The sequence below is a fragment of the Chitinophaga horti genome, assembly GCF_022867795.2.
GTDB classification, from domain to species: Bacteria; Bacteroidota; Bacteroidia; order Chitinophagales; family Chitinophagaceae; genus Chitinophaga; species Chitinophaga horti.
The window spans coordinates 3,459,490-3,517,160 of the sequence record NZ_CP107006.1; the positions used below are offsets into that span (position 1 = coordinate 3,459,490).

Below are 57,671 nucleotides of genomic sequence, written 5' to 3' on the forward strand. Positions count from 1 at the left end.
AGTTGTCGCCATCTTATTTTGCAGAAAAGTTTAAAAAAGCAACTGGCATGTCTGTCATAGATTACTTCATTCAATTGAAGATCCAGAAGGCATGCCAGTTGTTATATGATCCGTCGATGAAAATCAAAGACGTGTCGAATGCGGTAGGTTATGAAGATCCGTACTACTTCTCCAGGCTGTTTAAGAAACTGATGGAGATATCGCCGGAACAATACCGCACATTGCGGGGCAAACAGCGATAATCGCTATTTACGCCAGAACGTTAATTCACTCAGGTTGCTGTAAGCATTGTCGTTACTCGCTACTTTCACTACACGGATGCGGATGTAACGCACTGCTGGTAATCCTTCGTCAAATTCCACCTTGTAAGGTGCAATGCCATTATCCGGACGGGTTACTTCCTTGAGCAGCTTCCAGCCTTTGGCGATGGCTTCCGCCTTCCAGCCAGGGTTGTTGCCCGGCAGCGTCGTCACTGCGTTCGTGAGATTGTCGGTACCCCACACTTCAAACTGTACAGGGTTGTGATAACCATCTCGACCAGTGATTTCAAAAAGGGCCAGGCCTGGATAGACCCTGCCCATATCAAACGTGAAGTGGTGTGGAAGAGGTCTGTCGCCATTGCTGTGCCAGATGTTAGGATAACCCTGGGGGCCCACAGAGCCATCCCAAAGGTTATCCAGATCTGTATCGCCACCATACGGATTGGCGTCGTTCGGCAACCTCACAATGGAGAACAAGCTCTTATCCAGCGGCGCCAGAATGTTTGTTATCGAATCTTCTCCCTTCGCTACGCTGAAGGTATCGATGGCATTGGCCACCGGGATGTAAGAAGAGCGATAATACACCGGCGTACCGGACTTATAATCTTCAAGTACGATCGTATTTTCTTCTGCCTTAAGAACACTGTAATGTGTGGCATCATCATTACCCGTGTAACGGATACGGGTACCCGTGTTGATGGTGTCCGCGTCTTCAAAGAACAGGCGGATACCTTCCGGCACCAGCTCGTAAGGTTTGGCGGCAACGATGAAACGGTTCGTGAGGCTCGCGCGGTAGCTGTTACCAAACACCTTAATGTTGGCAGCACTCAGCGGAACAGAACGGTGTCCCTTGTCATCATAAGCATAAATCGTAAAAGAGTAAGTGTATTCGGTTAAGTTCGGTACCAGTACTTCAATTGTATCCGAAGTAGTATGTGCTCCACGGGACACCTCCACGGAGTCTTTACCATTATTCCAGAATACCCGGTACTTCATCACAGACGGGTCGGGACCGGGCTTCCATGACAGCTGTATCCGGTAGTTGCCGGGAGCCGCTGTGAGGCTGTTGGGCAAGCCCGGGTAAACGATTTCCTGGCCATCCAGGTAATCACGGTATTTGTCGGCGTCTTTATCGCAGGCACAAACGGCCAGCAGTAAAAGGAGCGCGCTTACTATTTTTAGTTTCATCTGTTAGCGTTTTTAGGATATCTATTTAGTATCACCCCAGAAAGACAATTCCATTACGTGCGCGAAGTCGGTATTACCCCACGAAGTTTTCACCGCCAGGCGAATGAAACGTACTTTCGGCGCCGTTAAAGGAATATTGAACTCGAAGCCTGCTTTTACCTGCTCCAGGTCGGCGCTCGTCGTTTGACCAGGCGCGTTACCGGAAATAGGCGGCGGGCAATCGAAGTTGCCAAGGTTTACCCAATCGCCTGCCACATCACCCGGATTGGAGGTCAGCGGCAGCGGTGCATCCTGCGGCGCAGCTACGTTAGAGCCCCAGAGCGTCCAGGTTTTAGGGTTACCGTGGCCGTACGAGTAGTCATTACCGTAAGCTTCTCCCCGCTCCCACAACTTGTAGCGGCTCAGCTTCACGGAAACACCCATATCGAACGTACAGATCTGCAACAACCTGCCTGCGCCGGATTGTGTATGCCATCCCGGATCGGTGGTGATGCCGTCCCAAAGACGAGCAGTGTTCCAGCCAAGGCTGGTAGCGCCCAGTGGTGCATCGGTAGGCAAGCGGTACTCGCTGAACCTGTTTTTAGGTACCAGGGTTTCGTAAATTGGCTTTAACGTGACAAACTGTGTGTCGGAGATGTTGCCCCAGCGATCGGTGATGTATACGCCGAACTTATGTTCTGCAGTATCGAATCCTCTTACACTGAAATTCACAAACTCTGCATCGGTGCGGTTTTGCTCGATCGGCTCCATACGGCCCGAGGTGCTGTCTTCCGCAATCACGATCACACCGATCATTTGTTTGGTGTGATTCGTAACCGTGATGTTAGCGCCACCAAAGTCTCGCTGGATCTGCACGGTAGCAAAAGCCTCGAGGTACGGCGGCTTCTCCGGCGATACTTTGATCGTTACCGGGTCAGACTTTACTTCTGCCCTGGTCACGGCCCAAAGGGTTACGTCGTAGTCGCCTTCTTTCTCAAATCCATCCACAGTAATGGTATCGGAATAGTAAGAAGATTTGGCGCGGCGCACTACTTTATCATTGATCTTATACTCCGCCATTACATACAACAGGTTGGATGCTTTAGGCAGTGTGTAAGTAATCACAGACCCGCCGGCGAAGTTAGCTGTGCGCACATTCGTCACCGGGCCGGGCTGGGTGCGGTTCGTATCCGCTATGTCGTTATAACTCTCCTTCTCCCCGCACGCGGCCAGCAGCAGCGGCAGAAAAGCCAGGATCGCCAGTAATCTGTATTTGAAGATCTGCATAGTCTAATCTTAAAAATTACCAATAAGGGTTTTGGATCAGGTTAGGGTTTACTACCAGCTCGTCGTACTTAATCGGCCAGAGGTAATCTTTCAACCCAAATACCGGCACCACTAATGTTCTTGGACGATAATACGCCTGTGGGTCGGCCTGGTAAATATCCCATCCCTGGATAGGATTGGCCAGAACCTGTTGCATCACTTTCCAGCGACGCAAGTCCCAACCTACGCGACCTTCAAAGGCCAGTTCTATCCTGCGCTCCTGCTGGATGATCTGGCGCAAGCCATCTTTCGTATTGGCTTTGCCAGGGTTGCTGGAGTGCGTTGTCCATGATTGCACGACGCCTTGCAGTCCGGCACGTTCGCGTACCAGGTCGATATATTTATAAGCCTCGGCAGACGGTCCGTTTACTTCGTTCAATGCTTCTGCATACAGCAGGTAAAGGCCTGCAAGGCGAATCATCGGAATACGTACAGGCACAGTAATAACCTGTTCACCGAAAACGCTCTGGTAGTTCACCAGCTTCTGCGGCCAGTAGCCTGTAACATTCACACGGATCTTATCCTTCGGACCAGCTGTAGAACTGGGACCGCGGGCATTTACGTAAGCCATTGCTTCCACATTCTCCGTGTAAGCATTACCGAAGTAATTGCTGCCATCGAAGGAGAGGGATGAATAGAAACGCGGTTCGCGGCCGAAGTGTAATTTGGCGGTCTGATAGCCTTCGTGCATATAATATTTATCGGCAGCGGTAACCGTTTCTACACTGTAGCGGTTACGGAAGTCGAAGCTGCGGTCCTCATTCAGCGGAACACCATTCTTGGAATAAAACAGTTCGGCCATGAACAGCGGCACGGCAAAGTTGCCAGGCGCGCCACCCAAGTTGGCCACCATTTTATCGTCCACACGCGGCATACACATGCCCTGCAGGTTAAATACCGGGTTCAGCGCCCAGATCATTTCCGGGTTCTGCTCCCACTTCTCACCGATCGCGTGGCGCAGGTCCATTACGGCTTTCAGTGGAGCAGGCAGCGCAGGCAGGTTACCTGGTGCGATGAACTTATACAGTTTTAAACCCGCCATTTCGCTGGCCTCCACGGCTGCACGACAGGCGTTTAAAGCGGTATCCCATTTAGCGGCAACATATGTTTGCGGGAACAACGGGGCTTCGCCAGGATAAGCAAATCCTGCATAATCCACGTTACCGTTAAAAAACGGGCTTGCCTGCGTCATCAACACTTCTGCTTTTACTGATAAGGCGATCAGTTGGGTGATACGTCCCAGGCTTTGCGCGGGGTCCTGTATTACGAACGGCAGGTCCGGCGCAGCTTCGTCGAGCAGTTGCTTCACGTAGCTGAACACAGTGTCAACCGGTTCGCGCTTCAACCTTACTTCACCTGCGCCTGCCGTGATAGGCAGGTTTACACGCACTACGGGAATTGGTCCGTACATGCGCAGCAAATGAAAATGGTAATACGCTTTCAGGAATTTCACCTCGGCTATCCAGCGACGTTTTTCCGAGCTGTTCAGGTCCTTCGGTTTGTCGATGTTCTCCAGGAACAGGTTACAGCGCCTGATGGCCCTGTACAATGGCTGTCCCAGCGACTCTCCGTTCCAGTAGTTCATTACCGGCTGGTCAGATGTTTGCCTGCCTTGTATGAGGTGGAAACCTGCTTCTGCGGCATCGCTGCCGAGTGTTGGCTCCTGCAGGTCAGAAGGGAAAAATATTTCTCCCGAAGTAGTAAATGCAGGATCGGCGATTTTGTTACTCATGCTTTGCAGCGTGGAGTAGCAGGTGAATAAGTAGTTCTCCGCCTCGTTGCGGTTGCGGAAGGCGTAGTCGATGGTCGCAACGTTATCCGGCGTTACGTCCAGGTAATCCTTGCAGGAACTGCCGGCTACCACCATCAGCACATATATCAATAGTTGTCTCGAAAATTTCATACCACTTGGTTTTACAGGTTAACATTAAGACCCACGTTAAACACTTTCTGTAAAGGATAGCTGAACGCGTTGGACGACAGTTCAGGATCCCAGTCCTTAAAGCGACTAAAGGTGAGCAGGTTAAGCCCGTTAAAGTAAATCCGACAATTGGTGAGATAAGCCTTCTTCGCCAGCCTGTCAGGCAGTGTATAACCTACCTCCAGCGACTTCAGGCGCAGGAAAGCACCGTTACGCATCCACCAGGAGCTGGTTTGCAGGTTGTTGGCGATGTACTTGGTTTGAGTACCCAGGCGTGGATATTTCGCGTACAGGTCCTGGTTTTCTTCTGACCAGTGGCTGTCGGCAAACACCTGTAATACCTGCCTGTTGTTGATGAAAGGACTTACCGCAGTTGGGTCGATAAAGAACGAGGTACGTGCGGCACCTTGCAGGAAGCCGCTTACGTCGAAACCTTTGTAACCCATGGAAATACCGGCACCATAAACAATTTCAGGCACGCTCGGCAAACCGAGGAACACCTGGTCGGCTTCAGATATTTTGCCATCACCGTTCATGTCGCGATATTTGATATCGCCGCCGCGTGGCGCGCTGTTACCGGCACCGAATTGCTGGGTGGGCGAAGCAGCAGCTTCCTTATCGTCAACGAATAAACGTTCGGCGATATAACCCCAGCGTACGTTGATTTTCTGACCGTTCAGCAGGCGCCATGGCTCTTCGTAAGCAGGCTGCTCGTAGTAACCGTACTTATTCTGTGAAAAGGTGAAGTTAGCACGACCGCTCATCCAGAAACCGTTCGTGAAGTTTTTGCTATAGTCGGCAGAAAGATCGATACCACGACTGTCAGTCGTACCCAGGTTCGCACTCACGGGCGCCTCCAGGCCGGTAGAGCCGGGAATGGACGCGCGGCCCATCAGGATGTTATACCGATGCTGCTTGTACACCTCAGCGATCACGTTCAGACTATTGAATACCGTAAACTCCAAACCTAAGTTGGTCTGGCGCGATGTTTCCCAGGTTACGTCTTCGTTCGGATAGTTGTTGATGCTCACACCTGGCCTTACCATAGCGTTATCCTGGCCAAAGTAAGCGGAGTTACCACCATTCAGGTTTACATCGGAAAGGTAGAAGAAACGTTGCGCACCGATAGCGTCGTTACCAACGAGACCATGGCTCGCACGGACTTTCAATTTGTTCACCACTTTGGCTAAGTTATCCTGCCAGAAAGGTTCTCTCGAAATGATCCAGGAACCACCGATGGTCGGGAAGAAACCGTAGCGGTTTTTTTCTGCGAACCTTTCTGAACCGTTGTAACCAAAGTTGAACTCTACAAAGTAGCGGCTGGCGTAGTTATACGAAGCGCGGCCCGACAAGCCCAGGTTACGGTAAGGCAGCGATAATTGCAGGCTGGCGTTACCATTCGCATCTACCGCGTTGGCGTACAAACGTTCCTGGCGACTGCCAATGAGCGCTGCGGCTATGTTATGGTTCTTACCGAACTGGCGGCTGTAATCAATAATACCCTGGAAGTAAGCAAACGTGTTGATGTCTTTAAACTGCTCGTTCGCATTAAAACTCAGGTACTCCGTCGCCTGTCCCGGCAAGCTGTTGATCCAGTACAGCGAGTACTTATCTGCCAGGCGGTCGTACGACGAAACCTGGTAGTAAAACGGATTGTACTTGCGGCTCAGGTCAAAGTAAGAATAGCGGTTCGTGTTGAAGATGCCTTTAAAGTTCAGGCCTTCTGTGATGAAGTTTAGTTTCTGGTTCAGCTCCAGCTGTGCGCTCATGCGGGAACGGGAGAACGACTTAAAGCCGCGCATCATTTCTGCATAAGGATTTATGAAACCAGGTGTGTTAGAGTTGGAACCTTCGGCCGTGGCGTTTCCGAACAGGATGTGGGTATTAATCCCCATCGACGGATCGGCCGGATAAAAGGCAGGGAACCTTACCGGGCTGGTATGCAGCGCCCAATAGTACAGGTCTGAGGAGAACGAGCCATCTTGTGTAATGGGACCATTGTACTCGTCGAATGTACCGGACAAACGCAGGATTGCTTCGGTAGTGGGTGTGATATTGATGTTCACGTTAGAGCGCAGCTGGTAGTTTTGCAACTTAACGTTGTTATTGAAGTCGTTCATCGGGCTTACTTTGAGGATACCGTTGTCCACGTTGTAAGAACCACCGATGTAGTAGCGCGCTACTTTACCCCCACCGCTAACACTCGCATTGGCGCGCTGGTTATTGGTCTGGTCTTTAAACATCACATCCAGCCAATCCACTGCGGGGTACACATATGGATTGCTGCCGGGCGCATTGTTCATCGTTTGCTGCGTGAAGAAAATCTTGTTGGCACTGAAAAGTGTAGCACCGGTTACCTCACGGGTAGCGATCGCCTCGTTGTACAGTTCCATGTAACGAACGGGGTTGGCGATCTTAATATTCTGTGTTGGTTTAGAGATAGAGTTTTCTAACCTGATGTTGATGCGTGCTTTACCTTCGGCGCCTTCTTTCGTCGTAACGAGGATAACACCGTTCGCACCGCGGGCACCGTACAATGCCGTGGCACTCGCATCTTTCAGGATAGAGAAAGTAGCGATATCGTCCACCTGTAAACGGGCGAGGTCGTTGGAGGTAAGCTCCACGTTATCTACCAGGATGAGCGGGTCCTGCTTGTAACCGAACGTGGTAACGCCCCTTACGAAGAAGGTGGAGTTATCGAGCCCGGGCTGGCCGCTACGTTGATAGGCTACCACACCGGCGATTTGTCCGGCGAGGGCATTGGTCAGGTTACTGGAAGGGATCTTTAATTTGCCGGGGCTGATCGTGGCCACAGAGCCAACCACAGCCTCGCGGCGTTCTTTTTTACCAAATGCAGTTACCACCACTTCAGAAATCTGTCCTTCATTAGGACGTAGTACAACAGATACCTGCCTGTTAGAAGGGTCGGCCACAAAACGCCCTTCTGCAAAACCAATTGAAGATAACGCGATCACATCGCCTGCGGTTACTTCGAGCACGAATTTACCATCAGAATCGGTAGCTGTGCCTACACTGCGATCTTTGGCAATGTACACACTCACCCCCGGGATACCGGTTCCTGTGGTGTCTTTTACAACGCCTGCCACGCGAAACTTCGATGGCGACTGCGCTTGTAAGGAATGACTGAAAAAAAGCATAAGAGCCATAACAGCACGGGGCCCAGGGATAGCGGGCCGGCATGGTGGAATAGGCGTCTGGCCCAGTTGGTAGTGGGACGATCCATAGCTGAAACTTTGGTTGAAACTGATTTACAATATTTCCCTGTAACCCGGGATTTCTCTATATAGCCTGACAACATAAAAGTACGCCGGGGGGTAAACGGCCGCAATGCCTAATCCATCGATTTTGATGGATTATTCACGGTTAGGGAGCAAATAAAAAAGGGCTGTGCACGCATTGTGCACAGCCCTTAGGCCCAATAATGGTAACAAAGAATTACTTAAAGCGAATATTGTATGTGGTTCCGATACCTACCGCCTGGATATTGCTGCCATGTTCCGCGCTTCTGTAAACGCCGTTATAGAAGGCAAAGAAGTTCCAGTTGTAGTTGTGATAACCCAATTGGGGTTTAACAAAGAAACCGCCTGTATTTTCAACGGGGCCGGTAACAAGGCTATAGCCAATATCCGTACCTACGAAGAAGCCGCTTGCCTTAGGGTACCAGCGGGCAAAACCACCCAATGGAACGGTGCCGAAGTGATCATGATCATCTTTCGGGAAGAAGTGGTTATATCCTGCGGTGAGACCTATGCCCCAGTGTGGTGTTGTCATCAGCTGGCCCTTCAGCTCTCCTCCCAGGGTAAATGCGCTTACCGGCGCCACCTCTCCAATGGGAACGCCTGCGCTGATCCCTGCTTTAAGCCATGAGTTTTTTGCGGTAATTTCTGTTGCTTCCTGGGCTGATAAACGGCCCGCTGCCAATACTAATGTTAATGCAATGATGATCTTTTTCATAAAGATTGCTTTGGTTACAACATCACATTTACAAACAGCGTACCAACCGTGCCGGCTCTGCCATAAAAAAGCGCACCGCAGCTTTCGCCACGGTGCGCTGGTGCTGCTTTTAGTGCGCTCGTCTAGTTTTGCGTCAGTACACCCTGACTACGGTCGATCTGCTGTTGCGGGATCGGGTAAATGGCATCGCTGGCATCAAAAGTGAGGCCTGCAAAGGACGAAAGTATACCGCCTTCGAAGGCTGAATAGCTTTCCAACACTGTTTTAGCGGTACCCCACCGTACGAGGTCATAGAAACGATGGCCCTCCAATGCCAGCTCCAGCCGCCGCTCGAACATCAGGGCGTTCCTGGCATAGGCTACGTTGGCGAAGGCAGGATATTGATTTACGCGGTACACAGCGGCTGCTCCCCGTCTATCTGTTTAGCCGGCAGCAACGCCGCGCGTGCGCGGATAAGATTGATCAGCCTTAGGGCTTCGGCCAGGTTCACCGCCGGACCGTCTATATGACACTCTGCGGCCATCAGGTATACGTCGGCCAGGCGAATGATGTTTACGTTCAGCCCGGTGATTTGCAGTGCGCCTTTCACGGCTTGCCCTCCGAACTGCTCTTTTTCGATCATGTGTTTCATGCCTACAAACGGACCAGCGTATGCCGGGTCACGAATCCAGGCGTCGCCTTCCATCAGTCCCCAATCACGATAAGGTACGCCCCTGCGGCCTACGGTGTAATCGAGGCGGGGGTCTACCACTACGGTTTGATCAGGTTTGAAGTTTGTTTTAGCTGCACCGGTCAAACCGTAATCGGATTTGATCGGGTTAGCGCGGTAGGTGTTGTCGAGATAAGGCAAACCTGCAGCAGTTGTTTTAAAGGCATTTACCAGGTCGAACGTGGGCTGAAAGAAGCCGCAGCAGTTCACCGGTGCATTACCGTAAAAGCCTCCTAACATGTCGCCTATGTTGGCGTTATCGCCGCTACCATCGGGGTTTACTGCGTGCTGTGCAGCAAAAATGGATTCCGGGCCGTTCTCTTTGGTTACATCGAAGTTATCGGTGAAAGGCACTTGCGTGATCACCGGTTTGGCTGCTATCACAGTATTAAACAGTGGCAGGGCTTCCGCATATTTCTTTTGATAGAGATATACTTTGCCGAGATATGCCTGTGCTGCGAGTTTATCAACACGCCCTACTTCATTTTTAGGCTTGGCGTTGGTAAGATTGGCGATCGCAAACTGCAGGTCAGCTTCGATCTTTGGATATACTTCTGCATCGTTTTTTACCTGGGCTGCCTGTTCGGTAGTCATGGTTTCGTCGATGTAAGGCAGTTTTACGAACACCCTGCGCAGGAAAAAGTAGTAGTGCGCGCGGAGTAAACGTGCTTCTGCCTGTACTTCGAGTGCACGCGCGTCGCTGAATTTCGGACCGCTGCCCTGCTGCACCACGGCGATCGTACGCAGTACGTTATTACAACGGGCGATGCCTTCGAAATAACGGTTCCACATTACCTCGAGGTTGTCGTTGGTACTGGTTACCTGGTATAGTTCGATCTGGTTCATATTAGGCTGGTCACCATTGTTACTGCCTTTATGGGCATTATCGGCCGCTACCTCGCCTATCAGCCACTGGCTGGGTGCGGATGCGTAGTTGCCCCAGGTGCCGCTTACGTTGCCGTTTAACAGGCCATATGCACCAATCAGTAAACCTTCTACTCCCTCCGGAGTAGCCAGTTGTGAGCCCACCAGTTCTCCCTGCGGCGTAAGCTTCAGGAAGTCGCCGCTACAACCAGACATGACGGCCACCAGTAAAACGTAGATTGAATATTTTATCTTTTTCATGATTTGAAGCTTTTGAGTTAGAAACCTGCTGTTACGCCTAAAATGTACTGCCTGCCCACCGGATAAATACCGAAGTCAACGCCCAGTGCCGAGAAGGTACTGTTGGTTTGGCTTACTTCCGGGTCCAGACCGGTGTATTTGGTCAGCGTAAAGAGGTTGGTACCACCCGCATATACACGCAGGTTTTTCACTTTACCCCCCAGGGCTTTTTCCATTGGGATGGTATAACCGATCTGCAGGTTCTTCATCCTGAAATAGCTGCCATCCTGCACATAGTAGCTGGAAGAAGCATATTCGAAGTCAGAGGCGCCCCTGTAAGGAGAAGGAATTTTGCTGCTCGTATTGGTCGGGCTCCACGCACCGAGCATCCGGGTGCTGGCAGAGCCGTCGAAGGTGGTAAAGTCTGTGAAATAACGTGTAGCCTCATACAGGTCGTTACCCTGCGAGCCGTTGAAGAACGCCGCCAGGTCGAAATTGCGGTATTTCAGGTTTAAGCTGAAAGAATACAGGAAGTCCGGATGCGGGTTACCAATGATGGTACGGTCGTTCGGATCGATCTTACCATCGGGTTTACCCTCAGGACCAGAAATATCCTGGTATTTCAAACCGCCTACCCTTGCACGGTCGTAAGACGGACCAGCCGTTACTTCCTGTGCGTTCTGGTAAATGCCGGCAACTTTGTAACCGTAGAAAGAACCGAATGGCGCGCCGGCTTTCAGTACGCTGGTGCTAAGGCTCCTGAACGCACCGTATAATTGCTGGCTGACAGAAGGCGCCAGCGCTACTATTTCGTTCACGTTGCGGGAGAAGTTCACACCGAAGTCGAGACTGAAGTCGCGCTTGGCAGTGTAATGATAATTGAGGCTGATCTCGATACCATCGTTTTGCATATCGCCGATGTTTACGAACGGCGTTGATCCTTCACCACTAGCCATAGATGGCAGCGGCAGGTTGTACAACATGTCTTTCGTTTTACGGGTATACCAATCAAACGATCCATCCAGTACGCCAGACATGAGTGAGAAGTCTAAGCCCACGTTGAGAGACCGCAGCTCTTCCCATTTAATGCCTGGATTAGCATAGGCATTTTGCCAAACACCGGTTTGTACACCGCTGCCTGTAATTGGATAAGCAGCGTTGCCCAATGCGCTTTCAAAACGTGCCAGGTATTGGAAGCCCGGAATACGCTGGTTACCGGTAACACCATAACCTGCACGTACCTTCAGGTCTTCAAGCCAACTTACGTCCTGCATGAAAGCCTCTTCCGATAAACGCCAGGCCACACTACCTGCGGGGAAGGTACCGTATTTGTTATCCGGGCCAAAGTTAGAAGAACCGTCGCGGCGTACAGTGGCACTCAACAGGTATTTGTCGGCAAAGGCATAGTCGGCCCGTCCGAAAATAGAGAAGAGCGAGTTGATACCGCCGGTGCTGTTGTTATTGATATTCGCAGAGCCCCGTGACAGGTAGTAATAATCGAGGTTACCCAGGAGGAAAAACTCGTTCCTGCCGCCCGTGAGCGAGCGGCCACGGTATTTATAGGCTTCTATGCCACCTAATACGGTGAGTACATGTTTACCCGCAGTCAATTTGTAGGTAAGCGTGTTGGTCCACGTCCAGTCCTTATTATAGCCGGAGTTTTCGCTCAGACTGTTCGCGTTGCTACCTTCAGAGAACTCCAGGTTAGGATAACCGATGGTCATACCGGAGTAGTTCTCGTAACGAACACCAAAGCTGGTTTTAGCCGTCAGACCTTTAATGATGTCTACTTCGCCGAATACGTTACCGAAGAAGAAGTTACGTTTCTGCACGTTGTCCTTTGCGCGATACAACATCGCTAACGGGTTTTGCGCGTTCCCCAGCTTGTCGCCGCGGCTGCCTGCAAAGTTACCATTGATGTCGTAAACAGGAATGATCGTAGGAATACGGTAAGCAAAACCCAACGCACTACCTTCTCCCTGGTAATCGCCGGAAACGTTCGGGTTCACACCAACACCGAAGAACTCTTCGTAGCTGTATTGCATGTTTTCGCCGAAGCGTACCCTATCGTCGAAGATTTTGAACGTAGTGTTGGAACGAACGTTATAACGCTCGTAACCGGTGTGGCGTACAATACCTTCCTGGCCCATATAACCGCCGGAGATTGCGTAGGTAGCATTTTCACCACCACCATTTACGTTCAGCTGATAATTCTGAATCGGCGCATCGCGCGTGATTTCGCGGAACCAGTCAGTACCTTGTTTGTTGGCGCGGGTTATCTGATAGAAAGTACCTCCATCGCGGCTATAGTTATATTTGGTAGGATCTGCATCCGCAGCAGTTACGTTCTGACCGGTAGCTTTACCCGCTACCAGGTAGTCGGGCAGTACGGGCGTGGTGCCGGTGCCGTAGTTGCTGCCTGTAGTTTCAGCAGTGCCGGGCGTAATACCTGCATTCTTAAAAGACTGGAAGAGGTAGTCAGCATACTGCGTAGGATTCATCATTTCAGGGAATGAGTTGCGCTGTGGTACCTGTACGCCGTAGTAAGCGTCGAGGGTAACGCGGGGCGGGCCCTGGATACCTTTTTTAGTGGTGATGATCACTACGCCGTTGTTAGCGCGGGCACCGTAAATAGAGGCGGCAGAAGCATCTTTCAACACCTGCAGGCTCTCGATATCGCCGGAGCTTAACCAGCTCAATTTACCCTCGTACGGAACACCGTCTACCACATACAGCGGATCGTTGTTGTTAATGGTACTAAAACCCCTGATCCTGATCTGTGGTGTAGCACCGGGAGCGCCATCGCTGATGATCTGTACACCCGTAGCTTTACCTTGCAAGGCCTCTACAGGGCTGGCAGCCGGTTGTTGTTTCATCTGTTTAACATTCACCACCGCAACGGAACCGGTAAGGTCTTTCACCCTTTGGGAAGAGTAACCCGTTACCACTACTTCGTTCAGCTGACTGTTAGAAGAGGCAAGTGTTTGGTCGTACGTAGATACGCCCGCTTCTACCGTAAATGTTTTTTGTGTAAAACCAACGGAGCTTAATACGATAACGTCGCCCGGTTTGGCATTGAGTTTAAAGTTGCCATCACCATCGGTCATAGCGCCTTTAGTTGTGCCTTTGATCTGAACCGCAACACCAGGGATAGGCGTTTTATCTTCCTCATTAATGATGCGGCCTTTAATGCTTACTTCCTGGTAAATGCCCGCCTGTGCCGATAGCACGAGGAAGAATGCCAGGGTAAAGACAAGGGATACCCGTATTGCTTCGGGTAAAGCAAATTTTGTTCGTTTTTTCATCTTTGCAGAATTAAATTTTCAACAATGCTTTATATGCGCGCGCGAGAGCGCCACACATACATTTTCTGCGGGTTTAAGTGTTAAGAATTAAAATCTACATGACGCATTTAACATGACGTGTAATTAATAAACAAGCAGCCAACGATGATAGATAAAAGCTGCAGGATGGATGCGCATGTAATTCTGTTAGTGTTGTTTGCGGTGCTACCGCCTTCGATTTAGCGTCGATTTTTTTCTGATCATAAACAAGTTTAAACGTGGTAAAAAATCACCCCTGCCCGGACAGTAAACCGGTCATGAGGCATGAAAAGCCTTTGAAATAAGATAGAGGCAGTATGGCGCGAAAAATGGTCTGTTTGGGCGTTCAACGGATACCCCGCAAGAAAAAATGCTCTTTACGATTAGATTCTGGTCCTGAAAAAAACATCTTCTAATGGGGGATCTAAGTAGTTGTTTTTAGTTTTAAATAATCATAACGTGTTGTCAAATTCTCATAAACGTACTTTAAAATGGCTGGTAATAAAACTACGCTTTCTTTATAGAAAATCCAAATGCTAATTTTCCCCAAATGAAGATTTGCCGGGCTTTGCGCAAAAGCTGCCCAAAGTGGTGCCGCACATATCGTATAACGATGTACAGCCCTCTTTCGTCATCGGTCATGAAATGAGGCTTACACTCGGCCCATATTTTTTTCCCACCTCCCATAGGAAGTATGAAATAAATAATGCAACTTTGCTTCAATTATGAGAAAGACGATCAATAACCGAAAACTATACAGCATGGTGGGAGCCTTGCTGTTGTTGGCGTTATTGTTCTCCTCCAACATCATACAGGTACTGCATACACATCACCCGGAAACAACAACAGTGGCCGATGCTGACGAAGATTGCGAAGTGTGTGCGTATTGTAACAATCATGCAGGTAAAGAACTGCTGTTAACCCATCCACCAATATTAGATACGCCACTACCCGCGGCTATCGTATTGAACGGAAAAACCTATGCAAGGATTTACAAGTTTACCCTACAGGGCTTCAGTAATAAAGGTCCGCCCTCCTGCCCCACACTGGCTTAGTACAGCCGACTTTCAATGATATTTTGTAAACACGAGGAGCAACGTATGCTTCCTGCAATGCACTGATGTGCCTTAACCCGTAATGAGGAAACTATTTTTCCTGTGCCTCGGCATCTGGCCGTGCACGCTCGTTTTCGCACAAACGAAAGACACTCTTTTACTAAATGGCGTGGAGGTAAAAGACAACCGCCCCGAACAACGTAAGCGGGAAACTGCCTTCTCTACGGAAACGGTGGGTAGCGAGTATATATCGCGCCACCTGGGCGGCAGTCTTATGCAAACACTCGATCGACTGCCTGGCGTAAAAACGATCGGCATCGGCTCGGGACAGTCGAAGCCGCTGGTACGTGGCCTGGGCTTTAACCGGGTAGTGGTGACGGATAAAGGCATGAAACATGAAGGGCAGCAATGGGGTGCGGACCACGGGCTTGAGCTGGACCAGTTTGCAGCAGGCGAAGTTACACTCGTAAAGGGCGCCGCATCTTTCGTATATGGGTCGGATGCGATTGCAGGCGCCATCGATGTAAAGCCCGGCACGCCGCCCGCACCAGGCAGCTCCGGCGGATCGGTAACGCTGGTCGGCAAAACGAACAACCAGTTGTACGGCGGCTCGGCCAACCTGTATCATCGGCGTAACAAATGGTTTGCCGACGGCAGATTTACCTGGCAAAGTTATGCGGACTATAAAGTACCAGCGGACACGATTTACATCTATGACTTCGCGGCCAGTCTGCACGACAACCGCCTGCGCAACACCGCGGGTAAAGAGCTGGCAGCACACTTCCAGACGGGTTACCTGGGCAACAAATTCAGATCGGTGTTGTATGTGAGCAACGTGTTCAGTCGCAGCGGCTTCTTCGCTAATGCGCACGGGCTGGAGCCCCGTAAGGTAAACAACGAACTGCACGATGCATCTGTAAGAGATATACAACTGCCACGCCAACAGGTAAACCACTTCAAGCTGGTGCATCGTAACAGTTACCGCAATGGCGGGCATCTCTGGGAACTCGATCTCGCCTATCAACATAACCTGCGTAAGGAACACAGCCAGTATGTAAACCATGGCTATATGCCGGCCAACTATCCGGAGGATATGCGCATCCCCTCTGACCTGGAACGGCAGTTTGATAAGCAAGTATTTTCTATCAATGCAAAAGACAACTTTCAGCTTGGTAAACATATGCTGGTGGCAGGTTTCAATCTGGAAAGACAACAGAATGACATTAACGGGTGGAGTTTTCTTACACCCGGATTTACTCAACATACGGCCGGGGCGTTCGTATATGATAAGCTGCAACTGAGCGACGCCTGGCTGTTACACGGCGCGTTACGGTACGATTATGGCCACATACAATCCCGTCAATACACAGATTGGTTTTACTCGGGCCCCGAAAAGTTAGTAAGGGCGGATGCGATGACCCGTACTTTTAACAGCTTCGTATGGTCGCTCGGGTTGAATTATAACAAGGAACACTTCTTCCTCAAATCCAATATCGGCAAAAGCTTCCGTATGCCTGTTGCGAAGGAGCTGGCGGCCAATGGCGTAAACTACCACTACTTCAGTTATGAACGAGGCAATGCTTCCTTATCCCCCGAAACCTCTTACCAGTTTGACGTGGCCATTGGTTATGAAGATGATAGATGGAACGTGCAGTTGAGCCCTTTTTACAACTACTTCCCCAATTATATTTACCTGAACCCGACCGCGGAGCACGACTATTATTATGGTGCAGGCAACCAGGTATTCCAATACGCACAAAGCCGCGTGATGCGGTATGGTGCCGAGCTGCAGGCGAAGTACCAGTTTACGTCAACGATCAGCACCGAAGTAGCCGGCGAATACCTGTATGCAGAACAGTTATCGGGTGATAAAGAAGGATATACCCTGCCCTTCTCGCCGCCACCTTCGGCTTACATCAACCTCACCTATACCCCTAAGATCTTGAAGAACACCTACCTCTCCGCCGACTACCAGTTTACCGGCGCGCAGAACAACATTGTGCCACCGGAACGAAAAACACCGGGGTACAGGCTGCTGAACATCCAGGCCGGCACATCAGTGATGACAGCAAAACAGGCTATCGCTTTTAGTTTACAGGTACAAAACGTGTTCAATACCCGTTACCTCGACCATACCAGTTTTTACCGGCTTATCGGCTTACCGGAAGCTGGTCGTAACATCATTCTCACCGTTAAAATTCCTTTTTCATGCAATACAGCTATATGAGACTACTGACCGGATTATTATGCATCGCCGCATTATGGACGGGTTGTAAAAAAGATGATGCAGCGCCTGCACAACCGGTGGCTACGAACGTAGAAATAGGGACAGGAAACGAAGCGAAAGGTTATATCGGCCAGGACTTTCATTTTAATGCAGATGTAAAAGCGGCTACTAAGATTGATACGGTGGCCGTGGAGATCAGGCAGCGGAATGGCAACTGGCATATGCGTATAGCCTGGGGCGAGTTTAAGGGATTGAAGAATACTAACGTACATAAACACTTTTATATTCCGACCGATGCGCCGGCAGGGAGTGCAGACTTCCTGTTTACGGTAACTGATCAGGATGGATCAAAACTCAGCACACAAACAGCGTTTACGATACTGGAAAAATAACATCACAACATATGAAAAAACACATTCTGCTCCCGCTGCTGGCGGCGGGCCTGCTAGCCTCATGCTCAAAAGATAAGGACGACACGGACACTACGTATCCTGAGATTGGCCTTAACATCGCCAATGCTTTCCCTACACAATGCGGTACGGTAAAGCGCGGGGAAGCCTTCACCTTTCGGGCGTTACTGACAGATAACCGCGAACTAGGTTCTGTGAGTGTAGACGTACACCACAATTTCGATCAGCATTCGCATAGTACAGAAGTGGTGAATTGTGAGAATGATCCGAAGAAGGCAGCGGTGAACCCCTTCGTGTTCATCAACAGTTATACGATACCAGCGGGCTTAAAGGAGTACCAGCCGGAAGTTTCCATTAATGTTCCGGCGGATGTGGACCCGGGTGATTATCACTTTCTCGTGCGGGTAACCGACAAGGCCGGCTGGCAAACCATTCGTGGCATCAGCATCAAAATTATCTAACCATAAAAACCCATCAATATGTTCAGTAAAGGAAACTTAAAACTATTCGGCGCCGCTGTATTAGCTGCCACTACCCTGTTCGCCTGTAAAAAAGACGACGACCATCACCACGACGACCACGATGACGATGGTAAAGAATACCAGTTCGTGCGTGTACTTGTGAGCGACCAAACCGCCAGCACCCTTACGCAGCTGGAGCCGCACACGGGCGCTACGACTACCTTTAACACCAAACATCCATTGGCCAGTTTATACCCGACTGCTTCGGGCCGTTATGCGGCGGTGCTGTATGGCGCACAAAATCTCGCAGAGGTATTTGATGCAGGCCTTACGCTGCACGACGACCATGTAGATGTTGCAAACCCTGCCCGCTGGACGGCCATTACGGCTGCGGGTTTAAAGCCGACGCACTTCAAAAGCAAAGGCACCGAGTCTTTGATCTTTAATGATGGCGATGGCACACTCAGCCTGGGCGAAGAGGCCAATTTCAATACTGTGGGCGCTAAGTTCACCATTATCAATGCAGGCCTGCCTGCTCATCATGGTGCTATGGCGCAGTTTAACAATGGTACTATTGCCGTTACTACAGCTCCTGAAGCAGGCAAATCACCCAATCGCGTATTGGTGATTAAAAAAGACGGCAGTACTGCTTTTGCGTCTACCCTGGAAACAGGTGCTATTCACGGTAACGCCAGCGACGGACAGAACGCCGTATTTGGTGCGTTTAAAGATGCAGCGGGCACAAGTGGTGGCGTGTTAGTGGTATCACAAAGCGGTGAACAAACTTTTATCGACAACCCTGCAGGCTTTGGTGCCGCCCGATTAGGCAGCATTTATTATGCGGCTGCCGCAAAGAAGTTCATCGGTTACGCTGCTGCCAAAGGTGCTTACCTGGTAGATGTAGCGGGCAAAAGCATCAGCGCGATCTATAATGGGGCAGATGCGTTTCAGTGTAAGGTGGATTATGCCGGCAAGAACTTACTGCTGTTAAGCCTGGATGGCAAGCTGCGTATCTACGACCTGGCGACGGGCAGCCTGAAGAAAGAAGGAAATGTAATCAGTGCCGTACAAAGCACCGACACCTACAAACCAGTGCTGGAAGCGACAGCGAGGTTCGCCTATATCGCGATGCCATCGGCGGGTGAGGTACACCAGGTAGACCTGGCCGACTTTACCAAAATAACAAAGCATAAAGTATCTGCCAGTCCGGTGCGGATGGCGCTGCTGGGTTTTGAAACCAGCGAAGGGCATCACGATTAATAACCAACCATAGCAAAAGGGGCTGTGTCATTCAATTGATACAGCCCCTTCCCTTTTGGCTACTCGCCCTTTTCGAGTTGGGCAAGCGTAGCTTCATTAATTTCTTTTCGTAATTCCGACAGGCGAATGGCGTATTGCTGGAGTTTCTTTTCTTCGTCGGTTTGCGGCTCCCATGCGGGTACGGGCACCGTTTTACCGTTATCGTCCACCGCCGCGAATACGATGACGCAGTGCGTGGTTTTGGTTTCTACTTTCGTTTTTGGGTTGATGGCCTGTATATCTACCGCGATGTGCATACTGCTGCGGCCTGTATAGATAATGCGCGCCTGCACTTCCACCATTTCGCCGATATGGATCGGGTTAATGAACCGAATGCCGCCTACATATACCGTTACGCAGTACTGGCTGCTCCAATTCACCGCACAGGTATAACCCGCCTGGTCGATCCACTTCATCACCGCGCCACCATGCACTTTACCGCCGAAATTAACGTCGGAAGGTTCGCTGAGGAAGCGGAATTTCACCATATTATTTAGCATAAGGATAACGTTTGATACCGACCGAAAGATAGGCAGATAAAATAAATTACCCTATCTTTGCCCCGTTATTCTATATCCCTTCTCCCCGTAATACGGGACAAGCTCCAAAAAATGATGTGTGGATATACAATCTAGCAACCTTCTCTTTTCACTAAGCTTTGGATTGTTAGCATCATTTTTAAACATTAAACTTTAAAGATTTGTCTTTTGAACAATTAGGTCTTATAGACCCCATCTTACGTGCGCTCGAAACGCAGGGCTACACTACACCTACACCTATTCAGGCACAAGCCATACCAGTAGTACTCGCAAAGAAAGACCTGCTGGCCTGTTCGCAAACCGGTACCGGTAAAACAGCCGCTTTCGCCATCCCGATCCTGCAATTGTTGTATAACGATCAGAAGCCGGGACCGCGCCGCATTAAAACGCTCATTCTTACGCCCACCCGCGAACTCGCGATACAGATATCCGAGAACTTCCGCGACTATGGCGCACATACCGGCATCAAACACGCGGTGATATTCGGCGGCGTATCTGCCCATTCGCAGATTAACCAGCTGAAACAGGGTATCGATATCCTGATCGCCACGCCGGGCCGACTGCTGGATCTCTGGCAGCAAGGCCACATTAACCTGACGGGCATCCAGCAATTCGTTCTCGATGAGGCCGACCGTATGCTGGACATGGGCTTTATTCATGACGTGAAACGTGTGATCGTTAAGCTGCCCGTAGTACGTCAGACGCTGTTCTTCTCGGCTACTATGCCAGATGAAATATCGCATCTCGCCAACTCTATTCTCACCAACCCTACGAAGGTAGCGGTAACACCGGTATCCTCTACGGCGCAGAAGGTGGAGCAGCGGTTGTATTATGTAGATAAGAAATCGAAACGTAACCTGTTGGTGCACGTATTGAAAGACACGTCCATCACCAGCGCACTTGTATTCACCCGCACCAAACACGGGGCCGATCGCGTAGCGAAAGACCTGGCCAAGGCGCAGATCACCGCCAGCGCTATTCATGGCGATAAGTCGCAAAATGCACGCCAGCGCGCCCTGTCTGATTTCAAATCGGGGAATATTCGTGTACTGGTCGCTACGGATATTGCTGCCCGTGGTATTGACGTTGACAACCTTGCGTACGTCATCAACTACGAAATCCCGAACGTTCCTGAGACTTATGTACACCGTATCGGTCGTACCGGTCGTGCAGGCGCGAGCGGTATAGCGCTTTCTTTCTGTGATGATGAAGAAAGGGCATATGTAAAAGACATTACCAAGGTAATTGCCCAGCAGATACCCGTGGTACACGAACACCCGTTTTTACCAGAATTTAACACCAATGCAGCGGCGGCGATACCTGCTGTACAGTTGCGCCAGTCTTCCTCACAACAGGCGAACGCCAGGAAGAAGAACAGCCGCGACAACCGCAAATGGCATAGCAACAGGCCCAAAAGCGGGAACAGGCAACAATAGTATTTAAGTAATTCAGATAGAAAGGCTGCTCACTGAGGTGGGCAGCCTTTTTCGTTTGTATGAAAGGGCTAACCGTGACGCCTGGCAGCTACCAGGTCCACCACTTTCGCTAATGAAATCAGGTTACTTATTTCACAGGAAACCGTCCCCTTTCATTTTTCCCGTGTTACCCCCGGGAGGTAAACAAGCTGTGCCTTTTTTATCTATCTTTATTTCCATTTGAAATCAACATTTTAGTTATGACGACGATATCGAGAAGAAGTTTTTTGGCCACAGCAGGTGTTGCAGCTTCCGCGCTGCTGCTCCCCTCTTTTGCATCCGCCGGCAGCGGTAAACGTGCAAAGAAAGTGGGTATTCAGCTGTGGTCACTGCGTGATGTGCTGCCTGGTAATGTGAAAGGTACCATCGCCGACGTAGCCAAAGCCGGTTTTAGCCAGGTGGAAACGTTCGGCTACTCCATCCAGGACAAATATTGGGGCTTGTCGCCCAAAGAGCTGAAAGCCACGCTGAGCGCGAATGGACTTACCGCCCCGAGTGGCCACTATGGCCTGGGCTCGTTCCTGTTCGACGGTAAAACCGAAGAAGTAAAATCTGCCATCGAGGCCGCCAATATCCTCGGCAGCGAATACATCACGGTGCCTTACCTGGTCGATTCCCTCCGTTCCAATGCAGACGACTATAAAAAGATCGCCGAAAAGATCAACATCGCGGCGGAACTGGCGGCCAAATCGGGCCTGCGCGTAGCCTACCACAACCACGACTTCGAGTTCCAGAAGCATGGCGACGTAACCGGCTACGACATCCTCTTAAAAGATACGGACCGCAAACTGGTTGACTTCGAGCTGGACCTGTACTGGGTTGTTCGTGCCGGCCACGACCCTATACAGATGTTCAAAGACCATCCGGGCCGCTTTACCATGTGGCATGTGAAAGACATGGACAAAGCCAATCCCGACTTCAACGCCGTGATCGGCCAGGGGAAGATCGACTTTAAGACCATCTTTAAGTCGGCCAAACTTTCCGGCATGAAACACTTCTTCGTAGAGCACGAAAGCAATTACATTCCCAACCCGCTGGAATCTGTACGGCAGAGCTGCGCATACATTAAAAAGAACCTGATATAATAACAAAAAGGGGGTGTAGTGATACACCCCCTTTCTATAAGCTGAAGTTTTATGTCTGACTACACCCCCATCGACTGCAATTACTACGATATTTTAGAGCACCTCGCCACCCTCCGCCAACCGGCGGCCGTCCACTACCAGCAGCCTGGCCACGAAGCAGCTACGGTGACAGGCATCATTACCGACCTGCAAGCCCGCCAGGGGGTCGAATACCTTTACCTGGATACAACGCTTGAGATAAGGCTGGATTGGCTGATTACGGTTAATGGCGAACCCGTGCCCGGGAAATGCGGGTAAAAACCCGGAATGGATGGTTGGGTGATGGTTGGGTGATGGTCGGGTGATGGCCCGGTAGCATTATTTTAACATGTAATTCAGGTAACCGCCATCCGCCACTATTTCTGTACCCGTGATGTAACTGGCCGCGTCAGACGAGAGGAATAACACGGTTTGCGCGATTTCTTCCGGCTTACCGATCCGTTGCAATGCGCTCAGGGTCGCAAAATAATCCTTCGTTTCCGCAGATACGACGCTGTCCAGACCTGGTGTCGCAACCGCCCCAGGGCTTACAATATTTACACGTATCTTCCTGCCTGCCAATTCATTGGCAGCAATCTGGGCAATTTTATTCAGCGCGCCTTTCGTCGCAGAATATACGGTCGATCCTGCATTAGCCGCCGTTGCTACGGTCGAAGACGTAAACACCACTGAGGCCCCATCCGCTAAATAAGGAATTAACTTCTGGAGCGTAAACAAATGCCCCTTAACGTTTGTACTAAACTGCGCATCAAAACTTTCCTCCGTTATCTCACCAAGCGGCTCGAATTTACCGATCCCGGCATTCAGGAATAGCACATCAACTTTGTGCCCGCTTTTCGCAACCGCCTCTTCCAAAACGGATAACTCTTCGATCTTAGATGTATCTGACACTAACGTCGTCAACTTCGGATCACCTATTTCCTGGGCGGCCTTCTGAAGGTTAGACTCGCTTCTTCCAGTGATCAGCACGTTCGCCCCTGCATCGGTAAATGCTTTAGCTGTTGCCAATCCAATCCCTGTAGTTCCTCCCGTGATAACAACACGCTTATTACTGAAATTCATGATAATGTTTTTAATGATTGAGCTACAAAGCTACGGCAGGTAGATTTATTTCCGTAACTTTGTAACGAAAAGTAACAGTAACTTTCGGGTAACAAAGTAACTTATGACGGAACAAGATTGCAGCCCAGCAAACAAGAAAAAGATTATGGCGGTACATGACGCCATGGACATTCTAAACGGCAAGTGGAAAATATCCATCATATCCTCTATTTGCTATTACAATAAGAGAAGATTTTCAGACATCTTAAATGACGTTGACGGCATTTCTAACAAGATGCTTAGTAAAGAACTGAAGGAGTTGGAAATTAATAAGCTTATCACCCGGACGGTGTTGGATACGCAGCCCATCACGGTGCAGTATGAGCTTTCCGAGTATGGCCTGTCCCTGAAAACGATCATTAACAATCTCACGGAATGGGGATTGGCGCACCGTAAAGTAATTATGGGTGATCACCACTAACAGCATGGACGCATCGCAACGAACACTGAGAGCACATATCGGGAAGGTGGTATCCCTGACGGATGATGAGTTTGCGGACGTCCTGGCGCACTTCTCCTTACAAACTTTCAAGAAGCGCCAACAGATCATCCAGGAAGGCAAAGAAGTGAAATATCTGTACTTTATTTTATCGGGGCTCGTGAAATTGGTTTATACGGATCGCGATATTAACCAACATATTTTATCGTTTGCCATGGAGGATTGGTGGGAGACCGATTTTCAGGCCTTTTATCAACAACAGAAAGCTTTACTTTCGTTAGAATGCATAGAAGACACGGCCGTCTACAGACTGTCTTTAGCTAGCTTTTTCGACATATGCCAACAGTCGCCCAAGATGCAGTCTTTCTTTCTCCAAAAATCGATTGGCGGCCATATTAGCTCCCAAAAACGGATACTCTCCTTTCTAACTTCCAATGCTAAAGAGCGGTTTGATCAACTAATTGAAACCAGTCCCTCGTTGATACAACGGGTGCCCAAAAGTACACTGGCCGCTTACCTTGGCGTTTCACGGGAAACCCTCAGCAGATTTTCGCGATAACCGGCATTTGTGACTATTGTCACATAACCACCTGGTTGATTACGCCGAGCTTTGCACAAAACGATAAATTATGCAAAAGCAAGTGATCAACCCATGGAAGTGGCAGGACGCAAGAAGTTATGTGCAGGCAGTCGCTACCAGCGAAGTGAAAGGCACCCTGTATGTGTCCGGCCAAACGGCTATCGATGACAATGGAATCTCCAGCAATGCCGATATGAGGACTCAATTGTTAATGGCCTTAGCGAATGTTGAAAAAGTGGTACTCCAGGCCGATTATGAGTTGAAGAACATTGTTCGCCTTAACATCTATACGACTGATGCGGCTGCACTCTTCGAAAACTTCGGCTTATTTCAGCAATGGATAGCACAGCATGAAGTGCGGCAGGCAAGCACGGTACTTGAAGTGACCAGTCTTTTCGAAACCTTGAAAGTCGAGATCGAGGTGACAGTGATCAAATAAGATATTACCAATATTACAAATAAATTAGCCCGTAACGACGCTAAGTCGTTACGGGCTTTTATAATTTCGGGCGTACGCGTCGTGGGGAACTGGCTATTAACAGTAGAATTACTGGCTAGTACCTGGCTACTAACTGGCTACTTTCTGTAGAATACAGTAGAATAACAGTAGAATTACTGACTACTTTCACCGTGTGCTAAAAATGGCCATATAACCTCTACGCTATCCACGACACCACTTCCTCCAGATATTTCCTGTCCACCTCACCAAACGTATCCAGCTCCACGCTATCCACATCCAGCACCCCAATCACCTCGCCATTCCGGATAATTGGCACCACGATCTCGGATTTTGAAAGGCTGCTGCAGGCGATATGGCCCGGGAAGGCCTCCACGTCCGGAACAATGAGAGTTTTAGCCTCCGCCCAACTCGTACCGCACACGCCACGGCCCTTACGGATGCGCGTACAGGCCACCGGACCCTGGAAGGGGGCCAGTACCAGTTCGTCGCCTTTAACGAGGTAAAAGCCTATCCAAAGCCAACCGAATTGCTCTTTTAAAGCGGCGGCAATGTTAGCCAGGTTAGCGGTTTGATCAGGTTCGCCGGTAATAAGGGCTTTGATCTGTGGTAAAAGGGATTGGTATTGGCTCTCCCTGGAGCCTACTGCGATGTTTAAATCCTCTGCCATGTATGCAAAGGTACCGGTTATCCCGCAAAAGAAAAGGCCGGCAGATGCCGGCCCTGACAAAAAAACAACTCATATACACGACTAATGAAAACGGACCTTAGCGGCCGGTTTTCACTGGTTATGGCTGAAGCCAGATTTTCGTAGTGTTCACATCATTCGAGCCGGTTTCAGTTTTCCAGTTCGCATTGTTGAAGCTGAACTCCTCCTGCGGGTACACGAAACGGGCGTAGGTGCCGAAGTTGGCGTTGTAATAGCCCACGTTGTCGGCAGACATCGGGGTTTTATTACCGGTACGGCGTTTCAGCGTCCAGGCGTCCCAGGGTTGGCGGAAGGCGTCTATCCAGTACTGGGCGTAAATCTGGTTAAGCGCGGTAGCCGGCGCAACCAGATTGTAAGCGGTTTTAATGTTGGTAGTAACGGCTGCGATCTCGCCCGCAGTAGCAGCGGCGGCGGCAGGTTTACCAACGGTCCAGTCGGGAGAAGCGAAGGCGATGCCTTTCCACATGTTAAGTGAAGCGGCAATACCGGCATCGTAAGCGATTTTGGCGTTGGCCGGACTGGCAGCCACTCCTAATCCCCGGTTGTAGGCCTCCGCCTTCAGGAAATACACCTGGGCGGCGGTAAGCATCAGTTCGGGGATAGTCGTGATATCTTTCTCAAAGTAAAAGTTAACCGGAGAATAGATATTGGCGGCGCCCTTGTTGGTCCAGTCGGCGTTGCGTTTATCGAAATCGTACGGCGCACCACCTTCGGACGGTGTGGTGGTCATTGGGTTCTGCGGATAAGCCGCCCATTGACCGGCATTATTCGGCTCATAGAACACGCGTGCGCGGATGTCGAAAATACCACTGCCATCTGCATTGTTGTTGTTCGACATCAGGTTCCACATCACAGAACCCATGCGCAGGTAACAGTTGGCGGAAAACGACCATTGGCGCCAGTCGAACTTCAACCCGGGGATCTTCGTAGGCCACATACCGATGTTTTCGCCGGCTTCCAGCAAAGGTTTGCCCATGGCTTCGGTGATGTGGGTGGCCGCCAGCGTACTGTTTTTGTCATACATGGTAATGGCCACCTGCAAACGTAAACTGTTGGCAAACTTCGTCCACTGGGCAATGTCGCTCTTCAGCAACATGTCATAAGCACCTACCGAGTATTGATCGGCACCGGTGCCGAAGTTGTCCACCGCCCACTTTAGGTCAGTAAGCACGGCAGCGTAGATGTCGGGCTGTTTATCGTAAGGCACTTTGTATGCTACGGCCTTTTTGATAGCGGCATAACCGGCATCTTTGTAAGGCATGCTGCCGAAGTAGTTCGTCATCTTGATGGTTTTATAGGCCATCACGGTCTTCAGCATCGCATACAAGTTATTCATGGTAGCAGGATTTGCTTCCTTCGAGATGCGATCTTCGATAATGCGGTAATTGGCCAGCGCGGCATAGTAGTTCGACCATAACGCATTGATCGCATTATCGTAAGGATACGAACCGGAGGTGATGATCGCCTGCTGTGTGATCGGGTAGATCCACGCGTTCAACACCGACTGCTCCCCTCCTTCCAAAGGCAGGGAACTGATGATGGCGTTAAATATTTCCGGCGTGGTCGCGTCTGTCGCATCCAGCGGTGGTGTGTTGATCTCCTCGAAATTCCTTTTGCAGGATGCCGTGGCCAGCAAGCCAGCCACTATGCATATATTCGTTATGTATTTTAAGTACTTCATCGTCGATAGTTTTTGGGTTAAAGCCTTGCTTTAATTGAGAAGCCGAAATCACGCATCGCCGGGAACTGTGCCCACTGTATGCCCTGTGCATTACCAATACCATTGATCGCTTCCGGGTTCAGATTGTCCGGCAGTGAAGTATAAATGTAAAACAGGTTACGGCCGATCAGCGATACATCCAGTCCCTGGAACACGCGGGTGCGTTTCACGAAAGCGGAAGGCAGGCTGTAAGTGAGGTTCAGCTCGCGCAGTTTAGCCCATGAGTTTTCGAAGATACCCTCGCTGCGCGGCATCTTCACGTTCGACCAGCCCTGCGATACGCCAGCGTATTTGTACATGTAATGCACTACGTCAGTATTCTCTTTACCATCTTCGAACACACCGTCCAGCACTACACCGTGGTTAGCAGTGGTACCATCCGGATAAGTGTAAGGCAAACCGCCGCCGTTACGCTCTTTGAGCGTTCTTGGCGAAAGACCCATACCGATAGCAGCTGCATAATCCGCAGAGTAAATATCACCACCCAGTTTGAAGTCGGTGAGTACATACAGGCTGAATCCTTTATAATTGAACGTGTTGCCCAAACCGCCGGTCAGTTTCGGAGTGGCGTTACCGATAGGCACCGGATCATCCGTAGTTACATATTGCGTACCCACAACTTTGGTAGGATCGCTCTTATCCAATACTGGCTTCACCACACGGCGGCCGTTCAGCATTTTATAATCGTAACCATAGATGGTGCCGTAGTTCTGGCCAACATTCACGTACATCTGCACGCCGTTGTTGCCCCAAAGGTCCTGCAGCGGGTATTTATCAATACCATCATCCAGCGCAACGATCTTGTTCTGGTTATGCGCACCGTTCAATGTGATGTTCCAGCGGAAGTCTTTCGTAGCTACTGGTGTTGCGCGTACAATAAACTCGATGCCCTTGTTGGTTACTTCACCGCTGTTGAAGGTGATACCATTGTTACCCGACGACCAGGCCATAGAACCGACCATGATCTGGCTGGTACCTTTGGTGCTGTAGTAAGTAGCTTCTACGTTCAAACGGTTGTTGAAGAAACCTAACTCCAATCCTGTTTCGATAGATGTGTTGCGCTGTGGCACCAGCAGGTCGGCCGGTGGCAGGCTTGGCTGTAACCTCCTGATGGTAAGTCCGCCAAAAGTACTTGGCGCCGTACCATTGATGTAATTGGTAATCACCGTAGAGTTGTAAGTGTAGCTGGTTTGATAAGGCAACGCGCCGTTCGCGCTCTTCGCCAGCGACAACTTCACTTTACCGAAGTTTAGCCAGCTTACGTCCTTCATACCTTTGATGGCTTCTGTAAATACAAAACTCAGGCTTCCTGATGGGAAGAAGTAAGAAGAAGTGGACAGCGGCAGGGTTGACGACCAGTCGTTACGGCCAGTCAGCTGCAGGAACAGGTAGTCGTTGTAAGACAGGTCGAGCACGCCGAAGATGGTGTTCAGGTTGTAGTTGGACCATGCTTCTTTAGGCAGATCGAGTGTACCGGTGGTGTTAGACAGGAAGTACTTGTGCGGCACCGCGAAGGCAGACTTTTCGCCGTTGTTCCAGGCGCTGTAGTTGTACCAGCGGCTGCGCAGGGCGGAGTTGCCGATCAGCAGGTTTGCGTTCAGGCCTTTTACGATATTGTCTTTATGCAGGTTCGTAAACAGTTCGAAGTTCACATCCTGGTTGCGGATATTCTCCACGCCGTATTGACCTCTTACACCAATTGCATCGATCGGGCTGTACCTGCTTTCTATTTCCGAATTGGAATAGTTGAGAGAGGTACGACCGGCTACGTTCAGCCATGGCGTGATGTCTGCCGACAGCTTAATAGAGCCTAACAGCTGGTTCCTGGTCATGTCCTGGTTGTGCTCAAAGGTGTTCCAGAACAGATCTTTGAAGGAGTTATTGTTGTAAGGATAATAACGGAAAGGAGAGGTCTGATCAAAGATGTTTTTGCTGCCATCTGCGTTTTTGTAAGTATCCAGCTCGATCGGCTGCCAGTCGCGCGACATACCATGGATCATAAACTTGGCCACACTGTTTTCCGAACCTACGTCCGGCGCGTTGTGGCGGTTATAGTTGGTGTAGCTCGCGTTGATCTCCGCTTTCAATTTACGGGAGATATTGAGTACAGAACCGAGATTCACATTGTTCTGATCATAGCCACTATTAAGCGCTACCGAGCGGTTATCGAGGCGCGTAAGACCTACGCGGATCGTACCGAACTCGCCGCCACCGCTGAAGGATAGGTTATGCGTTTGTGTATTGCCTTTCTGGAAAAGGTTCTTGCGGTTATCTGGCTGTGGCGACCATTTACGTTTTGATCCATCCCACCAAACCAGTTCGGTGCCGTCGAGTTTATGCCCCCACGAAGCCGCAGGTCCATACCAGCTGAACAAGTCCCAGGTAGAGTAACCACCCGGCACAGCGCCCGCTGCCTGGTATTTATCACCCGCCGGCTGCCCGTCCCATGGATAGTTGCCCGGATACCGTTTTTCACCGGTGCTGGTAAGCGGAAACTCCGGAACAGCAGACCACATGGCATTAGAACCACCATATCCATATTCGTTCTGCACGTCCTGGAAGCGGTAAGCATCTGTAAACAAGGCGGAGTAACTATAATCCACACCCAAACCCGGACGTTTAGCGCCCTTCTTCGTCGTAATCAGGATTACCCCGTTAGCACCTCTTGCACCGTACAGCGCGGCCGCTGTAGCACCTTTCAGTACCGTGATATCGTCTACCTCATCGGGGTTCAGGAAGTTCATGAAAGAGCCCCAGTCTTTCGGGTTCTCGAGGCTCGTACCCGAAGTTTGCTGCGTACCACCTACCGGATCGTTCTGCACCTGGATGCCATCCATCACGATGAGCGGCTGGTTGCTACCCAGGATGCTGTTATTGCCGCGGATCACGATGCGGCTGGAACTACCCTGCACGCCGTTGTTAGGCGTGATGTTTAAGCCGGCAGATTTACCCATCAGGCCCGAAGAAATATCCGGCGCAGCAGCTTTAGAGATTTCAACGCCGGTTACCTTTTGGGCAGAGTAACCGATCGACTTCGCCTCGCGCTTCACGCCCATTGCCGTTACCACAATTTCATTCATGGCCTGTGGCGGATTGAGCACCAGGTTGAGCGTGTTATCGTCCCCTACCGTCGTCTGGCTGGCGGAATAGCCCACATAAGTGACTACCAGTACCGTATTCGGGCGATCGATAACAATCGTGTATTTACCCGATTCGTCCGCTACAGTGCCGCTGCTCGTGCCTTTGATTTGCACGGTGGCATACGGGACCGGGTTGCCATTTGTATCCCTGATAATGCCCGAGATGGTGCGTTTCACCTGGGCAAAGGAGGCGTTGCCTATGAGCAATAGGGATACTGCACATAAGAACAGCTTTTGTCTGATCATGTGTAAAGATTTTAGCTAGATAAAATGTTTCACAGGACCGCGGGGGCCTGCTAATAAGGAGTTTACCTCACTGTTAAGGAATATTTGCCATGTGCGTAAATGGCGGTGTACAATTGTTCATCTGTTGCGTTTTAAGTAATCGTAACGGGATTAGTTGATCATTGTATTGCTAGATGTTGGTTCAATGGTTATCACTCGATTTCTCTTGCTCAATTGATGTTCACTGTGTTCGTATATATACTCGTGGAATTATTGTTTTACATCTATTTGGTGGTCAAAAAATTCTCCATCACCAGTGCTGCTGCTCCTACCAGTTCTGCGTCGTAGCCCAGCTTCGATACTTCAATGCTCGTATAATTAGCCAGGCGGGGAATACAATGTTCGTTCAAAGCCTGTTGTACGGGCGCCGTCCATAATTTACCGGCCAGTGAGCCACGCCCGCTCAGCATCACCGTCCGCGGATTGAGGATGTGTATCAGGATGGCGATACCTCTTCCGATATTATATCCTATCTCCGATAATAATTCTACACAAAACTTGTCGCCGTTACCGGCAGCCTCTAAAATGCGTTCTACATCCGTTTCACTGTGCCCCGAGGGAAAATCGGCAGGCAGCGTAGTAATGCGACCTGTTTTTAATCCGGCAAGCGTCTTCTCTAATAACACCAATAAAGACGCTTCTGTTTCAAGACAACCGCTTTTTCCGCAACTGCACAATTTATTGTTATTAAAAATGGGGATGTGACTAAACTCTCCCGCAAATCCGTTGTGCCCGCGGAACAGGCGGCCTTCCAGCACCATGCCCAAACCTACGCCCCAACCCACGTTCACGACCATCACATTTCGCTGCCCGCGTGCTACACCAAAATGACATTCGGCAAGTGCTACCACGCTGGAATCATTATCAATATACACCGGCAGACCAAGCGCTTTAGACAGGTATTCTACGATCGTCACATTACCCGCCTGCAGTAAGGGAAAAGAGTGATTTAATCCTTTCGTTACATCTATAAAGCCAGGCATGCCAATCCCTACGCCAATGATTTTCTTTTTGCTGATGCCTGCGTTTTCAATCAATAGTCCAAGCTGTGAGGCCAGTACCGCCGGAACATCCGGGTTATTCTTGAGCGGCAGTTCGATGTTGGTGATCCCTTTAATGTGCCGGTTATCCATACTCATTAAGGATATGCGGGTAACCAGCTGATCCATCGAAACGGATAATATAAATAACGCTTCTTTGTTAATCGTATAAGTGGCAGGTCTGCGTCCTCCGCTGGAAGGTGCGTAGCCCGATTCCTGCAGGATGTCTTCCTCCACTAATGTGCTTAACGTTCGTATCACCAGGGGCAGGCTTTTACCTATTCTTTCACTTAACTCCGGGGCTGACAGCACATTTGAATAATAAAACTCCCTAAGGACCAGACGTTTATAGTATTCGTCTTTCTTCATAACGCGGAGAATGCTATAACATATCCTTAACAAGATAATATATTTTTAAGATCGCGCAGCAACTTCCTAATATTTTAATGAAGTTTAATTAGACAAGAGAAAATAGTATTGCCTTCGGGCTAAAAACTATCAAGGCATATACAGGGGCGAGCGTGATTTATGAGCCTGCGCGGGCAAGACGCACATAAAACCGGGAAACAAAACGGCCGGGCGTAATGCCCGGCCGCTAATGTGATTAGTCTTTTATACCGAAATGTTTTTTAACTGCGTTGTAGTCGCTCCAGTCCAGCATATTAGCCTGCCTGGCGCCAGTGTTACCTGGCACGATCATGTAGCGGAATTGTTGACGTTTCCTGCCTGCATTATCTGTATACGTCGTTAAATCGCCATTGGAATATATGTCGATCTCTTTCTCGTAGGTTGTTACCTGGATACTATAGCCCGAGTAGGGGTCATAATAGGGCAACGCAATAACGGTGGGAGCCGCAGGAGTACCCGTGTTTATAAACACCTTTACGTCAGATGAGTTGAGCAATTCCAGCGTCAGCTTAGGTGCTGGCATCGTCAGAAAATAGCCAACCGTGTCGATGCCACCGCCTGCTAAATGAATAGTATCTGGTTTGAAAGCTACATCCATCCATGGGGAGTAGATAATTTCAGCACCGGCACCGTCTTCACCGGCAGGGCCAGGAGCGCCATCTTTACCGCAGGCGGTAATAAAAACAGAACCGCCTACCATGAGCGCGGGAATAAAGCGAAGGAGTTTGTGCATAGCTATTGTGTTGGGTTATGATATGAAGGCATTTGGGTTTCATACCGGTTTCTGCTACACGAAAGTAGAGAAAAGGAACCAGAACCGCAACCTTCACATTAAATTAAAGCTACATACCGCTCCCACCTGTTGCAAACTCAAACAAAATCTCCTAAATTTCCACCACTACCGACCGGCAAATGAATTAATAAATTGATAATGGGCTTCACCAGACAGGCTATATGCTCCATCCTGTACATTTGTTCCATGTTTTGGCTTACAACCGGGCGCCTTTATGAATAACGTTGACATCAGTGACTATTGGAAACTACTCAGAAGTGATCGCAACGAGGGAATCATCGGCTTGTACGATGCCTTGTGGGAAGAGTTGTACCTGTACGCGGCAAAAACCGTAAAGGATACGGAAACAGCGATGGACATCGTGCAGGAACTGTTTATCAGTCTCTGGGAAAAACGACATACCCTGCCGGAAGTACAGCAGGTAAAGGCTTACCTGTATGCCGCACTCAAAAACAGGATACTGAACGCCCTGGCAGCCAGTCAAACACGTGAACACCATCTTAAAGCCTGGCAAGACATTCACCGCCCTGGTGGTGTTGCCGCCCTGGAAGGCTTACTCGAAAAAGAATTGTATAACGCTGCTCTCGCGGAAGTAAACCAACTGCCGCAACGCATGAAAGAAGTATACACGCTCGCCGTACTGGAAGATGTACCTGTGCGCGAAATAGCCCGCTACATGGGCATTTCCGAACAAACGGTACGTAACCAGGCCAACCTTGCCGCCCGCCGGGTACGCCAATCAATAAAGCAAGGACTCCTGCTCATTATTTTTTTTCACTAGCTATGGTTATTCAGCTGTTGGGCGCTGTCTTATAGGAAAGACAACATCCACTGATGAAAGAATCCAATCCCGAACTGGCCCGTTTACTGGAAAAATACCGGCAAGGCCAGTGTACCGATGAAGAACAGGCACGACTGTTTCTCTGGCTCGATGAGCTGGAACGTTCGTCTGCCCCTATGCCGCTGCCAGGCGAGGCGACCCGCACGCACCTGCGCGACGCTTTCGTGTCGCGGGTATCGGAGCCACGTAAAGTACGCATCTCTTACAAACGTTATATCGCTGCCGCAGCCATTCTTTGTGGCTGTATAGCGGCCGGCACGTGGCTGCTCACCCGCCAGGCCAACACGTCATCACAAGTGGCCATAACCGCCTGGGACACCATCTCTACCCGTCCGCAGGAAATGCGCACCATCCGTTTAAGCGACAATTCACAGGTAGCATTGAACGCGGGTACGCAGCTGCGTATCAGCAAAGCCTTCGGCAACAGTGAGCGCCGCGTAGAAATATTAGAGGGAGAAGCCTGGTTCGATGTGCAGAAAGACGCCGCGCATCCTTTCGTTGTACAGTGCGGCACAACAGAAACGCGCGTATTGGGCACACGTTTCGTCATCAGCGCTTATAAAGGCTTACCGCAAATGAAGGTGCAGGTAACGGAGGGCAAGGTGGCCGTTTCACTGCCCGGCGCAAACTACCCGGCCGTTATGCCGGGACAGGCGATCCTCCTGCAACAGGGCACCGGCGAAAGTGCCCAGGTAAACTTCGACAGGGCGAGCTTCGATCCGTTGCAGCAAAGCAACTTTATTCAGAACGGGTCATTCGAGGAGCTGGCATTACGTATCAGGAACACTTTCGGTTATATGATCATAGCCGCCAACGATGCCGTGGCGCAGCGTCGCTTCACGGGGGAATTCAGGCATAACGAACAAATCAGGGACATACTTCAGAAATTCAGCGATATACACAACGGCACCTTCCGGATGGACGGCGATAAAATTTATATGCAGTAAGCCGGCATCCACGTCATACTTATTCGATCATTTTATTTAACAGAACTTATGCACACAATTTTACGTCTCGCAAAAAGACGATGGGCGCTCCATTTCGTTGCGGCCCTTCTGTTGCAGATTGGCCTCTTCGGTTACGCGTTGGGGCAGGTGGCTCAAAAACGGGTTTCGATCACCGTGGGCGCTGTGAGTTTAACGGAGGCCCTCGAGGAAATCCGCAAGACCAGCCGGCTCAATTTCATGTACGATCCTGTACTGATGGCCACTTACAAGGTACAGCCACAAACGTTCAAAGACCAACTGGTAGCCGATGTATTAAAGGAATTGCTTAAAACCACGGACCTGCAATACACCAGCGACAACGATGGCAGTATCCTCATCAAAAAGAATAAAACAGTTGCTGGACCTGCAGGCAACAGCAATGGTATACAAATGCAGGGCACGGTGACCGACTCCACCGGTCAGGCCTTACCCGGCGTAACCGTGATGGCGAACGGCCGCAGCAACATCGGTGCAGTAACGGATGCTAACGGTAAGTTCTCGCTCCTCGTCCCGAATGATGTGAAGTTCGTAAACATGACGATGATGGGCTACTACGAATTGCAGGTGGCCGTAAGAAGCAACGCCGCCAACCAACCCTTCGTTCTCCGCGCCAACAACAGTGCGCTGGACGAGGTAGTGGTAGTAGGTTACGGTACCACGCAAAGAAAAGCGAGCATCGTTGGTGCGGTACAAACTATTAAGCCGGAAGATTTAAGGGCTACTTCTGCCAACCTCACCACCTCCTTCGCCGGTAAGATCGCCGGTATGATATCGGTGCAACGTAATGGTGCACCGGGTGCCGACGGCGCTAACTTCTGGATCAGGGGTGTATCTACGTTTGGCACGAATACCAGTCCGCTCATCGTGCTGGATGGTGTGGAGATCGTTTCGAACATGCTGAACGCGATCGCTCCGGAATCGATCGAATCCTTCTCTATCCTGAAAGATGCTACTGCTACGGCCCTTTACGGTAGCCGCGGTGCAAACGGGGTACTGATCATCACAACTAAAAATGGTGGTAACAGAGAATCCATGAACGTGAACGTGCGTGTACAGGGTGGCTTATCTGCCCCCACACGTATTCAACCTATCGCCGATGGGGTGAAGTATATGGAAACGTATAACGAAGCGCGTAGCAATAACGGTCAGCCTGCCTACTACAGCCAGGAGCAGATCGACGGCACACGCGATAAGCTGAATCCCTATGCCTTTCCTTATAATGATTGGTATAATATCCTGTTTAAGGACCACACCTTTAACCAGAACGCGAACGTAAGCGTAACAGGCGGTGGTAAAAAAGTGAACTACTTTCTGAATGCTGCCTTCTTTAATGAGACAGGCATCCTGAAGGACCAGGCTACCGGCCCATACAACTCTAACGTAGGACTGAAGCGCTACATGTTCCAGAGTAACGTATCAGCAGCCATTACGCCTACTACCCGTATTGGTGTGAAAATGAATACGCAGCTTAACTATCGCCAGCTGCCTTCTGTGGATGTAGACGACCTGTTCCAATACACCATGAAGATCAACCAGGTGGATTTTCCTGCTTTGTTCCCACATGCATTATTGCAGGGTGCAGATCCCGGAATTACCTATTATGGCAACGCCCCCGGCTGGGATGGTGGTGTAACGCAAATCAACCCACTGGCGCTGGTAGACCGTGGTTATGCGCAAACTTATCAGTCTTACCTGACCACTGTATTTAACGTTGACCAGGACCTGAAGTTTATTACCCAGGGCCTTAAAGCCCGCGTACTGGCGTCTTTCTTCAACATGGCCTACTCTAACCAGACGCGCTCCAAAACACCGTTCTACAAAACACTTAACGGTTACACGGTAGATGCGAACGGCGCCTACCAGCTGGATGTGGGTGATATTGGTCCTGCAGGCACTACTTATCTTACGTACGGTGCCGGCAGAGATGGCGAGCGTGAATATGCATTGCAAGGCTCTATCGAATACGGCCGCCAGTTTGGCCCTAAAGGCGTGCACGATGTAAACGCATTGCTCCTCTATCATCACAGGCAAAATGACGAAAATGGTATTACTGCCACAGAAACAGAGATACTGCCCCGCCGCGAGCAAGGTTTGGCAGGTCGTTTAACTTATGGTTACGGCGGTCGCTACCTGGCGGAAGTGAACTTTGGTTACAATGGTTCCGAAAACTTCATCAGCGGTAAACGTTTTGGCTTCTTCCCCTCTTTTGCATTGGGCTGGAATGTAACGAACGAACCGTTCTTCGACCCGATAAAGGATAAGATTACTTACCTGAAGTTCCGTGCTTCGTGGGGTAAAGCGGGTAATGACGCCTTGAACATCCGTTTCCCTTACCTGAGCACCGCTACTACCAATGCTGCTATCGGTAACCTTTACCTCGGCCCGAACCGCACCTTGCCAAGGGGCATCAGTCTGAACGCTATCGGTAACCCGGATGCAACGTGGGAAGAAAGTAAGAAAACCAATGTGGGTATCGAAGTAGGGTTGTTTAATAAGCTGATGCTGATCGCAGACATCTTTAGCGAGAAGCGTACCGGCATCTTCATGCAACGCCGTTCTATCCCTAACTCAGCCGGTTATGAAGGCACTACACCGTATGCGAACATTGGCGCCGTAACCAACAGGGGTGTTGACGCATCGCTGGAATATAATACGAAGATCAGCAGCAAGCTGTCGATCTCCCTGCGTGGTGCATTTACTTACGCACATAACGAAGTAACTGCGCGCGATGAACCAGCACTTACCTATCCGTACATGTCGGTGCTCGGTCACCCGATCAACACCGTATTCGGACTAGTGGCAGAAGGTTTATTCGCTGATCAGGCAGACATTGATAAATCGCCTCGTCACACTTTTACCGCCGCTGTAAAACCAGGCGACATCAAGTACCGCGATATGAATGGCGACAATGTGATCGATGCGAATGATGCGACGGCTATCGGTAATCCAACCACACCCGAAATCGTGTATGGATTTGGCCCATCTATCCAGTATGACAAGTTCGATTTCTCCTTCTTCTTCCAGGGAACAGGCAGAGTATCCATCAACATGAATGCGCATCATCCTTTTACAGATGGCACCAACTCCGGTTTCAACATTGCCAAGTGGATTGCAGATGATCACTGGAGCGAAAGCAATCCAAATCCCAACGCTGCTTATCCGCGCCTGTCGCATGTCATTAACCAGAACAATGTGAAGTCATCCAGCTTCTGGGTGTACAATGGTTCCTTCCTGCGACTGAAAACGCTGGAGGCGGGTTATACCTACAAAGGCTTCCGCGCTTATGTATCGGGTACCAACCTGCTTACCTTCAGCAAATTCAAATACTGGGATCCTGAACAAGGTAGCGGGAACGGCCTTTCTTATCCATTGCAACGTACTTACAACCTGGGTTTACAATATAACTTCTAAAGAGACTGATCATGAAACGGAACAGATATATCCTCGCGCTCCTGCTCACCACCATAGGCTTTACCGCCTGTAACAAATACCTCGACGTAGTTCCGGAAGGCACCGCCAGCCTGGACGACGTGTGGAAATCGGAGCAACAGTGCCAACAGTTTGTAAATACACTCTATTCACAAATACCGCCTACCTTCTATCACACCTTTACACCCGATTGGCTGGCTGGCGACGATATGATTACCAGTCCGAAAGGCACTACCCGCTGGTACCCGTATAAAAGCCTGTTGTACGGAGAGGAAACACCGAACAACTCCTACTTCCAGCTGATGGGCTCCAAAGCCGGCACCACTGGTTCTACCAGCCACGCCATCTACCGCACGATTCGTTACTGCCACTTGCTTTTAGAGAACGTAAGCAAGGTACCGAGCCTCAGCCAGCAAAACAGCAATTACTGGAAAGGCGAAGCGTTATTCCTCATCGCTTATTATCACCACCTGCTGCTGCAATATTATGGTCCGATCGTACTGGAGAAAAGTAACATCTCGCTGAACGCGCCGGAAGAGCAGATGTATGTGCCGCGTTCTACTTACGACGAGTGTGTGGATTACATTGCTACTAAATATGACGAAGCCGCTGTTCTTCTCCCACCTACCCGTCCGACGAACGAGCTGGGTTATGCTACCGGCGTAATGGCTAAAGCTTACAAATCGCGCCTGCTGCTGATGGCTGCCAGTCCGCAATACAACGGCAACGCCGCTGACTACGCTGAGTTCAAGAACAAAAACGGCAAGGCCCTCATGAACCTCACCTACGACCCTGACAAATGGGTGCGTGCGCGCGATGCTGCACAGGATGCGATCGAAATGGCGGAGGCGAATGGCTACAGGCTGTACACCAATCCTTCGGGAACAGCAATTTCTATGTTCGACCAGGGTGAGCGTAACTACCACGATGCTTTTTGTGAACCTGCTTTTAATACAGATGAATTTATTCACGCATTGGGTAACCCTACCGTGATACAAACGATCCAGCATACGGGTGGTCCGCGTGTAGTATTACCTTACAACACCGCCAGCTTCCGCGGCAACTATGTGCCTACGATGGAAGCCGTGGAAATGTACTACTCGAAGAATGGTTTGCCCATGGATGTAGATCCGGAAACAAGGACCCTCGATCTGTACGCAGTTGCGCCGGGCGACAGCACCGTACGGCTGCACCGTAACCGTGAGCCACGCTTCTATGCATCCGTAGGCTTCGACCGTGGCAAGATGGCATTTAACAACGATACACTCATCCTCCGCTGCCGTGCGGGCGAGTTACAGGGTGATCTGAATAACGATAACGCCGAATATCAATCGGCCAGCGGTTATGTGCTGAAGAAGTTCATGCATAAAAGTGTGTACTGGAATAATACCACCAAGGCGATTACTTTCAAGACGATGGTATTGCCTTACCTGCGCCTGGCGGAACTGTACCTGAACTACGCGGAAGCCGACTTCGAGGCTAGTGGAACGTTGAGCCAGACCTCCCTGAATCATTTGAATAAGATCAGGACACGCAGCGGCCTGCCTAACTTTGAAGCTTCCTGGGCGCTGGCGGGCGGCATTCCTACCGGGGATGCACTGCGCAAAGTAATGCACCAGGAGCGTTCGGTAGAACTGCTGATGGAAGGCCGCCGCTACCACGACCTGCGTCGCTGGAAAGAGGCGAATGTGGTAATGAATAAAAAGCCACAGTCCTGGAACCTGAAAGGCCGCACCATGGCCGACTTTTACAAGCGCGTACCCATGCAGGAATCAGGCACCCGTATTTTCGAACATCCGAAAACCGTATGGCTGGCCATCCCTATCGATGAGTTGAATGTGAACTACAACCTGGTGAAGAATCCGGGGTACTAGTTTCAGACAGATACGATTCCCGCGGCGGATGGCTACTATGGCCATCCGCCGTTGTTTTATGGCCCCAGGTTTGATATACTACCCGGAATGCCGCTGCCACACAGCGGGGAATTAACCGTGGTTGAATTATGAGAAATGCAAACAACACTGTTGCGCCAACCGGCTTGTATCCTTACCAGGAGCGCGACCTTCACCTACTTTTTGAACAACTGACAAATGCATCCGGCGGAGCCAGGATACTATATCAATTGCCTACGGGCGGCGGTAAAACGAGGATCTTTTCCGAAATCGCCAAATGGTACATCCAGCAAAGCCGCCACAAAGTGATGGTGCTCACGCATCGCGTAGAGTTGTGCAGTCAGACCGCCACTACCCTTAAAAAGCTCGACATCAAAACCAAGGTGATCAACAGTGCCGTTAAGCAGCTGCCGAAAAAGCAGGAGCACGACTGTTACGTGGCCATGGTGGAAACGTTGCGTAACCGCCTCAAACAGGGTTTACTGAACCCTAAATCCATTGGGCTGGTAATTATCGACGAGGCGCATCACAACGCCTTTCAGAAGTTGCTGAATAAATTCCCCGATGCGATCGTGGTGGGAGTAACAGCTACGCCGCTCAGTTCGAACGCGGATTTGCCGATGAACAAAACCTACCAGCAGCTCATCATCGGCGAAAGCATTGCCAGCCTGGTGAAGCAGGGCTACCTCGCCAAACCGGTCACCTGGCGCTACGATGTGGAACTGAACTCTTTGAAGACAGGCATTTACGGCGATTTTACCATCAGTACGTCCGACGAGTTGTATTCTTCAAAAGCGATGTTGGACCTGTTGTTACATGCTTATGAATCTCACTCAAAGAATAAGAAGACACTGATATTCAATAACGGGATATTCACTTCCCGCGCGGTGTGTAAAATGTTCGAGGATGCCGGCTACCCGGTTAAACACCTGGATAACCGCCACGCTCCCGCCGAACGGGAAGCCATCCTGAAATGGTTTAAGAAGACCAAAGGCGCAATCCTTACGTCCGTATCGATACTCACTACCGGGTTTGACGAGCCGACGGTGCAGACCGTGATCCTGAACCGCGCTACCACTTCGCTTACGCTCTATCACCAGATGATCGGTCGTGGGTCGAGGAGTTTGCCGAAGAAGAAGACCTTCGCGATCATCGACCTCGGTAACAACATCGACCGCTTCGGGGCCTGGCAGGCGCCGATGGACTGGCAACTCATCTTCGACCGGCCGGAGGCTTATATCGAAAGCCTGCAATACCATACGGCACAGGAAACAAAAACAGTATCCATTTCTTCAGAACTGCGTTCGAAATTCCCGAATACCCTGCAGCTGTCGTTCGACGTACAGGAAGCACACCAACGTGCGGTGGATGCCGGTCAAAAGTCGAGCATCGTGATCCGTGATGCGATCCGCCAGCATGCGTTGATGTGTATTGAGAACGGTGAATCTATTGCGCATGCGCTGGAACTGGCAGATGAACTGGACCAGGAAATTCAGTGGCGGGTGAAACAATATGGAAAGTGCCTGGGTAAGGTAACGAAAAACTATACCGACTGGTTGATCGCCGACTACAAATCAAGGCTAAAAACACTGGTGCAAAAGCTGATGCAGCGCAGTCTGAATAGTACGAAGAGCAAACGCAAGGCAGCATAATATTCCCTTAACATTCACCCGGTATCTTTGCACACTTATTATAGCGATAACGTGTAAATTTATAGGGATGAATAAAGGGATCAATAAAACGCTGATAGCGGCCATGCTGCTGGCGGGAACGTACAGCCAGGCCACGGCGCAGCAGTACCGTGTAAATGCTAATGCCCATTCGCACAACGACTATTTGCAGCAGCAACCGTTTTACCTCGCGCATGCAAATCATTTTTTTTCTATTGAGATAGATGTGTTTTCCAAAGGTGATCAGCTGCTCGTAGCGCATACACCGAAAGAAATATCGCCCCTGCGTACGATCGAATCATTGTACATAGAACCATTGATGCGGGAGATGCGCCTCAACGGCGGTAAGCCGTACGCGAACGGCGACAAACTTCAGTTCCTCATCGACCTTAAGAATGGCGGCGATAGCGCCCTGAAGGTACTTGAACGTAAACTGGCGCCCATCCGCGAGCACTTCGACGTTGCCAAAAATCCGAATGCAGTAAGATTGGTGATCAGCGGCGACATGCCCGCACCGGCGCGCTTTTCCAACTTTGATCCCATCTTCTTTTTTGATGGCAGAGCCGAATTGAAATATACACCCGACCAACTGAAACGCGTCGCTTTCGTAAGCGCACCGCTGCAACAATTCTCCACCTGGAATGGCCTGGGCCGCATGGTACATACCGAACAGGCGAAAGTGAAACATTTCGTTGACTCTATTCACACGACGGGCAAACAAGTACGTTTCTGGGGCGCCCCCGACACCCACACCGCCTGGATCGAGTTCATGAAACTGAACATCGATTATCTCAACACCGATAAACCGGGTGAGATGGCACATTTCCTCAACGCCTTACCCGATAACACTTATACGGCGCCCGCTACCCACGAGCCTTACAAGCCCACTTATAAAACCGACGTTGCCGGTAAAAAACCCAAAAACGTCATCCTGCTGATCAGCGACGGTGCAGGCTTCGCCCAACTGTGGGCAGCCGCTACCGCTAACCGCGGCCAGCTGAATGCCACACACTTTAAACATATCAGCTTCTCCCAAACCGCCTCTGCCGACGATTACAACACCGACTCCGCTGCCGGTGCAACCGCGATGAGCACAGGCAAAAAGACCAACAACCGCCACATCGGTGTAGACACACTCGGCAACCCGCTCCTGAACATCGTAGACAACCTCGCCGCAAAAGGAATCAAGAGCGGGGTTATCAGCAATGACCAGATTACCGGCGCCACACCATCTGCCTTTATCGCGCACCAGGCCGAGCGTAACGATGCCGCGAAGATCGCAAAAGATGTATTGAATAGCCAGGTAACGCTGCTCGTAGGCGGTAAACACAAGGCATTCGACGAACAGTTGACCCAGCAGCTGAAACAGAAAGGGTTTACCGTACAGGAAGGCATCGGCACTGCGCCTTTCTCCGGAAAACGTGTACTGTGTTTCGATGGCGACAACTACGACACCAACTTCCGCCTCATCGAACAAACATTTGATAAAAGCATCGCCTACCTGCAATCGCAAAGCCACGGCAAAGGCTTCTTCCTCGTGATGGAAGGCGCGAAAATCGATGCCGGCGGCCACTCTAACAAGATCAAAACCTGTATCGACGAGTACCTGAGCTTCGACAAGGTAATCGGCAAGGCCCTGCAGTTTGCCGACAAAGACGGCGAAACGCTCGTACTGGTTACCTCCGACCACGAAACAGGTGGTATCATCGTATACGACGGCAGCTACACCACCGGCCTGGTAACAGGCACCTTCACCACTACGGATCACACCGGTTTGCCGGTACCGTTGCTGTCTTACGGTCCGGGTGCAGAGAAGTTTGCCGGTTTTATCCAGAACAACGAGATACCGTTGAAAATCATTGAGTTACTCACAAAGTAAACACCTAATGGGAAGGGGCTGACCAAAAAGTAAAATGAAGGCTTTGTGAATCGCTTAAACGATGACACGTCTCCATCAGGTATCCGAATAAATTAGGGCTGACCAATACTTTTTGGTCAGCCTTTTTTGCGGTAAACCTGGTACATCCTTGCTGCTTCCTTGCTGCTTCCTTGCCACACCCTAGGTTCATCCTACGTTCAACCTTCGTTCAACCTTCGTTCAACTTAGGCTCACGAACGAATTTTAAGCGTAGGCTGAACGAAGGTTGAACCTAGGATAAGCCTAGGGAACAGCCAGGATGCAGCTACCCTGTAGCAAGGAAGTAACAACCCTCCGATGCAATAAGAAAGGGCCGCCCGAAGGCAGCCCTTAACATGTAATCGTCTGAAAATCTATTCCCAGCCTGGTGTTTGTTTGTACGCTCCATTGCTCCTCGAAATCTCATCCGGACTAATGGGCCAGGCCATATGGCGGGTGGGATCGAACTTGCGGGCGGGCCAGATCTCTTTCACGGTGTAGGGAGAAGCAGGATCAGTAGTCGTGGTATGTATACGGCCATGTAATGGCATATTGATCTTTGCATAATCGCCCCAGCGTTTCAGGTCTTGCAGGCGGTCGGTCCATTCGCAGGCCAGTTCGCAGCGACGCTCGTGTTTGAGGTCGTTGAGGGTTGGCATGGCGATATCGCCCAAACCTACGCGGTTTCTCACTTCGTTCAGCGGTGCAGCGGCCTCGCCGTTCCTGCCCAGCTGGATCAAAGCCTCAGCCTTGAACAGCAGGATCTCCGCATAACGGATCAGGGACAGGTTGAGGGTGGTGGTCGGGTAGTTACCGTTCGGGTTTACGTTCGGGTTGGTACCTGATTTTCCTTCGGAACCATAGCTAAACGGCTCCATGTATTTATTGATCTGGAAGCCAGAACGGCTGTTGGTAGAAAAGTAAGAACGCTCCAGTCCGAAGTAGGTGAACTTATCACCGAACTTCAGGATGGTCACCTCGCGGCGTGGATCGTTGGCTTCGTACTCCTGGTACAGCTCCTCGGTAGGTTGAAAATAACCCCAGCCATTGTAAGCACCCCAACCGGTATTTTCCAGGATAACACCCGGAAACTCCGAACCGCCCTGTGCGCCGGAAGTCACGGACCAGATGTACTCAGAGCTCCAGTTATTGGCAATGGTAAATACGGAACGGTAGTTCTCTTTTGCACTGGCTTTACCAGTGATCAGCGCGCGTTTACCTTCATTTTTGATTTTGTCGGCCAGGTCCGGGATCGGTGCCCATTTTGTATTGTCGTACTGTGCCCAGTAAGCGTAGGTTTTTACCATGTAAGCCCAGGCAGCTGCGCGGTGCGCGCGGCCGCGATCTTCGCCGGCATAACTTTCGAACAGGGGCAACAGGGTGGCGGCCTTTTCGAGGTCACTGATGATTTGTGCGTAGTTATCGGTTACAGATTTTAATTGCGGGGGGATACGTTTGCCGTACTCCGCGTTCTCAGGTCCGTCGAAAGGTACACCCTGATCTTTATGTCCCCAGATGTAAGCGAGCCAGAAGTGAGCGAAACCACGCATAAAATACGCTTCACCCAGTGACCGGTCGCGGATCGCATCGGATACGTTCACGGCTTTAGGAATGTTCTCGATTGCCTGGTTGGCTTTGTTCATCATCCAGTACAAATCTCTCCAGCCACCGGTAAGGTAACCTTCGCGGCCGGATGGGATGAAGTTTTTAATGTTCTCACCATCCGCTTTTACGCGGCCTACTACCAGGTCATCGCTCGCGTCCTGTACCCAGAACAGGTCGCGGCCCCAGGTGGCTTCATTGGCCATAGGCACATACATGGCGGCGGTAGCTTTTTCAAGGTCTTCGTCACTTTTCCAGAAGAAAGCAGTTGAAGGCGCGCCATACGGCTTGGAGTCTACCCAGTCTTTGGAGCAGGCGCTAAGCCCTGCTGCCAGTATCATTATGTAAATAAGAGGCTTTTTCATGATGTACGATCGTTAATAGCTTAGAAATTAAGTTTAGCACCTACGGCATAAATACGCGATACCGGGAACTGGCCGCCGTCCATACCATAACCACCTACCTCAGGGTCCATGCCGCTGTATTTGGTAAAGGTGAGCAGGTTATCACCGCTCACGTATACACGCAGCGCTGTTTTCCATGGCATGTTTTTGAACGTATAACCGATCAGCAGGTTCTTTAAACGCAGGTAGCTGCCATCTTCCAGGTACCAGTCAGATGTAGTCTGGAAGTTTTTGTTAGCATCGCTCGCGGAGATCTTTGGAATATCGGAGCCGGTGTTGGTGGGCGACCAGGCATCCAGGATTTTGTTCCAGCGGTTGTAGCCTTGCTCGGAACCATTCAGCGTCGTCTGTTTAAAGGCGTGGAACAGTTTAGCACCGCTCACACCCTGGAAGAAGAAGCTGATATCGAAATTGTTCCAGTTAGCACTACCATTGAAGGCATAGGTTACTTTTGGATACGCGCTGCCCATGTAGTAACGGTCGGCATCGTTAATGCTGCCATTACCGTCCTTATCCACGAACTTCAGGTCACCCGCTTTCGCGAAGGGCTGGATGCGCGCACCGGATTTGTCAACATAAGCTGCAGCTTCTGCATCTGTCTGGAAAATACCATCTGTTTTAATCAGCCAGTAAGCATACGCAGGCTGACCAACGATCGAACGGAAAGGATTCAGCACACCTCTCCACACATCGCCATCTGCCCAGTACGAACCGGCGTTGCCGTCGATCTTTTCAACCTTATTGTTCAGCGTAGCAAAGTTACCGCCGACGCTATATCCCACTTTACCAACCTGGTCGTGCCAGTTAGCGCTTAATTCAAAACCTTTGTTACGGATCAATCCCTGGTTGATCATGGGAGCACCGAAACCGAAGGTATTCGTCCAGTTCAGCTCCTGGCGGGAGATCAGGTCATATGTTTTCTTGTTGAAGTAATCGGCAGTCAGCGTCAGTCGCTCGTTCATCAAAGCGATATCGATACCGAAGTCCGTTTGTTCCGAAGTTTCCCATGACAGGGCCGGGTTGTACTGGTTTGCCATGTACAGTGCGGTAGACTGCGGGCTCTTTTCGCCAACCTGGTACGCAATGCCGGAACCCAGTGTGGGATATCCATAAGCGGTACCGATGGAGCTGAGGTTACCGATACGGCCCCAGCTGGCGCGCAGCTTCAGGAGGTCAACAGCGGGCACGTTAAAGAACGGCTCAGAGCTGATTTTCCAGGCAGCGGTAAGACCCGGCAGGCCCTTGGAGCGGTAATCGGCAGGCAAACGGCCGGCAATATCGCGGCGGTAGCTACCGGTTACAAAGTAACGATCGGCCCAGCTATACGCCAAACGACCTACATAAGAAAGGTTGCGGTCAACCCACTGGTTATCACCCGGACGGTTCTGGTCGAACACCGAAGCGTTCAGGAAGAACTGTGCCCACTCGGCCTCGTCCTGCAGTCCTCTCGCGGCGGCGCTGAATGAACGGGCACCGTTCTGCTGCGCGGTCATTGATGCCATCGCGGCGATGCTGTGTTTACCGAAAACACGTTCGTAGTTGGCCGTGTTTTCCCAGATCCAGTGGTAGCTTTTATTGGTGGAGTAAGAAAGCGTGTTCTGGTCGTTCGGTTTACCTGGCTCCGTTCTTTTCGGTTCGAAGTTTTTCCACAGTGAGTTACCCTGGCGGTAAGAGAAGCGTGACAGGAAACTGAGGCCTTTCACGATATCAGTCACATTCACTTCAGTAACAGATTGAAGATCGTTGCCGCGGTTGTACGGTTTGTTACGCAGCAGCGTTGCTACCGGGTTGATCGCGTCACCGTGGATACCCAGGTACTGCGATTCACGCGGACCAACACCACCGAAGGAACCATCGGCATAGTAAGGAGTAGCCGAACGTGGCATATAGATGGCGGAGAGGATCACGCCGCTGTAACCACTGGAGGTTTCCGTACCACGATTATCGTTGTTGTTATAGAACAAGTCCTGGCGCAGCCTGATATGATCGTTAAACTGGTAGTTCGCATTAAAGCGCAGGGAGATGTTTTTATTATAAGTATTCAGCAGTGTACCTTCTTCATTCTCATAACGCGCCTGTAACAGCGTAGAGAACTTTTCGGTGCCGGCATTTACTGTTACGGTATGACGCTGAATAACGCCCGTGCGGAACACTTCATCGATCCAGTCCGTGCGCGTTTGCTGTGCATATGGGTTTACAGCTGCGTCCCAGCCGCTGAGCGGTGGTAAACCGGCGTTGGTGTAAGCCAGGTTAGATACTTTGGCTTCCTCTTCCGCAGTAAGTGATTGTGGCGTTCTCCAGGCTTGCTTCATGCCTACGAACGTATTGTATTCCACGCCCGGCTTGCCTTGTTTAGCCTGGCGGGTGGTAATCAGGATTACACCTGCGGAGCCGGAGAAGGCACCATAGATTGCCGCAGATGCCGCATCTTTCAATACCGTAATACTTTCAATATCGGCAGGATTGTAAGGAGCATTAGGCACGCCATCTACTACATACAGTACATTTTCCGAAGAACGTGAGCCGATACCGCGGATCGTTACTCGCGGAGAACTGTTCGGGTGACCACCATTGTTGATTACCGTTACACCAGGCACCTTACCCTGGATCATCGCAGCCACGTTTAACACGGGACGGTTTTTCACCTGGTCCATATCTGGTACGGTGGATACCGCGGCAGACAGGTCACCTTTCTTCGCTTTACCGTAACCGAGTACTACGATCTCGCTTAAGGATTCGCGGGTCGACTTCAGCGTTACCGAAGCCGTAGCCGGATCGTTCGCTTTCATCTCTTTCGTTTCGTACCCCATGAAGCTGTAGCTCAGCACTGCGTTTTCGTCTGACAGTTCAATCGAGTATTCTCCATTTTCATTAGTGATGGCGCGGTTATTTGTGCCCTTCTGCCAGATGCTCACACCCGGAATAGGCTCCTCTCCCTCTGCCATCATCACGCGGCCTTTCACCGCAACGTTTGCTGTAACCGCAGCCGCTGCCGGCCTTTCTGCCTTACGAAAAATGATCGCATTGTTATGCACGCTAAATTCGATACCGGCAACTTTTTCCAACATGGCCAGCGCTTCTCCCAAAGAGATGTTATTGGGATGAAAGTCGCGCACGGTGATCTTGTCAAAGTCCTCACGGATAAACGTAAAAGAGAAATTACTTTGTTTGTCGAGCGCTTTTAGCACCGTAGACAGCGAGGCCGAGGAGATGTCGAGCTTCACTTTCTCGTTCAGTTCCCGCTGTTGCGCAAAACCAACGGAGGTAACCAGCAGGCAGCAGCCAAAAAGCAGCAGCCGTTTGGTAATGGGCATAGTACGGCCCCTACCTGGAGCGCTATGCGCCACGGGCGTAGAAGTGTGGTTCATAATCTGGTGATTTTTCAGAGATGGGTCGTCATCTCTTATTAATAAATAGTTACTAGCTTGTTCTTAATCGTGTAATTTTTATGCGTCATATAACACAGGGCATCCATCGTTTGCCCGAATCGTTGCTTTGGAAAGGCGATGGTGATTTTCTTCTGAAGGCGCCGCTCATTCTGCCAGGCTACTTCGTAACCATTACTTTCACATAGTCGCGTAAAGGCATCTTTTATACTCAGCTGTTCTGCCGTAAAACCGCCATCCATCCATGCGGTGGAAAGTGTGGTATCTATTTCATGTGTCACCAGCACGCTGTCGTCGGGAAAGTAGGCGGCTGCGCGTCCAGGCTCCAGTATGGCCTGTGTTTGCCGGTTAGCTTTAGATGACACCTGCACCTTACCAGAGGCAAGGGATACACGCGTCATTTTTTCATCGCGGTACGCCTCCAGGTTAAAGCGGGTGCCCAATACCTTCACTACCACGTCGCGCGTTACGATCACGAAAGGCCGTTCGCTGCTGCGTTCCACTTCAAAATACCCTTCCCCTTCGAACGCTACCCATCGTGTTTTTGAAGCTGCTTCTTCTCTCCAGCTAAGAGAGGCATTGGCATTCATCCAGATCACGGAGCTATCGGGCAGCATCACCTTTTTGATCATACCGCTGGTATTACGCACGTGAAAAATGTTATCCGCAGTGGCCTGCTTCGCTTTGTGCAATTGCTGTTGTTTGGCAGAAAAGTAACCGATGCCTGCGAGCAGTATGACCGATGCGGCGGCGGCCCACTTCCGTACTAAGGGACGGATGTTGTGCTTTTGTTTTTTGGCAACATAATCCCGGAAGCCGGCCAGGAACCGCTCCTGCTGCGACTCCGCATGCTCGACGGGGGCGTTGTTATGCAGGCCTTTGTACCAGCTATCGAGTAGCGCCAGTTCTTCGGGCGTGCATTCGCCTGCATGAAATTTGTCGAGTAATGCTTTCGCATTCGGATATTGTGATGTTGGCATACATAAAAGAATACCCGGCGAAAAAGAAATGTTAACTCGTCCTGCGTTAAGAAATTGTAAACAACAGCATGGCAGAAACCAGCTGGGCAGATAAGGCGGGGTTACTGCGGATATGGTCCTTCACCTGCTCCAGTGCGCGCGAGTACAGTACGCGGGCAGAGCCGGGTGCGATATCCAGTTCTGTAGCGATCTTTTTGTAGGAGTACTGGTGGCGTAAACGTAATACGAATAATTTTTGCTGGTGGGGCGACAGCATATCGATGGCTTCTTTCAGTACGGTTTCCATGAGTGCTTCCGATTCGATGGCGGAAGCTTCTTCAATTGTACCGGTGAGCAGATCTTCCAGTGTTTTGAGGTGTGCGCTGTAACGGCCAGCGCTGCGGTAATAATTGAGTACACGGAATTTAAGGGCGTTGAGCAGGTAATACTCCAGTTGTTCATCCTTTGGTAAGTCCTCCCACTTCTCCCAGGCGGCCATCAGTACATCCTGTACGATATCGAACGCGTCGTGCGCATTCGTTTTCGCAACGGCGACAGCTAACAGTTTGTTCCAATAAACCTGCACAGAAGCCTCGAAGGAGGCTGTTTGATGATGAATTGGCATAGATTGAGTTGTGGCTACCGGCGTAAAAATAGGGAGTCAGTGTTACGCGAATATTAAGTGTGCATATCTTTCATACGTTTGTTGCCGGGGGCTGACCCAAAAGTGCAATGAGGGCTTTGAGAATCGCTTAAACGATGACTGGTCTCCATCAGTCAGCCGAATAAAACTGGGGCTGACAAATATTTTTTGGTCAGCCCCGCTTTCTTATTTCAGCCGGTACCAGTAGCTTTCATAACCGGCGGCCTTCATTTTTCCTTCCTGCGGGATGGGCCCGCCGTTGAGGGCCGTCCACTTTTTATCGGTAGCGACCAGTTGTTGCAGATGCAGTTGTTGTTCGCTGGCAGACAGATTATTAAGAATAAGCACTTCACTGTTGTTCCAGCGGTAGATCATTCCTGTCACATGACCGGAGCCTGTTTCCACTACCTCCCATCTCCCCCAGTTCATTTCGGGGCAGGCGCGGCGCATGGCGATCAGCCGCCTGGTAAATTGTAACAGTGAGTTGGGATCACGTTCCTCTGCAACAACGTTTCTCATACGATAGTTAGCAGCACCCGTATCGATTACCGGCCTTAATGGCGATTTACTGGTACTAAAACCTGCATTCACACTATCGTTCCACTGCATAGGCGTGCGCACCGCCAACCGTTCTGCCAGCGCCAGGTTATCGCCCATGCCGATTTCGTCGCCATACCTGATTACCGGTGTACTGGGCAACGAGAACAACAGGCTGTAAGCCAGCTTCAGTCGCTTCTGGTCGTTGTTTAACATCGGTGCCAGGCGCCTGCGGATGCCGCGGTCATACAACTGCATGGACGGCAGCGGACCGAAGGCCTCGTATACCCGGCTGCGTTCCTTTTTTGTAAGCCGTCCGAGGTCCACTTCGTCGTGATTGCGCAGAAACTGCGCCCACTGACTGTGATGCGGCATGCCCCCGGTGGCAGACAATGCCTTTTGCAGATGCGCCACCTCTCCCGCTGCCAGTGCATAAAACAGTAACTGGTTTACGTGGAAGTTGAACATCAGGTGTAAACCTTCGCCATGTTCACCGAAGTAATGCGTGTTTTCGCCCGGCGTGATGTTCGCTTCACCGAGCAGCACTGCGGACGGAGCAATGGACTGCACATGGCGGCGCATCTCCTTAATAATATCGTAATTGCCTTTGAAGTTGTCGCCTTTCGTATCGGGCACCTCTATCGCAAAAGGCACCGCATCTAATCTAAACCCATCAACACCTTCTGCCAGCCAGAAGGAAAGCATCTTTTTCACTTCACTCCTCACCGCAGGCTGCTGCAAATCGAGGTCGGGCTGAAACTCGTAAAAGCGATGGTAGTAATACGCTTTCGCCAGACTATCGTACGTCCAGATGCTTTTTTGCACCCCGGGGAAGGCCATGCCTTTATCGAAGTTGTCCGGCTTGGTGCGCGACCACGAATACCAGGTGTGATAAGTGTTCGTAGTATCGCGACTCTGCACGAACCAGGAATGTTCTATCGAGCTGTGATTCACTACCAGGTCCATGATCACCCGAATGCTATCTCTTTTCGCCTGCTGAACAAAACGGCGAAAGTCATCGATACTCCCCATCCGTGGCTCAACGCTATAATAATCCTTTACATCATACCCATCGTCGCGCCAGGGCGAAGGCTGAAAAGGCGCTAGCCAAACCGCGTTCACTCCCAGTGATTTGATGTAGGGCAGGCGCTGCGTCAACCCGTTAAAATCGCCAATGCCATCGCCATCGCTATCGCTAAAGACCTTTACGTCGAGCGAGTAAATGATCGCCTGTTTATACCACAGGCTATCGAGCGACGGCAGCGGCGGAAAGCCAGCTTCCTTGCGTTCCGTATTCACCCCCTGCAACATTTCGATGGCCTCATCGGGCACATCCTTCTTGAAAATACCAGGCTTGAAAATAAAGAGTCCGGCGGTGCAGATGCCCACTAAAAGTACCACTACGGTCAGGCGCTTGTTCATATCCATTTTTCCGGATGAGCGCAATTATTATGCGAGAGGATACGTGGCCATTCATGGCGGGCTAACAAGGAAGAGGCGTGGCGTTTTATGCACAAAAAAGTGGCCCATGTTAAACATGGACCACTTCTACCTCATCTGTTAATTTGTCGCTTCAAGCAACCCCCACTTAAGCGCTAACAGTTATTTCTGAGGTTCCTGTGTTTTAGTAAAATCAAGGGAAGAGCCGTCGTCATAATTAATATGCCATGATTTGATCTTGCCGGCTTCCTTCACAAATTCGATATCGTTATATTCAACCTTCTTTTTGGGATACAGCTCATCGGCCGTATACTGTTTTGTTTTACCATTGCCGGAACCTCCGCAGGACTGGTAGCTGCGATAGTTGCCGCTGGCCGAATGGAATTTCACCGTACCGGCTTCCACGTTCACTTCAACCGTACCTTCTTTGTAACCGAGTACCTGGGAACGGCAGCCGCTATTGGTGTTGGTGTAATAAAAATACTCCCTGGCGCGGCCATCTTTGAACAGCATGTAACCAACCGCCAGTTCGAAACCCGCGCCCTGGTAGCTGCCGTCGTAACCCCAGAAGCTACCGATCGAGGTAGATCCGGCTAACCAGTAACCAACTAAATCATCTGGCACAGCGGTTTTGGGGTTTTTACCATAGTTGCCATTTTCGTTATCATCTTTTGAACAGCTCGAAAGGGTTGCCAGCAATGTTGCAAACAGGATTAACGCAAAACTTTTCTTCATGATTTCCTTTGTTGTTTTTTTTACAAAGGTAGATGAGCTGCGTGCAGACTTGCCCGTTTGGGCGGTTAAGATGGTTGAAATGGATGCCGAATTGTTTGTGGGAACAATTCATCCGAAAAAGATACGATAGACGGAGTGTGATGCTTCAGATTAATATTTAAGCTTGAAAGCCTCGAACAACCAACGCCACATCCTGTCGTATAACAGCCGTAATTCGTAAGTCCCTTCGCTGCCATAGTCGTTGATTTGCCAGGAAATGCCATCCTCGAACACCACTCGGGTAACAGCTGTTTCGACATCGGATAAGTGCGGCGTTTCAAAGCCCTGCGGCAGGTTGCAGTAACCCGACCACCGTATGATTTGCTGAAGTGTATCCATCGTTTCCGGAGACAACCGCTTTTCAATCGTAATCGTATCCATGTGACTCGTTTCTTTCGCATAGTCGATCACCAGGCGTTCCTTCAAAAGCGTTAGTTTACCATCCTTTGTTACAGACAAAGCGTACCTGGGATACGAGGACCAACTTGAAGCCACTTTAAAGGAAAGTGTATCAAACGCGGGGGAAGGAACCTTTGCAGGTTTGTAGTTAACGAAACCGCCGAAGCGATACCGCAGTGTATCCATGATTATTTTTTCAGCGGGGGGTGATTGGTTACCGATCGTGTACGACAAGTGTCCTAACACGAGACACATTTCCCCGCCATCATTATACAGACTGATATGCTCACCCAAGCCTGCAGAATGCGCTCCCAGCCTCGCGAGCTCAATACCATTCGGCGTTGTGAGGAAAACTAGTATACGAGTTCCATGCCATCCCGTTGGGTTACCATTTGCCACGAGGTCCTTTTTGCCGTCACCACTAAGATCGGCCAGCAGGTATTTAGTGCCATAAAATTCCTTCAGGAAAACCCACTCAGGTTTAGTGAGCCCTTCTAATCGCTTTACATCGAACCACCATCCCCTCCATGGCGGAGAGGCCTGCTTGCCATAATGGTTAACAAACGCTATTACCGTAGAATCGTTCGTCAGGCTATCTAGGCTGTGCTGGCCGACAGCTACATGGGTTATCAGTGTAGCCAGCAGGGTTAGGAACATACGCATAACGGGAAGATATAAAATGCCTGTTATCTTATCAAATTATAGCCTTGTTATGTTCATTCCTTTTTTACCTTATATTGCCCGCCAAATCCTAAAACCAATGTTTACACAACCTGGCTCTATCGAAGAAATTAAGTCCGACCTGGAAGCGGGTCTTCCCCACCTCACTTATAAAATGGAAAAGCCGCTGATCGGCAAACAGTACATCCTGGCAAAGAATGGCACTTATGGCGCCATGATCTTTAAGAAGGGCGAAAAGGTGCAGGTAAGTACCTATAACCCCAAAGGGCTCACCGTAGCATTTGGCGTATTGGGGATCATGGTTACCCGTGCGTTGAATAAAAAATATGTGGCTACCCGTAACGAGGTCTTCGACTATATGAGCGCGCGGTATTACGAGGTAAAAAAGGCCTTTTGATACGAAGAAGCCCGACCTCGAAACAGGCGGGCTTTCTTTATGGATTTGTGTAGCGTGTTGCTGCTGAAAAGCCGGCGCGACAGCTGGTCATCACTTTGTCAGCAAGGCGTACTGTCGGGCCAGGAATGTAAGCCTGTCACGGCGTCACCCTATCCATAGCTGATTCACCAACTATTGCCGGAAGCCGAAAAAACAACAGCAGGCTATTGATCCAGGCTATGCTGCAGGAGGCTTAACTTTATCGTGCACCGCATCCAGTAATACCTGGTAGGACGCGGCTTCCTTCTGCCGCAGCTTCCTGCCCGACAGGAAGAATGGGTAATAGCCGAACTTAAACGTTCGGCCATCCTGCAAATGCAGGAATATACGCGGCAGCTGCTGTGCGCCGCGGCGGGGAGGCAATACCAGCTGGTAACCGGCTACCTCTTTCCAGCGGATGTTTACGGACGAGTGGCCGTGAACCGTAAAGCCGTCTGCATGCATAGTAATGTTTTCTTTCTGGTGATGCAGCCATATGAGGGCGCTCACCACCAGGAACAGGCAGCCTGTGACCAGCAAAAGCAGTAAGGTGTACTCTAAAGCATCTTCGTTCACCAGGCCAATATGGCGTTTATAGCGGGAGAAGCCATATAAAAGTAACGCTACTGCAGGTAAACTAATCAGCAAACGGGCACGCCTGAACGCGGTGTATTGTATCTTCATGAAACAAAAATAATTAATATCGCTCGGCAACAAAGCTTAGCCATCCTTTTTCGAAGTCTTGTTTGCTCACGTGTAACACCTGCTCGATATCGCCATAGCTGCGCACGAATGCGGGCAACTTATCTGCCCCAAACTGGTGTACCAGGTACTCAATTACCGTGTAACCGACCTGGTAAACGCGATTGCCGTGGTTCAGGTCATCCAGGCGAGGACTGCTTCGCATGCCGTAGCCCACGCTCGTTTTATTTACGATGCCCGCTTCGTAATCGCTCAGCGACTCCCATAGCCACTGCGGGTAGTCTTTAGCAAATCGCGCTTCAAACTTTTGGTCAAAATCCTTGCTTCCCGCAAATGCAGGGGATTCCAGCGCTTCCGTGATTAAGATATTCAACTGCACGCAATGCGTAAATTCATGTACCGCTACCTGTGTATTGTTAGCGGGAAAAATGCTATTGAACCAGGTCTGATACATGATATGAAATGCATGCGGGCCGCGACTGGTACCGTTGGCATGGCTGCCTGTAAGCCCAGTCGCCATATTAAACGCCGACTGCGTGGGATGGATGTGGACGTCTATCTTTTTATGCGGAGGGTTCGCCAACGCACGGTTGATACGATCATAGTTACGCTCCAGTGCATCGGCAATGGTTTGCGCTTCGCTGTTATATATGCCGCGATAATGAACAGTAAAGTGAGCACTGGCAAAGTTTGTTTCATCGCTATTTACTCGTAGGTTACGCCAAGCCATGGCGGCAAAAAAGCAAAGCATGGCGGTGGCGATGATAATAAACAGCCATTTGAGGAGGTATTTGATAGATTTCATGGGGAGAGGGTGTGGTATTTACTCAGAAAATTTCTTTCAAATAATATCTTTTTCCTGCAAGCCGCGCCTTCCAGTACTGCATCAAATGTGCCGTCACCACATCTACTGCACCACAAAAATCAAATCCTCATAATCATGCGCACCAATAAACAACGGAACATCTGCCCAGGCGGCCTTGCCTTTATTGGCACTGATGGTTTGCATTGCCAGCTCGTACATGCGGAGTATCACCAGGTATTCGTGTAATTCGCAGGCTTCGCGTAATTGATCGTTGCGGTAACCTTCGGTTTGCATGTATTGTTTATTGGTTTGCTGTAGCGACTCGAAGCCGGTGATCGTAAACGTCTTTTCAGCCTCGGCGCTAAAATCCGCCAGCCATTCCAGGTTAGCCCTGTTCATCAGCGACTCATACGCCAGCAGGTGCAGGAACCACCGGTCATATTGCGTGCTGAAGCTGTTCATTTCCAGGTACAGCGCCTTTACATCCACTTCTTCCTCCTCTGTAGCCACGGCATAGAAGTAGTTGAAATACGCCGTCAGCGACGCCTGCAGGTGCAGCAGGTCCTTACCGATCACGCTTTGAAAGTCTGATGCCGGCAGCTGACCGAGCTTTGCTTCCGCTTCGCGGATGGCCGCTTTTATTTGTCCCGAATGAATGAGGTCTTCAATTTGTTGCATGTTGCAAAGAAACGGCATCTGCCGTAAATAGTGGAATTTATCTTATCTGGTAAATCGCAGACAATACTGAAAACAAACCGCTGATAGGTTTAACATGGGATTGGAACAGATGGTAGCGAGAAGGGCAAAGGTGGCCGGGAACTGGTGCTTACGGGTTCCATGTCTTTGTAAATACCTGCATTCTAAAAAGAAAAGGGCCGCCTCTTTTCTTTTTAGACAGCCCCCATCTTCCTGACAAAATAAATGCCTGGAACAACCGCACCTATCACTACTTCAACATCTTATCCAACGTAGCGTCCAGCGCTTCGCCGCGCAGGTTACGGGCTATAATTTTACCCTGCGGATCAATCAGGTAATTCTGCGGAATGGCCTGTACATTATACAAGTCTGATGCTTTATCATCCCCTACATCTATTACCTGCGCCCATGTAAGCCCATCCTCCTCAATCGCTTTCAGCCACGCTGTTCTGCCTTTTTCTATATC

Annotated in this window: 45 protein-coding genes (2 of these 45 only partly in view); 19 read left to right on the top strand and 26 right to left on the bottom strand. The window is 50.3% G+C overall.

Annotated elements, in window-relative coordinates:
* Positions 1–242, top strand: partial view of an AraC family transcriptional regulator gene (locus tag MKQ68_RS13890; protein ID WP_264279658.1) — the 3' end only. The gene continues 658 nt to the left of window position 1, outside the view; 242 of the gene's 900 nt are visible here — the last part of the coding sequence; its start codon lies off the left edge, out of view; its stop codon occupies positions 240–242.
* A gap of 3 nt (positions 243–245) precedes the next feature.
* On the opposite strand, the gene MKQ68_RS13895 is transcribed toward MKQ68_RS13890, so the two are convergent.
* The 8 genes from MKQ68_RS13895 to MKQ68_RS13930 form a co-directional block, all read right to left on the bottom strand.
* Positions 246–1,448, bottom strand: a complete 1,203-nt coding sequence (locus MKQ68_RS13895; RefSeq protein ID WP_264279659.1) for a DUF4998 domain-containing protein — start codon at positions 1,446–1,448, stop codon at positions 246–248.
* Positions 1,449–1,469: 21 nt separating this feature from the next.
* Positions 1,470–2,714 (bottom strand): DUF5000 domain-containing lipoprotein, encoded by a 1,245-nt coding sequence (locus tag MKQ68_RS13900; protein ID WP_264279660.1) that lies wholly within the window; start codon positions 2,712–2,714, stop codon positions 1,470–1,472.
* A gap of 16 nt (positions 2,715–2,730) precedes the next feature.
* Entirely contained in the window at positions 2,731–4,656 is a 1,926-nt protein-coding gene (locus tag MKQ68_RS13905) for a RagB/SusD family nutrient uptake outer membrane protein (protein ID WP_264279661.1), read from the bottom strand.
* Between the two features lie 11 nt (positions 4,657–4,667).
* Complete coding sequence (locus tag MKQ68_RS13910; RefSeq protein ID WP_264279662.1) at positions 4,668–7,832, bottom strand: SusC/RagA family TonB-linked outer membrane protein; 3,165 nt, start codon at positions 7,830–7,832, stop codon at positions 4,668–4,670.
* A gap of 298 nt (positions 7,833–8,130) precedes the next feature.
* A complete protein-coding gene (locus tag MKQ68_RS13915; protein WP_264279663.1) occupies positions 8,131–8,649 on the bottom strand; it encodes a hypothetical protein in 519 nt (172 codons plus the stop codon).
* 122 nt (positions 8,650–8,771) lie between these two features.
* The gene (locus MKQ68_RS13920) at positions 8,772–9,047 is read right to left on the bottom strand and encodes a RagB/SusD family nutrient uptake outer membrane protein (protein WP_264279664.1); all 276 of its coding nucleotides are present in this window, start codon (positions 9,045–9,047) and stop codon (positions 8,772–8,774) included.
* Complete coding sequence (locus tag MKQ68_RS13925; RefSeq protein WP_264279665.1) at positions 9,035–10,483, bottom strand: RagB/SusD family nutrient uptake outer membrane protein; 1,449 nt, start codon at positions 10,481–10,483, stop codon at positions 9,035–9,037. The genes MKQ68_RS13920 and MKQ68_RS13925 overlap by 13 nt, the downstream gene beginning before the upstream one ends.
* A gap of 17 nt (positions 10,484–10,500) precedes the next feature.
* Positions 10,501–13,767 carry a SusC/RagA family TonB-linked outer membrane protein gene (locus MKQ68_RS13930; RefSeq protein ID WP_264279666.1) on the bottom strand — a complete coding sequence of 1,089 codons (3,267 nt, stop codon included), beginning with the start codon at positions 13,765–13,767 and terminating at the stop codon, positions 10,501–10,503.
* Between the two features lie 743 nt (positions 13,768–14,510).
* Between MKQ68_RS13930 and MKQ68_RS13935 the strand changes: the two genes are divergently transcribed.
* The 5 genes from MKQ68_RS13935 (at position 14,511) to MKQ68_RS13955 (ending at position 19,198) form a co-directional block, all read left to right on the top strand.
* On the top strand, positions 14,511–14,840 hold the full coding sequence (locus tag MKQ68_RS13935) for a hypothetical protein (RefSeq protein ID WP_264279667.1): 330 nt from the start codon (positions 14,511–14,513) through the stop codon (positions 14,838–14,840).
* Between the two features lie 82 nt (positions 14,841–14,922).
* Positions 14,923–17,067, top strand: coding sequence for a TonB-dependent receptor (locus tag MKQ68_RS13940; RefSeq protein ID WP_264279668.1), 2,145 nt, complete (start codon positions 14,923–14,925; stop codon positions 17,065–17,067).
* Positions 17,064–17,459 carry a DUF4625 domain-containing protein gene (locus tag MKQ68_RS13945; RefSeq protein WP_264279669.1) on the top strand — a complete coding sequence of 132 codons (396 nt, stop codon included), beginning with the start codon at positions 17,064–17,066 and terminating at the stop codon, positions 17,457–17,459. The genes MKQ68_RS13940 and MKQ68_RS13945 overlap by 4 nt, the downstream gene beginning before the upstream one ends.
* 11 nt (positions 17,460–17,470) lie before the next feature.
* On the top strand, positions 17,471–17,938 hold the full coding sequence (locus tag MKQ68_RS13950; RefSeq protein WP_264279670.1) for a DUF4625 domain-containing protein: 468 nt from the start codon (positions 17,471–17,473) through the stop codon (positions 17,936–17,938).
* A gap of 18 nt (positions 17,939–17,956) precedes the next feature.
* The gene (locus MKQ68_RS13955) at positions 17,957–19,198 is read left to right on the top strand and encodes a hypothetical protein (protein ID WP_264279671.1); all 1,242 of its coding nucleotides are present in this window, start codon (positions 17,957–17,959) and stop codon (positions 19,196–19,198) included.
* Between the two features lie 59 nt (positions 19,199–19,257).
* Here the strand turns inward: MKQ68_RS13955 and MKQ68_RS13960 are convergent, their stop codons facing one another.
* Positions 19,258–19,737, bottom strand: coding sequence for an acyl-CoA thioesterase (locus MKQ68_RS13960; protein ID WP_244845976.1), 480 nt, complete (start codon positions 19,735–19,737; stop codon positions 19,258–19,260).
* A gap of 200 nt (positions 19,738–19,937) precedes the next feature.
* Between MKQ68_RS13960 and MKQ68_RS13965 the strand changes: the two genes are divergently transcribed.
* The 3 genes from MKQ68_RS13965 to MKQ68_RS13975 all read left to right on the top strand — a co-directional run bounded on the left by MKQ68_RS13965 (position 19,938) and on the right by MKQ68_RS13975 (position 22,633).
* Positions 19,938–21,212: a DEAD/DEAH box helicase gene (locus tag MKQ68_RS13965; protein WP_264279672.1), complete on the top strand. Its 1,275-nt coding sequence runs from the start codon at positions 19,938–19,940 to the stop codon at positions 21,210–21,212.
* Between the two features lie 239 nt (positions 21,213–21,451).
* Positions 21,452–22,336 carry a TIM barrel protein gene (locus MKQ68_RS13970; RefSeq protein ID WP_264279673.1) on the top strand — a complete coding sequence of 295 codons (885 nt, stop codon included), beginning with the start codon at positions 21,452–21,454 and terminating at the stop codon, positions 22,334–22,336.
* A gap of 51 nt (positions 22,337–22,387) precedes the next feature.
* On the top strand, positions 22,388–22,633 hold the full coding sequence (locus MKQ68_RS13975) for a hypothetical protein (protein WP_264279674.1): 246 nt from the start codon (positions 22,388–22,390) through the stop codon (positions 22,631–22,633).
* Positions 22,634–22,693: 60 nt separating this feature from the next.
* Here MKQ68_RS13975 and MKQ68_RS13980 read toward each other — a convergent pair whose 3' ends face one another.
* The gene (locus tag MKQ68_RS13980; protein ID WP_264279675.1) at positions 22,694–23,437 is read right to left on the bottom strand and encodes an SDR family oxidoreductase; all 744 of its coding nucleotides are present in this window, start codon (positions 23,435–23,437) and stop codon (positions 22,694–22,696) included.
* A gap of 145 nt (positions 23,438–23,582) precedes the next feature.
* Here MKQ68_RS13980 and MKQ68_RS13985 point away from each other — a divergent pair, with 145 nt between their 5' ends.
* The 3 genes from MKQ68_RS13985 to MKQ68_RS13995 all read left to right on the top strand — a co-directional run bounded on the left by MKQ68_RS13985 (position 23,583) and on the right by MKQ68_RS13995 (position 24,934).
* Positions 23,583–23,897 (top strand): winged helix-turn-helix transcriptional regulator, encoded by a 315-nt coding sequence (locus MKQ68_RS13985; protein WP_244845969.1) that lies wholly within the window; start codon positions 23,583–23,585, stop codon positions 23,895–23,897.
* Between the two features lie 4 nt (positions 23,898–23,901).
* Positions 23,902–24,474: a Crp/Fnr family transcriptional regulator gene (locus MKQ68_RS13990; protein WP_264279676.1), complete on the top strand. Its 573-nt coding sequence runs from the start codon at positions 23,902–23,904 to the stop codon at positions 24,472–24,474.
* Between the two features lie 70 nt (positions 24,475–24,544).
* Positions 24,545–24,934 carry a RidA family protein gene (locus tag MKQ68_RS13995; protein WP_244845967.1) on the top strand — a complete coding sequence of 130 codons (390 nt, stop codon included), beginning with the start codon at positions 24,545–24,547 and terminating at the stop codon, positions 24,932–24,934.
* 217 nt (positions 24,935–25,151) lie between these two features.
* Here MKQ68_RS13995 and MKQ68_RS14000 read toward each other — a convergent pair whose 3' ends face one another.
* The 5 genes from MKQ68_RS14000 to MKQ68_RS14020 all read right to left on the bottom strand — a co-directional run bounded on the left by MKQ68_RS14000 (position 25,152) and on the right by MKQ68_RS14020 (position 32,987).
* Positions 25,152–25,622: a GAF domain-containing protein gene (locus MKQ68_RS14000; protein ID WP_244845965.1), complete on the bottom strand. Its 471-nt coding sequence runs from the start codon at positions 25,620–25,622 to the stop codon at positions 25,152–25,154.
* A gap of 118 nt (positions 25,623–25,740) precedes the next feature.
* Positions 25,741–27,342: a SusD/RagB family nutrient-binding outer membrane lipoprotein gene (locus MKQ68_RS14005; RefSeq protein WP_264279677.1), complete on the bottom strand. Its 1,602-nt coding sequence runs from the start codon at positions 27,340–27,342 to the stop codon at positions 25,741–25,743.
* 17 nt (positions 27,343–27,359) lie between these two features.
* Entirely contained in the window at positions 27,360–30,767 is a 3,408-nt protein-coding gene (locus tag MKQ68_RS14010; RefSeq protein ID WP_264279678.1) for a SusC/RagA family TonB-linked outer membrane protein, read from the bottom strand.
* A 263-nt stretch (positions 30,768–31,030) separates the two neighbouring features.
* On the bottom strand, positions 31,031–32,215 hold the full coding sequence (locus MKQ68_RS14015) for an ROK family transcriptional regulator (protein ID WP_244845956.1): 1,185 nt from the start codon (positions 32,213–32,215) through the stop codon (positions 31,031–31,033).
* Positions 32,216–32,450: 235 nt separating this feature from the next.
* Entirely contained in the window at positions 32,451–32,987 is a 537-nt protein-coding gene (locus tag MKQ68_RS14020) for a hypothetical protein (RefSeq protein WP_244845954.1), read from the bottom strand.
* Positions 32,988–33,261: 274 nt separating this feature from the next.
* On the opposite strand from MKQ68_RS14020, the gene MKQ68_RS14025 reads away from it, so the two are divergent.
* The 6 genes from MKQ68_RS14025 (at position 33,262) to MKQ68_RS14050 (ending at position 43,744) form a co-directional block, all read left to right on the top strand.
* Positions 33,262–33,828 carry an RNA polymerase sigma factor gene (locus MKQ68_RS14025; protein WP_264279679.1) on the top strand — a complete coding sequence of 189 codons (567 nt, stop codon included), beginning with the start codon at positions 33,262–33,264 and terminating at the stop codon, positions 33,826–33,828.
* A 53-nt stretch (positions 33,829–33,881) separates the two neighbouring features.
* Positions 33,882–34,835, top strand: coding sequence for a FecR family protein (locus tag MKQ68_RS14030; RefSeq protein ID WP_264279680.1), 954 nt, complete (start codon positions 33,882–33,884; stop codon positions 34,833–34,835).
* Between the two features lie 48 nt (positions 34,836–34,883).
* The gene (locus MKQ68_RS14035; protein ID WP_264279681.1) at positions 34,884–38,285 is read left to right on the top strand and encodes a SusC/RagA family TonB-linked outer membrane protein; all 3,402 of its coding nucleotides are present in this window, start codon (positions 34,884–34,886) and stop codon (positions 38,283–38,285) included.
* Positions 38,286–38,296: 11 nt separating this feature from the next.
* Positions 38,297–40,177 (top strand): RagB/SusD family nutrient uptake outer membrane protein, encoded by a 1,881-nt coding sequence (locus tag MKQ68_RS14040; protein ID WP_264279682.1) that lies wholly within the window; start codon positions 38,297–38,299, stop codon positions 40,175–40,177.
* 128 nt (positions 40,178–40,305) lie between these two features.
* Positions 40,306–41,847: a DEAD/DEAH box helicase gene (locus MKQ68_RS14045; RefSeq protein ID WP_264279683.1), complete on the top strand. Its 1,542-nt coding sequence runs from the start codon at positions 40,306–40,308 to the stop codon at positions 41,845–41,847.
* 67 nt (positions 41,848–41,914) lie between these two features.
* Positions 41,915–43,744 carry an alkaline phosphatase gene (locus MKQ68_RS14050; protein WP_264279684.1) on the top strand — a complete coding sequence of 610 codons (1,830 nt, stop codon included), beginning with the start codon at positions 41,915–41,917 and terminating at the stop codon, positions 43,742–43,744.
* A 392-nt stretch (positions 43,745–44,136) separates the two neighbouring features.
* Here the strand turns inward: MKQ68_RS14050 and MKQ68_RS14055 are convergent, their stop codons facing one another.
* The 7 genes from MKQ68_RS14055 to MKQ68_RS14085 form a co-directional block, all read right to left on the bottom strand.
* Positions 44,137–45,729: a RagB/SusD family nutrient uptake outer membrane protein gene (locus MKQ68_RS14055; RefSeq protein ID WP_264279685.1), complete on the bottom strand. Its 1,593-nt coding sequence runs from the start codon at positions 45,727–45,729 to the stop codon at positions 44,137–44,139.
* A gap of 20 nt (positions 45,730–45,749) precedes the next feature.
* Entirely contained in the window at positions 45,750–49,136 is a 3,387-nt protein-coding gene (locus MKQ68_RS14060; RefSeq protein ID WP_264279686.1) for a SusC/RagA family TonB-linked outer membrane protein, read from the bottom strand.
* A gap of 38 nt (positions 49,137–49,174) precedes the next feature.
* Positions 49,175–50,134: a FecR family protein gene (locus MKQ68_RS14065; protein ID WP_264279687.1), complete on the bottom strand. Its 960-nt coding sequence runs from the start codon at positions 50,132–50,134 to the stop codon at positions 49,175–49,177.
* 46 nt (positions 50,135–50,180) lie between these two features.
* Positions 50,181–50,738, bottom strand: coding sequence for an RNA polymerase sigma factor (locus MKQ68_RS14070; RefSeq protein WP_264279688.1), 558 nt, complete (start codon positions 50,736–50,738; stop codon positions 50,181–50,183).
* A 204-nt stretch (positions 50,739–50,942) separates the two neighbouring features.
* Complete coding sequence (locus MKQ68_RS14075; protein ID WP_264279689.1) at positions 50,943–52,715, bottom strand: alpha-amylase family protein; 1,773 nt, start codon at positions 52,713–52,715, stop codon at positions 50,943–50,945.
* Between the two features lie 180 nt (positions 52,716–52,895).
* Positions 52,896–53,468, bottom strand: coding sequence for a hypothetical protein (locus MKQ68_RS14080; RefSeq protein ID WP_264279690.1), 573 nt, complete (start codon positions 53,466–53,468; stop codon positions 52,896–52,898).
* Between the two features lie 150 nt (positions 53,469–53,618).
* Positions 53,619–54,569: a hypothetical protein gene (locus MKQ68_RS14085; RefSeq protein ID WP_264279691.1), complete on the bottom strand. Its 951-nt coding sequence runs from the start codon at positions 54,567–54,569 to the stop codon at positions 53,619–53,621.
* 97 nt (positions 54,570–54,666) lie between these two features.
* Between MKQ68_RS14085 and MKQ68_RS14090 the strand changes: the two genes are divergently transcribed.
* The gene (locus tag MKQ68_RS14090) at positions 54,667–54,984 is read left to right on the top strand and encodes a hypothetical protein (RefSeq protein ID WP_264279692.1); all 318 of its coding nucleotides are present in this window, start codon (positions 54,667–54,669) and stop codon (positions 54,982–54,984) included.
* Positions 54,985–55,200: 216 nt separating this feature from the next.
* On the opposite strand, the gene MKQ68_RS14095 is transcribed toward MKQ68_RS14090, so the two are convergent.
* From MKQ68_RS14095 to MKQ68_RS14110, 4 genes are all read right to left on the bottom strand, one after another.
* On the bottom strand, positions 55,201–55,686 hold the full coding sequence (locus tag MKQ68_RS14095; protein WP_264279693.1) for a hypothetical protein: 486 nt from the start codon (positions 55,684–55,686) through the stop codon (positions 55,201–55,203).
* Positions 55,687–55,699: 13 nt separating this feature from the next.
* Positions 55,700–56,509 carry a hypothetical protein gene (locus MKQ68_RS14100; RefSeq protein WP_264279694.1) on the bottom strand — a complete coding sequence of 270 codons (810 nt, stop codon included), beginning with the start codon at positions 56,507–56,509 and terminating at the stop codon, positions 55,700–55,702.
* Positions 56,510–56,611: 102 nt separating this feature from the next.
* Positions 56,612–57,187 (bottom strand): hypothetical protein, encoded by a 576-nt coding sequence (locus tag MKQ68_RS14105; RefSeq protein WP_264279695.1) that lies wholly within the window; start codon positions 57,185–57,187, stop codon positions 56,612–56,614.
* Between the two features lie 268 nt (positions 57,188–57,455).
* A protein-coding gene (locus MKQ68_RS14110; protein ID WP_264279696.1) for a TlpA disulfide reductase family protein crosses the window boundary here: on the bottom strand, positions 57,456–57,671 show its final stretch. Its footprint extends 858 nt past the window's final position; only the last 216 of its 1,074 coding nucleotides appear in the window; the start codon falls outside the window, past its right edge; the stop codon is at positions 57,456–57,458.

Coding starts and splice junctions, on each gene's coding strand:
- MKQ68_RS13895 (WP_264279659.1), bottom strand. CDS start 1,448: ATGAAACTAAAAATAGTAAGCGCGCTCCTTTTACTGCTGGCCGTTTGT.
- MKQ68_RS13900 (WP_264279660.1), bottom strand. CDS start 2,714: ATGCAGATCTTCAAATACAGATTACTGGCGATCCTGGCTTTTCTGCCG.
- MKQ68_RS13905 (WP_264279661.1), bottom strand. CDS start 4,656: ATGAAATTTTCGAGACAACTATTGATATATGTGCTGATGGTGGTAGCC.
- MKQ68_RS13910 (WP_264279662.1), bottom strand. CDS start 7,832: ATGCTTTTTTTCAGTCATTCCTTACAAGCGCAGTCGCCATCGAAGTTT.
- MKQ68_RS13915 (WP_264279663.1), bottom strand. CDS start 8,649: ATGAAAAAGATCATCATTGCATTAACATTAGTATTGGCAGCGGGCCGT.
- MKQ68_RS13925 (WP_264279665.1), bottom strand. CDS start 10,483: ATGAAAAAGATAAAATATTCAATCTACGTTTTACTGGTGGCCGTCATG.
- MKQ68_RS13930 (WP_264279666.1), bottom strand. CDS start 13,767: ATGAAAAAACGAACAAAATTTGCTTTACCCGAAGCAATACGGGTATCC.
- MKQ68_RS13935 (WP_264279667.1), top strand. CDS start 14,511: ATGAGAAAGACGATCAATAACCGAAAACTATACAGCATGGTGGGAGCC.
- MKQ68_RS13940 (WP_264279668.1), top strand. CDS start 14,923: ATGAGGAAACTATTTTTCCTGTGCCTCGGCATCTGGCCGTGCACGCTC.
- MKQ68_RS13945 (WP_264279669.1), top strand. CDS start 17,064: ATGAGACTACTGACCGGATTATTATGCATCGCCGCATTATGGACGGGT.
- MKQ68_RS13950 (WP_264279670.1), top strand. CDS start 17,471: ATGAAAAAACACATTCTGCTCCCGCTGCTGGCGGCGGGCCTGCTAGCC.
- MKQ68_RS13955 (WP_264279671.1), top strand. CDS start 17,957: ATGTTCAGTAAAGGAAACTTAAAACTATTCGGCGCCGCTGTATTAGCT.
- MKQ68_RS13960 (WP_244845976.1), bottom strand. CDS start 19,737: ATGCTAAATAATATGGTGAAATTCCGCTTCCTCAGCGAACCTTCCGAC.
- MKQ68_RS13970 (WP_264279673.1), top strand. CDS start 21,452: ATGACGACGATATCGAGAAGAAGTTTTTTGGCCACAGCAGGTGTTGCA.
- MKQ68_RS13975 (WP_264279674.1), top strand. CDS start 22,388: ATGTCTGACTACACCCCCATCGACTGCAATTACTACGATATTTTAGAG.
- MKQ68_RS13980 (WP_264279675.1), bottom strand. CDS start 23,437: ATGAATTTCAGTAATAAGCGTGTTGTTATCACGGGAGGAACTACAGGG.
- MKQ68_RS13985 (WP_244845969.1), top strand. CDS start 23,583: ATGGCGGTACATGACGCCATGGACATTCTAAACGGCAAGTGGAAAATA.
- MKQ68_RS13990 (WP_264279676.1), top strand. CDS start 23,902: ATGGACGCATCGCAACGAACACTGAGAGCACATATCGGGAAGGTGGTA.
- MKQ68_RS13995 (WP_244845967.1), top strand. CDS start 24,545: ATGCAAAAGCAAGTGATCAACCCATGGAAGTGGCAGGACGCAAGAAGT.
- MKQ68_RS14000 (WP_244845965.1), bottom strand. CDS start 25,622: ATGGCAGAGGATTTAAACATCGCAGTAGGCTCCAGGGAGAGCCAATAC.
- MKQ68_RS14005 (WP_264279677.1), bottom strand. CDS start 27,342: ATGAAGTACTTAAAATACATAACGAATATATGCATAGTGGCTGGCTTG.
- MKQ68_RS14010 (WP_264279678.1), bottom strand. CDS start 30,767: ATGATCAGACAAAAGCTGTTCTTATGTGCAGTATCCCTATTGCTCATA.
- MKQ68_RS14015 (WP_244845956.1), bottom strand. CDS start 32,215: ATGAAGAAAGACGAATACTATAAACGTCTGGTCCTTAGGGAGTTTTAT.
- MKQ68_RS14020 (WP_244845954.1), bottom strand. CDS start 32,987: ATGCACAAACTCCTTCGCTTTATTCCCGCGCTCATGGTAGGCGGTTCT.
- MKQ68_RS14025 (WP_264279679.1), top strand. CDS start 33,262: ATGAATAACGTTGACATCAGTGACTATTGGAAACTACTCAGAAGTGAT.
- MKQ68_RS14030 (WP_264279680.1), top strand. CDS start 33,882: ATGAAAGAATCCAATCCCGAACTGGCCCGTTTACTGGAAAAATACCGG.
- MKQ68_RS14035 (WP_264279681.1), top strand. CDS start 34,884: ATGCACACAATTTTACGTCTCGCAAAAAGACGATGGGCGCTCCATTTC.
- MKQ68_RS14040 (WP_264279682.1), top strand. CDS start 38,297: ATGAAACGGAACAGATATATCCTCGCGCTCCTGCTCACCACCATAGGC.
- MKQ68_RS14045 (WP_264279683.1), top strand. CDS start 40,306: ATGAGAAATGCAAACAACACTGTTGCGCCAACCGGCTTGTATCCTTAC.
- MKQ68_RS14050 (WP_264279684.1), top strand. CDS start 41,915: ATGAATAAAGGGATCAATAAAACGCTGATAGCGGCCATGCTGCTGGCG.
- MKQ68_RS14055 (WP_264279685.1), bottom strand. CDS start 45,729: ATGAAAAAGCCTCTTATTTACATAATGATACTGGCAGCAGGGCTTAGC.
- MKQ68_RS14060 (WP_264279686.1), bottom strand. CDS start 49,136: ATGAACCACACTTCTACGCCCGTGGCGCATAGCGCTCCAGGTAGGGGC.
- MKQ68_RS14065 (WP_264279687.1), bottom strand. CDS start 50,134: ATGCCAACATCACAATATCCGAATGCGAAAGCATTACTCGACAAATTT.
- MKQ68_RS14070 (WP_264279688.1), bottom strand. CDS start 50,738: ATGCCAATTCATCATCAAACAGCCTCCTTCGAGGCTTCTGTGCAGGTT.
- MKQ68_RS14075 (WP_264279689.1), bottom strand. CDS start 52,715: ATGAACAAGCGCCTGACCGTAGTGGTACTTTTAGTGGGCATCTGCACC.
- MKQ68_RS14080 (WP_264279690.1), bottom strand. CDS start 53,468: ATGAAGAAAAGTTTTGCGTTAATCCTGTTTGCAACATTGCTGGCAACC.
- MKQ68_RS14085 (WP_264279691.1), bottom strand. CDS start 54,569: ATGCGTATGTTCCTAACCCTGCTGGCTACACTGATAACCCATGTAGCT.
- MKQ68_RS14090 (WP_264279692.1), top strand. CDS start 54,667: ATGTTTACACAACCTGGCTCTATCGAAGAAATTAAGTCCGACCTGGAA.
- MKQ68_RS14095 (WP_264279693.1), bottom strand. CDS start 55,686: ATGAAGATACAATACACCGCGTTCAGGCGTGCCCGTTTGCTGATTAGT.
- MKQ68_RS14100 (WP_264279694.1), bottom strand. CDS start 56,509: ATGAAATCTATCAAATACCTCCTCAAATGGCTGTTTATTATCATCGCC.
- MKQ68_RS14105 (WP_264279695.1), bottom strand. CDS start 57,187: ATGCAACAAATTGAAGACCTCATTCATTCGGGACAAATAAAAGCGGCC.